The organism is Xenorhabdus budapestensis (assembly GCF_002632465.1).
Classification (GTDB): domain Bacteria; phylum Pseudomonadota; class Gammaproteobacteria; order Enterobacterales; family Enterobacteriaceae; genus Xenorhabdus; species Xenorhabdus budapestensis.
This window is the reverse complement of sequence record NZ_NIBS01000004.1, coordinates 153,739-211,409: the sequence shown is the minus strand read 5'-3', so window position 1 is coordinate 211,409 and position 57,671 is coordinate 153,739. Positions and strand designations below refer to the sequence as shown.

At 47.8% G+C, this 57,671-nt stretch carries 21 protein-coding genes and 2 pseudogenes (1 of these 23 running past the window's edge); 11 read left to right on the top strand and 12 right to left on the bottom strand.

The window, feature by feature from the left end:
• Positions 1-4,981 (bottom strand): annotated as a pseudogene (locus tag Xbud_RS06350) (amino acid adenylation domain-containing protein) (its annotated part extends 9,827 nt beyond the left edge of the window); the annotation flags it as partial.
• 1,676 nt (positions 4,982-6,657) lie between these two features.
• On the opposite strand from Xbud_RS06350, the gene Xbud_RS06345 reads away from it, so the two are divergent.
• Both Xbud_RS06345 and bla read left to right on the top strand, forming a co-directional pair.
• Positions 6,658-8,598, top strand: a complete 1,941-nt coding sequence (locus Xbud_RS06345) for an exoribonuclease II (protein ID WP_099135266.1) — start codon at positions 6,658-6,660, stop codon at positions 8,596-8,598.
• A 189-nt stretch (positions 8,599-8,787) separates the two neighbouring features.
• Complete coding sequence (bla, locus tag Xbud_RS06340) at positions 8,788-9,630, top strand: class A beta-lactamase (RefSeq protein WP_422645765.1); 843 nt, start codon at positions 8,788-8,790, stop codon at positions 9,628-9,630.
• 159 nt (positions 9,631-9,789) lie between these two features.
• Here bla and Xbud_RS06335 read toward each other — a convergent pair whose 3' ends face one another.
• Complete coding sequence (locus tag Xbud_RS06335; RefSeq protein WP_099135264.1) at positions 9,790-10,554, bottom strand: aminoglycoside adenylyltransferase family protein; 765 nt, start codon at positions 10,552-10,554, stop codon at positions 9,790-9,792.
• Positions 10,555-10,715: 161 nt separating this feature from the next.
• Here Xbud_RS06335 and Xbud_RS20415 point away from each other — a divergent pair.
• Positions 10,716-10,793, top strand: a pseudogene (locus Xbud_RS20415) (two-component system response regulator KdpE); the annotation flags it as partial.
• 91 nt (positions 10,794-10,884) lie between these two features.
• Here Xbud_RS20415 and pulA read toward each other — a convergent pair.
• Both pulA and Xbud_RS06315 read right to left on the bottom strand, forming a co-directional pair.
• Positions 10,885-13,698, bottom strand: coding sequence for a pullulanase-type alpha-1,6-glucosidase (pulA, locus tag Xbud_RS06325; RefSeq protein ID WP_099135263.1), 2,814 nt, complete (start codon positions 13,696-13,698; stop codon positions 10,885-10,887).
• Between the two features lie 364 nt (positions 13,699-14,062).
• Positions 14,063-15,421: an aspartate aminotransferase family protein gene (locus Xbud_RS06315; protein WP_099135262.1), complete on the bottom strand. Its 1,359-nt coding sequence runs from the start codon at positions 15,419-15,421 to the stop codon at positions 14,063-14,065.
• Between the two features lie 376 nt (positions 15,422-15,797).
• Between Xbud_RS06315 and Xbud_RS06310 the strand changes: the two genes are divergently transcribed.
• From Xbud_RS06310 to Xbud_RS06295, 4 genes are all read left to right on the top strand, one after another.
• Positions 15,798-19,067 carry a non-ribosomal peptide synthetase gene (locus Xbud_RS06310; RefSeq protein WP_099135261.1) on the top strand — a complete coding sequence of 1,090 codons (3,270 nt, stop codon included), beginning with the start codon at positions 15,798-15,800 and terminating at the stop codon, positions 19,065-19,067.
• A gap of 26 nt (positions 19,068-19,093) precedes the next feature.
• Positions 19,094-29,005, top strand: a complete 9,912-nt coding sequence (locus tag Xbud_RS06305; protein ID WP_099135260.1) for a non-ribosomal peptide synthetase — start codon at positions 19,094-19,096, stop codon at positions 29,003-29,005.
• A 29-nt stretch (positions 29,006-29,034) separates the two neighbouring features.
• On the top strand, positions 29,035-39,795 hold the full coding sequence (locus Xbud_RS06300; RefSeq protein ID WP_099135332.1) for a non-ribosomal peptide synthetase: 10,761 nt from the start codon (positions 29,035-29,037) through the stop codon (positions 39,793-39,795).
• A gap of 103 nt (positions 39,796-39,898) precedes the next feature.
• A complete protein-coding gene (locus Xbud_RS06295; protein WP_099135259.1) occupies positions 39,899-42,349 on the top strand; it encodes a penicillin acylase family protein in 2,451 nt (816 codons plus the stop codon).
• A 213-nt stretch (positions 42,350-42,562) separates the two neighbouring features.
• Here the strand turns inward: Xbud_RS06295 and yciH are convergent, their stop codons facing one another.
• The 4 genes from yciH to Xbud_RS06275 form a co-directional block, all read right to left on the bottom strand.
• Entirely contained in the window at positions 42,563-42,886 is a 324-nt protein-coding gene (gene yciH, locus Xbud_RS06290) for a stress response translation initiation inhibitor YciH (protein WP_099135258.1), read from the bottom strand.
• Complete coding sequence (pyrF, locus tag Xbud_RS06285) at positions 42,879-43,619, bottom strand: orotidine-5'-phosphate decarboxylase (RefSeq protein WP_099135257.1); 741 nt, start codon at positions 43,617-43,619, stop codon at positions 42,879-42,881. Before pyrF ends, yciH begins: the two co-directional genes overlap by 8 nt.
• A 99-nt stretch (positions 43,620-43,718) precedes the next feature.
• On the bottom strand, positions 43,719-44,888 hold the full coding sequence (gene lapB / locus Xbud_RS06280) for a lipopolysaccharide assembly protein LapB (RefSeq protein WP_099135256.1): 1,170 nt from the start codon (positions 44,886-44,888) through the stop codon (positions 43,719-43,721).
• Positions 44,889-44,894: 6 nt separating this feature from the next.
• Complete coding sequence (locus tag Xbud_RS06275) at positions 44,895-45,224, bottom strand: LapA family protein (protein ID WP_099135255.1); 330 nt, start codon at positions 45,222-45,224, stop codon at positions 44,895-44,897.
• A gap of 559 nt (positions 45,225-45,783) precedes the next feature.
• Here Xbud_RS06275 and ribA point away from each other — a divergent pair.
• Positions 45,784-46,380, top strand: a complete 597-nt coding sequence (ribA, locus tag Xbud_RS06270; protein ID WP_099135254.1) for a GTP cyclohydrolase II — start codon at positions 45,784-45,786, stop codon at positions 46,378-46,380.
• Between the two features lie 143 nt (positions 46,381-46,523).
• Here ribA and acnA read toward each other — a convergent pair whose 3' ends face one another.
• The gene (gene acnA / locus Xbud_RS06265; RefSeq protein WP_099135331.1) at positions 46,524-49,229 is read right to left on the bottom strand and encodes an aconitate hydratase AcnA; all 2,706 of its coding nucleotides are present in this window, start codon (positions 49,227-49,229) and stop codon (positions 46,524-46,526) included.
• A 236-nt stretch (positions 49,230-49,465) separates the two neighbouring features.
• Between acnA and Xbud_RS06260 the strand changes: the two genes are divergently transcribed.
• The 3 genes from Xbud_RS06260 (at position 49,466) to Xbud_RS19545 (ending at position 51,926) form a co-directional block, all read left to right on the top strand.
• Positions 49,466-50,281 (top strand): hypothetical protein, encoded by an 816-nt coding sequence (locus tag Xbud_RS06260; protein WP_099135253.1) that lies wholly within the window; start codon positions 49,466-49,468, stop codon positions 50,279-50,281.
• A 94-nt stretch (positions 50,282-50,375) separates the two neighbouring features.
• The gene (locus Xbud_RS06255) at positions 50,376-50,993 is read left to right on the top strand and encodes an FMN-binding negative transcriptional regulator (protein WP_099135252.1); all 618 of its coding nucleotides are present in this window, start codon (positions 50,376-50,378) and stop codon (positions 50,991-50,993) included.
• A gap of 228 nt (positions 50,994-51,221) precedes the next feature.
• Positions 51,222-51,926: a hypothetical protein gene (locus tag Xbud_RS19545; protein WP_145956615.1), complete on the top strand. Its 705-nt coding sequence runs from the start codon at positions 51,222-51,224 to the stop codon at positions 51,924-51,926.
• Between the two features lie 81 nt (positions 51,927-52,007).
• On the opposite strand, the gene cysB is transcribed toward Xbud_RS19545, so the two are convergent.
• The 3 genes from cysB to sohB form a co-directional block, all read right to left on the bottom strand.
• On the bottom strand, positions 52,008-52,982 hold the full coding sequence (cysB, locus tag Xbud_RS06250; protein WP_099135251.1) for an HTH-type transcriptional regulator CysB: 975 nt from the start codon (positions 52,980-52,982) through the stop codon (positions 52,008-52,010).
• A 340-nt stretch (positions 52,983-53,322) separates the two neighbouring features.
• Positions 53,323-55,920, bottom strand: a complete 2,598-nt coding sequence (gene topA / locus Xbud_RS06245) for a type I DNA topoisomerase (protein ID WP_099135250.1) — start codon at positions 55,918-55,920, stop codon at positions 53,323-53,325.
• A gap of 464 nt (positions 55,921-56,384) precedes the next feature.
• Positions 56,385-57,431 (bottom strand): protease SohB, encoded by a 1,047-nt coding sequence (gene sohB, locus Xbud_RS06240; protein WP_099135330.1) that lies wholly within the window; start codon positions 57,429-57,431, stop codon positions 56,385-56,387.
• Between the last annotated feature and the right edge of the window lie 240 nt (positions 57,432-57,671).

The following is a 57,671-nucleotide window of genomic DNA, read 5'->3' as shown; positions in this document are numbered from 1 at the left end:
CTAAAACTTCCCGCCAAATCGCTGCCAACGCGTTTTCTGTTTCACCCTGCGGGGCTTCATAGGCTCGCCGGGCAAAGGCCTGATTGTCCGGTGCCGGCAGTGCCCGGCGATCCAGCTTACCGTTCGGCGTCAAGGGAAACGCATCCAGACGGACGAAAGCGGCCGGCACCATATAATCCGGCAACCGGGCACTCAGGTGGACACGCAGGCTGTTCGCCAGCCCTTCATCCGCTTCCACCGCCTTCGTTTCTGTTTCTACCGTTTCTGTTACCACATAGGCCACCAGCCGCCTATCCTGCCCTTCTCCCTGCGCCAACACTACCGATTCACGCACCACTGAGTGCTCAGCTAACCGGGCTTCAATTTCCCCCGGTTCAATGCGGAAACCGCGGATTTTCACCTGCTGATCATTACGGCCGAGAAATTCCAGATTACCGTCCGGCCGGTAACGGGCTAAGTCCCCGCTCCGGTACATCCGCGCATCCGGGCTATCACTGAACGGATCAACAAGGAAACGTTCAGCCGTTAATTCAGGCCGGTTCAGGTAACCCCGCGCCACCCCCACTCCGCCAATATACAGCTCACCCACAGCCCCCAGTGGCACGGGCTGACCATACTCATCCAGCAAATAAATCTGAGTATTCGCCGTTGGACGCCCGATAGGCACCCCGGTATCGGTATAGTCTGACGGACACGGCCAGACCGTGGCACACACCGTTATCTCGGTCGGGCCATAGGCATTGAACAGAGTGACCCGGCCACACAGCGCCTGGATTAACGCTGTACTGGGCGCTTCGCCCCCCAATATCAGGGTGGGTTTGACCGTTAATGCCGGTATATCCGCCCGGTCATGAAGCAGAGCCGGGGGCAGACAAGCATGTGTTATCGCCTGAGCTTCCAGGTAATGCCATAAAGCGGTCGGGTTCTGACGCACATGGCCGGCGGGAATAGCCAGCGCGGCACCGCTGCACAGTGCCATCATCATTTCCCAGACACTGGCATCAAAGCTCAATGAAGCAAACTGCAATACCCGGCTCTCCGCCCCAATCGCAAATTGCGTGATTTTCTCCTGAATCAGGTTGACTAACCCACGATGTTCAACCATCACCCCTTTCGGGGTGCCGGTCGAACCGGAGGTGTAAATCACGTACGCCAGATGGCGTGAAGTCAATACCAGTATCTGCGGATTACTATCCGGCTGGTTGAACGGGGTATTCGGGTCGAGCACGTTTCGTTCTGCCAATACATGCTCGCCCAATGCTGACCGGCCGAGACTGTCTGCCAGCACCACTGCCGGTGCCGTATCCCTCAGATTGTCAGCCAGACGCTCTCCCGGATAAGCCGGATCCAGCGGTACATAGGCTCCGCCCGCTTTTAAGACAGCCAACACCCCGACCACCATGGCCGGGGAGCGTGCCACACAAATGGCAACCCGTTGCTCCGGTTCAATGCCCAGAGCCATTAACTGATGCGCCAGCCGGTTAGCCCGGACATTTAATTCCGCATAACTGAGGGTCTGGTTTTCATAGACCAGTGCCGTGGCCTGCGGGGTTTTCGCCACCTGCTGTTCAAACCACTGGTGAATACACAAGGCCTCAGGGTAGGCAGTTTCCGTTGTATTCCAGGTGCTTAATAACAGTGTACGTTCTGCTTCCGGCAGGATGTTCAACTGCCGTACCGGGGTTTCCGGCGCCTGTTCCAGCGCGCCCACCAGACTTTCCAGCGCCTGCTGCATATAACCGCATATTCTCGTCGGCTCAAACGGCTGCACGACCTGCGCCGTCAACCCCAACGCGTCACCAAGATCTTCCACTGACAGTACAAAGGGGTAGTTGGTTCGTTCCTGTTCACCAACAAACTCAATCCCACTGACCAGTTCACCAGACATACCCAATAAGACATTGTGGCGGTAATTCAACAAAGCACTAAAGAGGGGTGTACCACGGTCAACGCCGCTACACTGCTGCGCCAGCGCCAGAGAAGCATGTTCATGGGCTAATAATCCCGCCAGCCGGCGATGGGCGGCCTGCACGCTGTCCCGTACCGGTATGTCATCCATATCCAGCCGTAACGGTAAGGTATTAATAAACAGCCCCATCCCACTCCCTGTTCCTTCGCCTCCGGTCATGCGTCCAAACAACACGGTGCCGAATACCACTTTTTCCTGTCCGCAGACCCGTGACAACACCTGAGCCCAAGCCAGATGACACAAAGCCGCCAGACTGACTCCCAACTGCCGGGCCTGACTGCGCAAGCGATTATTCAGCTCAGGCGTTAACATTTGGTGAGATTCCGTCACCTGTGAACCATCACGATGCACCTCTGTCAAACCAAACGGCAGCGTCGGCTCTTCCACCTCGGCTAACATTTCAGTAAAGAAAGCGGTATCGGCTTCCTGACTCATCCCCAACCAGGACTGAGCCACCAGATTGCGGAATGGCACCGGTACAGGCAGGCTTTCCTCTTGCCCTGTCAGGTACAACTGCACTTCACGGTGCATCATTTCCAGCGCTTCATGGTCACCAATCAGGTGATGGTGCAATTCCAGCAAGAACCAGCGGCCATCCGTTTCCTGCGCCACCACAAAATGCAGGAGCGGAGCCTGATCCAGATCAAGACGATAATGGCGCGGATCAAAACGCTGGCTTAACTGATCAATGACCGGGCCGTTAGCCGGCTCCAGCGTCAGCTCTGTGACGGATAAGGAGGCATGACGGCAGACCACCTGCGCCGGAACCGATATCCCTTGCCAGATAAAGGCGGTGCGTAAAATATCGTGCCGGTCGACTATCCGTTGCATCACTGCCAGATAACGATCCAATAAAGACCGATCAGCAAAAATCATCTGGACGGTCAACAGATACGGATCGCCTTCCTGAGCCAATAAATGGTGGAATAAAATACCGTCCTGCAATGGCGATAAGGCGTAGATATCCTGAATATTCGCTAGCCCACCCGGCACTTGTTCAACAATATGGTCAATATCTGCCTGGGTTAAATCCACCAACGGCAACATCGCTGGGGTCAGTTGCTGTGTTACAGGAGTAATCACATTGGGCGGGATTTCGATGGTCTGATGCTGTCCCAACATTTTCGCCAGATCGGATAACACGGGCGATCGGAATAAATCACTCGCCGCCAGCGCCAACCCCTGCTGACGCAGGTATTCAATCATGCGCATCGCGAGCAGGGAGTGACCACCCAATGCAAAAAAGCTGTCATGGCGGCTGATCGGCTCAATGCCCAATAACTCACCCCAGACTGTCGCCAGTATCGTTTCCTCTCTCCCTTGCGGGGCTTCATAAGCCTGTCGGACAAACGCTTCTTCGCCCGGTGCAGGTAATGCCCGGCGATCCAGTTTGCCGTTCGGAGTTTGCGGGAAGCTGTCCAGACGCATAAAGGCTGCCGGCATCATATAATCCGGCAAAAGAGCACTCAAATGAGTACGCAAGCTGTTTACCCACTCGTCATTTTCTTCCGCCATCACAGTTTCTGTCACGATATAAGCCACTAACCGCCTACTTTGCCCGTCATCCCGTGCCAGCACTGCTGCCTGATTCACTGCTGGATGCTCCAGCAAGCGGGTTTCAATTTCCCCCAATTCGACACGGAAGCCGCGGATTTTTACCTGCTGGTCATTACGGCCCAGAAACTCCAGGTTACCGTCCGGCAGGTAACGGGCCACATCCCCAGTACGATACATTCGGGCACCTGATACGGAGCTAAAGGGGTCGGGGATAAAACGTTCTTCACTTAAAATTGGCTGGTTCAGATACCCCCGCGCTACCCCCACCCCACCAATATAGATTTCCCCTGCACAGCCTAGCGGTACAGGTTGTCCGTTACTGTCCAATAAGTAAATGCGGGTATTTTTGAGTGGTCGGCCGATGGAACGATCATCGTCGGGGGAGAAAACTTCTTGACAGGTGGCGGTGACTGTATTTTCCGTCGGGCCATAAGCATTTAATAACCGGGGGCGGTGTCCCACTTGGGCAAACCAGTCCTGAAGGGCTTTTTTCTGCACGGCCTCGCTGCCAATAATGATCAGTCTGAGCGAGTCAGGCAGTGCTAATCCCGGCTCTCTGGCGGCCAGCTCAGACCAGAATAACGTGGGCAGCAACATCACCGTAATACGGTTTTCCCGGGCTAAGGCGATAAATTCTGTCATTGAATCCAGCCAGCTATTATCGCGGATCACCAGCGTGGCGCCATAACATAATGAGGAGAAACACTCCTCAACCGCGACATCAAAGGCAAACGCCGCAAACTGCAATACCCGATCCTGCGCCGTCACGCCATACCGTTCATTGACGCCCAGAGTACGTTGATAGATCGCCTGATGCTCTACCATCACCCCTTTTGGCGTGCCGGTCGAGCCGGAGGTGTAAATCACATAGGCCAGATGCTGTGGCGTTAACGTTGGAACCTGTGGATTACTGTCCGGTTGATCAGGCTGCATCGTCGGGTCAAGAACGGTCAACTCGGCCAGTACTTCATCACCTAATATGGACTGTCCGGTGTCATCCGCCAATATTACGGATGGGGCACTGTCGTTGAGGACATACGCCAGACGCTCTGCCGGGTAGGTGATATCCAGCGGTACATAAGCACCACCCGCTTTCAGTACCGCCAAGAGGGACACCACCATGGCCGGTGAGCGGGCCACACAAATGACGACCCGTTGTTCTGGTTCAATTCCCTGCTCAATCAATTGATGGGCCAGTCGGTTAGCGCGGGCGTTTAATTCGGTATAACTCAGTGTTTGCCCCTGATACTCCAGAGCCGTAGCCTGTGGGGTCTTTTGAACCTGTTGCTCAAACCACTGATGAATACACAAGGCTTCAGGATAAAGGGTTTCAGTCAGGTTCCAGGTTTCCAATAGCAATGTCCGTTCCGCCTCCGGCAACAAATTAAGCTGCCCGATAGGGATGTCATCACTTCTTTCTTTTGATATCAACAATGCCTGTAAGTGGTCATCCATGCGCGCAATCACTTCCGCACTCAGGCGATTTTCATCATAGATCCAACGGAAACCGCCCTGCTCATTTATCTGAAGTGTCAGCAATTCACCCGATGCTTTTTGATCACACTGTCTGTCATCCTGTATCACAGAAACCGCTATCGACCACGGATAGTGAGTGCTTAATTCAGGGATGGCGTACAATGAAGGTAAATGAGAAAGGCGGTCATAACTGAATGTCTGGTGTTGCGCTAGTCGGGCAAGTTCATCATCAACCGTGTCAGCTACCCCACACCACGGCTGATCCAATGCCACTGCAATGTCCATGGGCACCACTGAGGCCAGATTTGCCCGGTTATCGTTTAATGCCACCCCCCAGCCGATTTGGTATGTCGGCTGCTGAGTCAGACGCGCAAGATAGATAACAAATGCCTGCAACACTATTCGCCATGGCTCTTCTTGACCACTTTGGGGAGACGGGGACTGCCAACGGCTGATTGCCCAACGGGGTTCAGCAATCTTATGGGGAATGTCGAAAGGTAACTGGAGGGGTTGCAACGCGGTAATACGCTGATACCAAAATAGTTCACTGGGTGTGAGTGATTGAAGGGTATTTATTTCAGAAAACGCTTCACAGTTAAAACTATTTGCCACTGTAGCAATGTTATCTTTCATTTATTACCTCAACGAATCTGTTAGTTGTTTGAAAATGATCAATCTGTGGGATCATCAAAAATATTTTTTCTTACTTTTTTCATTTGACTGGAGAGCAATACAACTCATGCATAAAACATGGATCAAGATATTTAAACAGTACTTTTTATCAGGCTTTAAATACAATAGCCCGATGAATAGTGATAATGTTAACGTTATGAAATAATAATTAGTCAGATAAATTGGAATAGGACATTCTATTTTTATTAACTCCATTTACTATCCTCATAAATAGCAATAGAATCTCAGATTAAAAATACTTAAACCCTAATTTATTTTATAATCATTGGAGCCATTTTATTTCCCTACTTCAAGATACAGGTTTAAAATTATTTTACTTATAATAAATAGAATTATTTAATTAGTTTACATTCTTGGGTATTAAAATATATACAATCAATAAAAATATTATTACTCTCAATCGTGCAATAATATATACCCACTTAACTTGAAGATGCAAATTTCATTACCAGAAAAAAGTTTATTTGCTTTTTCTTGGAGAGTGACATTAAAAAAATGATGAACACAGTTGCATTGATAATAGCCACCTGTAACAAAAAAATCAGGAAAAATTTTCAAGAAATTCTCCACCAAAATATAAGTGAGGATTTAAAATAAACGGCCATTTTTTGCGTAGCTATAAGATATTATCTTCAATGATAAGGGTAACAAAAACAGTCAGATTTTACGGGCATAATTTATTTAAAACCAGTATCTTCAAGTTAAATGGGTATATATAGTATAGGTTGAAGAAAAATAATCTTGATTCAGGACAGAAATCACGCTTTTCATCACCGATGCCACATGGTGTATATAGACTTGTCAAGATCTTTTCCAGCTAGCCAAACATAAACAGCACAATTATTAGTCTTTACTAACAGTTTTTCGTGTTTTGATAAGATGTTACTTGCTCCATAACCTCGATTCGCGTAAAACTGTTACCCAAAATTACCGATAATAACTCCATAACTCTCCTGATTATTATGTTTCAAAACAATCCGCTGCTTGCTCAGCTAAAACAGCAACTTCACGCTCAAACCTTGCGTGTAGAAGGTTTAGTCAAAGGAACTGAAAAAGGCTTCGGCTTTCTGGAAGTCGATGGTCAAAAAAGTTACTTTATTCCACCACCTCATATGAAGAAAGTGATGCACGGTGACCGCATCACAGCCGCTATTCACACCGACAAAGAAAAAGAGATCGCTGAACCAGAAACGCTGATTGAACCATTCCTGACCCGTTTTGTAGGAAGGATCCAGAAAAAAGAAAACGATAACCGTCTATGGATTGTTCCTGATCACCCATTGTTAAAAGACGCTATCCCTTGCCGGCCGGCCAATATGGTTACCCATAATTTTGAAAATGGTGATTGGGCTGTCGCTGAAATGAAGCGTCATCCATTGAAAGGTGATCGTGGATTCCATGCAGAGGTAACAGGCTATATCACCCGTGGTGATGACCACTTCGCTCCTTGGTGGGTTACCCTGACACGTCATAATCTGGAACGTGAAGCACCAGCCATAACAGATTGCCAATTGGATGATAATTCTTTTGAACGTGTTGATCTGACCTCTCTCGATTTTGTGACCATTGACAGTGCAACGACTCAAGATATGGACGATGCACTACACATCGCCCAGAATGATGACGGAAGTTTAAAGCTCTCCATCGCCATCGCTGATCCAACCGCTTATATCAAAGCTGACAGTGAACTGGATAAAATCGCTTACCAGCGTAGTTTCACCAACTATCTGCCGGGTTTCAATATTCCTATGCTGCCCCGCGAACTTTCTGATGATCTATGTTCTCTGCGTCCAAATGCCCGCCGCCCTGCTCTGGTTTGTCAGATCTCGATTCTGGAAGATGGGCAACTAGGTGATGATATTCAATTTTTCACAGCCTGGGTCGAATCGAAGTTCAAATTAGTTTATGACGAAGTTTCTGACTGGCTGGAAGGTCAGGAAGGTTGGAAACCGAGTTCTGAAGCTGTTGCCAAGCAAATCACTCTGCTGAAAGAAATGTGCGAACGCCGTAACAACTGGCGTCAACAGCACGCCCTTGTGTTCAAGGAAAGACCAGATTATCGGTTTATTCTTGATGATGGGGGGAATGTGACAGACATCGTTATCGAGCAGCGCCGTTCCGCAAATCGTATTGTTGAAGAAGCAATGATCGCGGCTAACTTATGTGCGGCAAAAATCCTGCGCGATAAATTAGGTTTCGGTATTTATAACGTTCATACTGGATTTGAACCAGCACAAATTGAGCAAGTCGTTGAAGTACTTAAGGAACACAATATTGAAACCTGCCAGGAAGCTCTGTTGGGATTAGAAGGGTTTTGCGAATTGCGTCGTGAACTGGATAAACAACCGACACAATTCCTTGATAGCCGTATCCGCCGTTTCCAGACTTTTGCCGAAATTAAAACGGAACCCGGCCCGCATTTTGGACTCGGTTTTGATGCGTACGCAACCTGGACATCTCCTATCCGTAAGTACAGTGATATTATCAACCATCGCTTACTGAAAGCGATTATTCAACAAACAGAAGCAGAAAAGCCAGCCGAAGAAATTTGCTTGCAATTATCTGAGCGCCGGCGGGCAAACCGTATGGCTGAACGTGATGTAGGTGATTGGCTCTATGCCCGTTTCCTTACCCCTCACGCTGGTACTGATAAAACTTTTTCTGCTGAAATTATTGATATCACTCGTGGTGGCCTGCGCGTTCGTCTGGTTGACAATGGCGCAGTTGCTTTTGTCCCAGGCCCATTCCTGCATACTGTTCGTGATGAGCTTCAATGCAGTCAGGAAACAGGTTCCGTATTAATTAAAGGCGAAACAGTCCACCGCCTGAATGACATCATCAATGTGCGTATTGAAGAAGTCAGAATGGAAACCCGTAATATTGTGGCACGCCCTGTTAGTTAATCTGGTTAGTTAAACGTAACAGGAGATGCCCAATAAAACGGGGCTTCCAGAACAATAAACACACTGCTGCTATTATAAGCGGCAGTTTTACAACAAATATTAAACAATTATTCAAATTTTCATATGAAACTTCTTACATTAAAATTCACGCGCATTTGCGCAACGATTTTGCCTTTATTTGGTGTCTTAATGACTTCACCTTCCCAGGCATCCATTACTCAGGCTAATACGGATCAACAAGAACAGATTATTAATCAATTTATCGCCTTAGAAAAAAGTGCTAATGGACATCTTGGTGTGTTCTTAATCAATACAGCAGACAATTTAACCATTGGCTATCGGGCAAACGAGCGTTTTCCGTTGTGTAGCACCAGTAAATTTATGGTAGCCTCTGCACTTTTGAAAAAAAGCGAAAAAGATGAAAACTTACTGAACCAGCGTATCAACTACAAACAGTCCGATATTGTTGAATATAGTCCGATTACTGAAAAACATATTGCAAGCGGTATGACATTAGCAGAGTTGAGCGCAGCAACTTTGCAATATAGTGATAATACAGCTATGAACTTGCTACTTGACCAATTAGATGGCCCACGTGGTTTGACAAAATTTGCCCGTACTATCGGCGACAATAAATTCCGGTTAGATCGCAAAGAACCTGAATTGAACTTAGTCAAACCGGGTGATGAACGTGATACATCCACACCTCAAGCCATGGCGGAAAGTTTATACAAGTTGACTTTAGGTAATGTGTTAGCAACCAATCAACGTGTGCAACTGGCAGAATGGCTGAAAGGAAATACGACTGGTGATGCCAGTATTCGTGCCGGAGTACCAAAAGATTGGGTTGTGGGAGATAAAACTGGTCTCTGTGACTACGGTTCAACCAATGATATTGCCGTGATCTGGCCGACGGAAAACAAAGCGCCATTAGTATTGGTCACTTATTTCACCCAACCTGACGATAAAAACGCTAAAGCCCGTCGTGATGTACTGGCAGAAGCTACCCGCATACTGATTCAAACTAAATAAAGACCCACAAGCTACACGGTTAATTTACTGTGTAGCTTGTGAAGATTTATGAAAATACATACCTGCCATGAATTAAGTCAATTTCTCGCCAAATTGCCTGTGGCCCGTCATCTTTGTTTACCTTACTGATGAACACATCGGGGCAGCATGATGGGAGTGTCATAGATTTGTTAGCACACAATCGTGCAATGAACTTACCGTAAGCTGCAATTCTTGCTGGCGATTTCGCCAATCTTCTTCACCTCCTCTCAAATAGGTCTCCCGCGCATCGGCTAAAACTGCGACCTGTATGGCAGGAAGGCGAGCAGCTGCCCAATCGGCAGCAACATCCTTAGAGACAAACTCTCCAGTAACTAATGTTCGCCACATGCACGCCAGCGTTAGCAGAACATTGCGTTCATCTGCCTGTAGCGTTTCAATTAAATCCGGCAGGACATCTTTAATAGCTCGACGAATGTCCGAACCTGGAATAGCGGGCAGAAGACTGCTTGCGTCCGGGCCGACCAGAGGTATCGCTTCCTGTCGTGATTGAGCCAACACCAAGGTAAATTCTGGATCACAAACAGGCTTGGGAATTTCTCCCACCTCATATTCGTGACGTAGCCACTCACCGTAAATGAATTCGCACCGAGCTGGATAAAGCGATGCAGCAAGATCGGAGCACAAAAAAACAATCAGCTCAACAGGGCGACGTCCACCAGGATCAGAAGGATATCGGCCCGATATCATCATTAAATCGGCAACAAGACATTCCCGAACCATAGACGTCATCGGCCGGTCAATGACCACTAGCAAATCTACATCGCTGTGGGGCCGAAGACCACCAACCACAGCCGAACCATGAAGATAGACAGCTACCAGCGATTCCGCTAATCGCTTCTGGACGATCAACAACGCTTTATCTGCTTCGGAAGGAATAGTCATTATTCAGCTCATCTTGGATATAGCTAGGATAATTATAGCTAGGATAATATTTCTGAGGATTTTACCTCCTCATGCGGCTCCGTCAATCATATTTGACATTGTTCATAAAGGGGAAAATTGGCGATTTTTTGCGTGTGATACATTAAAACAAGACTTCATTGAAGCTGCAAACCGACCCTGCCCGTCCTAAACATTTACTAACAGAAACAGGAGTCGGTTATCGATTCATACCTAACTAGTTATTAACATCTTCCCACCGTGAATAACGGGATTTTACAGCATCAGGTAAAATATTCGCTCAAGAGACTCAAAACAGCTTGCCCGGTTTCGTTATTTTCTACGAACAGGTAAACCTGTTCCACGCATTCCTTCTTGCGGTAAAACCAGTACGGCTGCCGACCATGCAGGCATTGTTACTTCGCCATCCTCAGTGATCCGTATCCCTGCGGCCAAAGATGTCTTGTCCAATTCACGTTGAATATCATTTAACTTCAATCCGTTGACATTAAGATCTCTAACAGTCACAGACCAAGATGCAGCGTTAATAACGATAACCAGTCCATCAAACCGCCAGTCAAGATCACGTGGAGTCATATTGCCATCATCAATCGTCATGACCATTAAACCCATTTGCTGATGAGGGCCAACATTAACAAAATCGACACGTTGCCTGACAGCAGCTCCATTACCAAGCGCCATCAATGGTGAAAACTGACGTAGCTGCAATAACTCCTGATAAAACGCCATCATCTGTAATAATTCATTTTGGCCTGGTTTTTTCACCTGATTTTTCACACGATTAATCAGTGGGTAATTCTTACCATCATCACTCTGTGATGGCAGCCCCACATCATAATTATTGTCCTTATAATCATAACTAACACGATTAAACCAGTCGCCAGCATTGTAAGAATCACGGGTAAAGGATTTTGAACGCAACAATTCCGACCCATGTTGATCGAAAGCCAGACCTTGCCCAAGGAATACTGTAGCAAGGGAGATCGCCTGCATACGAACCCGTGTCATCAAATCCGCTTCATAGGCAGCTTTATAGCTAATAATGTCCCACAATGTTTGATTATCGTGTTTAGATACATAATTCAGTACTTCAAGCGGAGCTGATGCATAACCCGCAATAGTGCCCTTATAATCAATTTCGCTACCTGTTTTCACTGCTCCGTCTTTATCGATCATGACAAAATCAGCCAGATTACCAGCCATACCAAGCCGTACCAGATCCCATAAATGACGAACGTTATCGGCATCTAACCTGGAAATTTCATTAGGCAATATTTCAGCACCATTACCGACCCCCTGATTACTGCGAATACTGTCGGCAACATCAAATGGCCCACCGCCACGCACCGCATCACGCAACCTGTCAGAGAAAGTACCAATGCCAGTTCCTTTAAGATTGATTTGAGATGCTATTTCGAATCGATCATCCTGCCCAGAATTCCAACCTTCTCCGAAAAAGTAGATCGATGGGTTAATAGCCCGTACTTTTTCTAACGCCGATATAATTTGTGCTTTGGGGTGATAACCCATTAAATCGAACCGAAACGCATCTATTTTATAATCTTTAACCCATGTCACCAGTGAATCTTCGATCAATTTGGCAAACATGCGATGCTCCGGCGCAGTATCAGAACAACAGGTATTATTTTCAACCTTGCCTGTTATTTCATCCAAACGGTGATAATACCAAGGTACAATCTTATCCAACACCGATGTTCTGGATATCGGGCCTGCTGCATTGGTATGGTTGTAAGCAACATCCATGATCACATTCATACCCAATTGCTGCTTGATGGCTTGCACCATGGCACGAAACTCTTTTATACGAACAGAACCTTCTGGCTCAGTAGCATAAGAGCCTTCTGGTACTGAATAGTGAAACGGATCGTAACCCCAGTTATAGGAATCCGTTTTTGCCACCATTGTATTCAATTCTTGCACTTGCGGATTGCTAATATTGTCATCACGCTGCAACTGCTGCAAAACCTCCCGCACAGTTAATGAACTGTGGCAAAACTCCGCAAAACGACTGTTCTTCACTATGGGATTAATTTGACACAAGCGGCTAAAAGGATGATCAAGATCAGCCACCTGATGGCTAAATTCATTGATGGAAGCAATATCAAACACAGGCAACAATTCCATATGAGTCATTCCCGCCTGACTCAACGCCTTAAGATGCTTGAACATATCGCTGTTATTGTCAGTCAGTGCCAGATATTTACCGCGCCAGGCTGCGGGCATCGTACTGTCTGAAACGGAAAGATCACGGATATGCGCTTCATAAATGGTCATACGTGCAATATCCGCTGGAGTATTTTGTGAATGCGGTGCCAACAGGTTATCCCAGTTGTGAGGCTTTAACGCCTCATCATTCAAATTGACGACCTGACTATATTCCGAATTAGTAGACAAGCTATAAGAATAGGGATCGGTAACTTCGTAGCGTTCTACATTGCGAGATTGCGGGTGGTAAACCTGTAAGGCATAGCGGTAATAAGCACCGATCAATTTCTTGTCACCTTGCCATGACCAAGAACCACTGGCTGTATCACGTTGCATTACGTGATTAGCGATAACCTGTTTATTTTGATCATAGATAACCAAATTTACCTTTTGTGCCGTAGGTGCCCACAACCTGAAAATCACACCTTTATTATTGATCCTGGCCCCATATTCCAATTTATCAGCCACATCGGCGAAACAATCGTCCAGTACCCCCGCCGTTTGTACTTGAGTTGCTGATAGGAATAAACCTTGCTCATTGGCCGACAAAATCACCAAATCTCCAGTCAGCAGTCGATCAATATCCACATTTTCAGGCAAGCGGAAAGCTGGCCACTTTGCCAAATGAGGGAATTTTTTTGCGGTTTCCTGACTTAAAATGGTTGGTGTGAGTGTCAGATAATTATCAGTAAAATAGCCCTGATCATTAACCTCTACCTTATTACTTTGATTATGGTATAGGCGAACAACAAATTTACTTTCACCCCCTGACCATAATAACGTCTGCCTATCAACCCAATGTGCAGAGGCCTGAGATATTTCTGGCACAGAATGGGAGGTGTTAGTATGACAACGATAGATTTGTTCACTACCTGATATTTGCTTCACACGATGTGCCATCAGTGTCTCCTGGTTTTTAAACAAATAACACTTATTTTGTATGAAACTATTTTTCATAAATCTATTTTGTATAAAACTACTTTGTACACAGCTTGTAAGTAATAAAATCAATAGGCTACTAAATACAACAAGGTAAACCTTCCTCCAAAAGTTAGATTTCACAGTCAAACCTTTTTAATCGAAAGATAACATTAACCATTTATACCCTATGGATTTCAAGATGCAAAGCGACGGCAAGGGAGCAAATCCCCAAGAGTATAGATAACGATGTGATTAACATCATTTCTCGTAGTGACTGTGTAATATTGGCCCGGTGTCTAAATATCTATTTTCATCATACCGCGTAACAGACACCGGATTAACATTATTCTTCTTTGTGAATCATATTATTGTAACAAATAAAGACTTCTTCAAGGATCTGAAATGCTTCGTTTATGGTTTTTATATCAATATTTAATGGAGGTAATAACCGAAGCACAGTATCATTACGGCCACCAAGCTCGGTAATAAGTCCACGTTGTAATGCCAGTTTCTGTATTTCTTTAGCACCTTTTTCATCAGCTTCTTCACGTTCAGGATCTAATATTTCCACCCCTAACATAAGGCCTTTACCACGAATTTCACCAAGGAATGGAAATTTAATTTTCAATGCATTCAATTTGTCAATGATTATTGAAGACATCATTTTTACATTATCCAGAACGTTTTCTTGCTTAATTATTTGAATAGCTTTTACTCCCGCACTAAAAGCAAGCTGATTTCCTCTAAATGTACCTATGTGATTTCCTGACAGCCAATTTTTATATGTTTTTTTATAAAACATTAATGATGAAGGAAGCCCTATTCCACTGGTTCCTTTTGATGTAACAAAAATATCAGGCTCTATATCATACTGTTCGAATGCATACCAAGTTCCGGTTCTACCACAACCTGTTTGAATTTCATCAATAATTAGAGGAATATTGAATTCTCTCGATAACTGATAAATTTTAGATACAAAAGATTTTTCGGCAACATAAAGACCACCTTCTCCTTGTACCAATTCAAGAATAATCGCAGCAATATTTCCAAGACCTGAGTTTGCATCCCTTAATGCAGATTCCAGAAACATGCCAGCATCAAGTTGCTGTGAATTCATCACCCAACTGGTTTGAGAATGTGATTCTGAGCCAAACGGGAAAAAATGCACTCCCGGCATCAAGCCCAAAAAATCTTTCTTCATTTGACGATTGCCAGTGACTGCTAAAGCTCCTGTAGTACATCCATGGTATCCGCCTCTAAAACTGATAATTTCCTGATGACCTGTTGACACTTTAGCTAATTTAATCGCAGCTTCCACTGCATCAGCTCCTGTAGGCCCACAAAAATGTAGTTTGTAAGAATCCCGCAGCTTTTCAGGTAACATACTAAAATGAGCTTCAGTAAATGTTTCTTTTATTGGTGTAGGAAAGTCTAAACCAAGACTTAGTTTTTTCGCCTGTTTACATACCTCATCAACTAACTCTGGGTGTGAATGCCCCAATGGTAACGACCCTGCTCCCAATAAAAAATCGATAAATACGTTACCATCAACATCTTGCACGTAAGAACCACACGCTCTGTCTAAAGCTATTGGTAATCTTTTCGGATAAGATATTGCATCGGACTCCCATTGAGCCTGTTTTTGTAAAGCAATTTTTGATTTTGGTCCAGGAATTTCAGTTTTAATTATTGACTTTTCCATTATCCATTCTCTTTTTTAATTTAATCTTGAAATTGTTCATAACTGTATTAATAATCTTAAGTTATTTTCACTTAATAGCCATAACATCAATGTATTTTTATTATAATTTTCACTTGTAATAATTTCATCATATAATCCTACCCTGCTCACCTTATCTATTTTACCCCTTGATCTGAGAATAAAAATATTAATAATAAGTTCATGAAAGATAATTTCTTACTTGAAACATAATTAATTAATCTCATATCAAATAATAATTATAAAAATCCTTATTAATTTTTATTTAACCGATATCTAAGTGTAAAGGTGATTTCTAATTTAATAGAGCAATTATTATATTTTTTAATATGCATATAAAAAAAGGGAGTTATATAAAGTGAACCACCCTGAAAATATGAAACCATTTTCCTTATCTGAAGCTCAAAATAGTCGTTGGTTTCAATATCAAATTAATCCAACCCAACGGGGAAAAAATAATAGTGCATTTTGTGCTCGGGTTAAGGGTTTAACTGTTGAACGTTTAGAAACTGCAATCAATCATCTGATAAAACGGCATCCTATGTTACGGTCTAGCTTTGGGTTATACGATGGCAAGTTGGGATACCGTATTGCAGAGTATGTTGAAATACAGATCCAACGACATAATGCTAAACATCTCGACGAAAATACTCTTCAACAGCAAGTGCGCCAAGATTGCTGGCATACTTTCGATTTGGAATATCCATTGCGGGTTTATGCCAGTTGGTATCAATACCATCCCCAAGAAAACATCATGGTACTAACTTTTGACCATCTGGCAGTTGATGGTTGGTCTTATTGGTTATTATTAGAGGAATTAGGCAATTTATTAGCCTCACAAGCCTTAGAGCCAATATCAGAACATAGTTTTCAAGACTATGTTACATGGCAGCAGCAATGGCTGAACAGTAACAGTGCAAAAAAACAACAAAATTTCTGGCGTAATAATTTGGCTGGTCATCCGAATACACTACAGTGGCCAAACATAAAATGGCCAACAGAAAACAACTCTCTTAAAAACACCCCAACACCATTAACTGATAAGATCACAATTTCCCGCCTAATTCCAGATATATTAGCGGATAAACTCCATGCTATGGCTTCTGAATATGGGAACAGTCTGTTTGCTATTTTTCTGGCTACATACCAGATCTTATTGAATCGCTACACAGAGCAGAACGATATTATTATAGGCTCAATGATGCCGGGGCGAAGCCGTGCACATTGGGGAAAATTGGTCGGTGAATTTGTTAATCCGGTCGCATTACGTGGTCAAATTAACGGTGATATGAGCGTTCGTGAACATATTTTGCAAGCACAGAAAAGCATCCGTCAGGCCATTGAGAATCAAAAATATCCCTTTGCTAAGGTACTGGAACAACTAAAGTTACAACGCCATGCAGAAACTCATCCCGTTTTCCAGACTTTGATGACTTTCCAACAGCCTCGATATATTGGTGACCTATTATTGTTATGGATGGACGAAGATAATAGTACGACGGTACATTGGGGAGGCGCAGAATTACGGCCCTTCTCCTATCCCCTTTATGCTGATACCCCCGTCCCTTTGATGCTTAATATATTGGAAGTCAATACACAAATTCGGTGTTATTTCCATTACGATCCCCAGTTGTTCGATACTGAGTTAATCCATCAACTCATGGAAAATTTCTTCGTTTTACTTACTGCAATGGCTGATAACGAACAACAGAAAATTGACTATTTGCCACTGATGGATGAGCAAGAACGTAAACAAATTCTCTGTAATTTCAATACAACAAATAAAGCTTTTCCTCAACACGCTTTGATTCACCAATTAGTGGAACAGCAAGTCACACACACGCCAAACGCAATTGCCCTGATTTATGAAAACCATAAATTGAGTTATGCTGAATTGAACCGACAAGCCAATCAATTAGCCCATGCTTTGGTTGAATTTGGTGTTTGTCCAGATGACCGCATCGCCATTTGTATGGAACGCAGCCCAGATATGGTGGTTGGTTTGTTAGGAATACTCAAAGCAGGTGCCGCCTATGTACCTCTCGACCCTGAATATCCCATAGATCGTCTGAATCACATACTATCGGATAGTAATCCAATACTCGTACTGACGCATCAAGATCTAAAAGGGGACTTACCAGAAACAACTGTCCCTGTATGGCGATGGGGCAGCGAAGAACTTCAAACAAAAATGGCTGTTCAGGGGGAAAATAATTTGTCAGTCACCGATTTAGGACTGACATCCCACCATTTGGCCTATGTACTCTATACGTCAGGTTCAACGGGTCTACCCAAAGGAGTTATGAATGAGCATCGTGGCGTTGTAAATCGTTTACTATGGGCTAAAGATGAATACCGATTGAATCAACATGATCGTGTATTGCAAAAAACTCCGTTTAGTTTCGATGTTTCAGTATGGGAATTTTTCCTGCCTTTGCTCTCTGGCGCTCAGTTAGTCCTGGCACGCCCTAATGGCCATAAAGACCCCGTCTATTTGCTGGAAGAAATTGAACTCCGTGGTATTACAACTATTCACTTTGTTCCTTCTATGCTGCACAGTTTCATTCATCATACTCCAGCAAAGCGTTGCCCTTCTTTGCGTCAAATTTTATGCAGCGGAGAAGCATTGTCGTACTCTCTGCAACAGAAATGTTTGTCTCATTTACCTCATAGTGAGCTGCATAATTTATATGGCCCGACTGAAGCCGCTATCGACGTAACATCCTGGCGTTGTGGATCAGAAAAATATTCCGCTTTAGTACCAATTGGTTACCCTATTGCCAATACGAAAATCTATATTCTTGATAAATATGGGCAACCCGTACCCATCGGCATTACCGGTGAAATCTATATCGGTGGCATTGGTGTTGCCCGTGGCTATTTAAATCGTCCTGAGTTGACAACAGAACGTTTTATTCCTGACCCATTTAGCAACAACAAAGATGCAAGAATGTACAAGACGGGGGACTTAGGACGTTGGTTGCCTGATGGAAGTATCGATTATTTGGGTCGTAATGATTTCCAGGTCAAGATACGCGGAAACCGGATTGAATTAGGCGAAATTGAAACCTGCCTGACTCAATGTGCCGGTGTTCAACACGCTATTGTCATTGTGCATGAATACGACGCTACAGATAAACGATTAGTTGCTTACCTTATACCCGAACCGGACATTACCTTGAGCATTCCCAAGCTGCGGGAACAACTGAGCATTAATCTACCTGATTATATGATCCCCAGTGCATTTGTCATGCTGGATGCTTTTCCATTAACTCTGAATGGTAAGCTGGATCGCCGAGCGCTGCCAGTCCCCGACCATTCATCAGTGATCACACAAGAATATGTCGCTCCACAAGGTGAGATTGAAGAGCAATTAGCCAATATTTGGCAAATGCTGCTGAAAATTAAGCGCATAGGACGCCATGACAATTTCTTCGAACTTGGCGGGAATTCACTATTAGTACTACAGCAACAATCAAGAATATGGGAAATATTTGGTGTAGAGCTTTCTGTTCAACAACTATTTTCACACACCACCCTCAGCCAACTTAAAGCGTGTATTGTCGACGCTCAATTACTGCAATTTGACGCTGAATTACTAAAAAATATTTATAAATCAATGAATTAAACTTTAACCTTAAATGGCACTTAAGCATGAATATTAACGAATTAAATTCTTTACCATTAGCGGAACGTGAAAAATTACTTGAATCAGCTAAAGCAGCAAAGCTAACTCGTCAATATACGCAAAGAACATCAATTACTGTACAGCCTCGTGAGGGTGATATTCCATTATCTTGGGCACAACAACGCCTTTGGTTTTTAACTCAACTCGATCCTGCGGCACAAACAGCCTACCATATGTCGACAGGGCTTCACCTCCAGGGTCTCCTGAATCAGAACGCACTTAAGGCTGCGTTAGATAGGATTGTGGCTCGCCATGAAATCCTGCGAACAACTTTTGTGTCGATTGAAGGTACTGCCCGGCAAGTTATCGGGGATGCCAACTGTGGTTTTGCTTTAACGACTGAAGATATCAGTCATTTGCCTGCGTCAGAAAAACAGACTACGGTAGAAAAATGTGCCCAGCATGAGGCCATCACCTCTTTCGATTTTACCCAAGGGCCGTTGTTCAGAGGGCATTTGCTTCGTTTAGCAGAAGATGAGCATATTCTACTGTTAACACAGCATCATATTATCTCGGATGGCTGGTCAGTTAATGTATTGATATATGAGCTATCCACTCTTTATCACGCTTTTTGCCAGGGGCTAGTTGATCCATTACCTGGATTACCGCTCCAGTATACTGATTACACCCTTTGGCAACATCAGTGGTTACAAGGGAACGTTCTGGAAAATTTGTTGAATTACTGGCGCAATGAATTGCAAAGTGCGCCAGTACTTCTGGAGTTACCTACGGACAAACCACGCCCGATAAAACAGAGCTATATTGGCAACCGAGTTAATGTAGCCTTTTCCCCTACTTTAAGCTCTGCATTAAAAGCACTTAGTCAACGTCACGGTACGACTTTATTTATGACCCTACTGGCAGGATGGTCGGTGTTGCTTTCTCGTCTCAGTGGTCAGCACGATCTCGTGATCGGCACTCCCGTTGCCAATCGGCAACAGCACGAATTAGAACCATTAATCGGTTTCTTCGTTAATACGTTAGCTTTACGGATTCAATTAAGTGACAACCCCAGTGTCAGTGAATTATTGAATCGGGTGAAACATAAAGCTTTGAGCGCTTATGCACATCAAGATTTGCCATTCGAACAGTTGGTGGAGGTGTTGAAACCGCCACGTAATCTAAGCCATAGCCCTATCTTTCAGGTCATGCTGGCTTTGGACAATACGCCAGGGCAGCAAAATTTCGAGTTATCTGGGTTACACGTGAAAGAACTGTCACATATCAGAAATAGCGCATATTTCGATCTAACTTTATCTCTGAATGATACAGACCAAGGCTTAGTCGGTGATTTGGAATATTCCAGTGATATTTTTGAACACGCTAGTATTGAACGCATGGTCGGTCACCTACAGACGCTATTAGAAGCGATGATCGCTGATGACAGCCAGCAAATAGAAACTCTTCCATTGCTGACGTCCTCACAACGTTCTCAATTACTGACCAATTTTAATCTCACTGCGCAAGACTACCAGCAGGATAGGCTTATCCATCAATTAGTTGAACAACAGGCTGCATCCAGACCAGATGCTATTGCCCTGATCGGGGAAGAGGGTCAACTCAGTTATGCCGAATTAAACCAACACGCCAATCAACTTGCACATGCCATCAGAGCATCGGGAGTACGTCCAGATGAACGGATAGCCATTTGTGTCGAACGCAGTCTGGAAATGATCATCGGTCTGTTAGGAATTTTGAAGGCGGGAGCCAGCTATGTTCCATTAGATCCAGAACATCCTACAGAACGGTTAGTTTATATGCTGTCAGACAGCCAGCCAGCACTCATCCTGACCCAGCGGCATCTGAGCGCCCGCCTGGTCAATACTGACCTGCCCATTTGGGCACTGGATAGCACAGAACATCAAACTCATATCGCCAGTCACCCCCAAGACAATATTTCAATAACTCAGTCAGGACTCATTCCCTCAAATCTGGCTTATGTACTGTATACTTCCGGCTCTACAGGGTTGCCTAAGGGAGTCATGATTGAACACCGGCATGTCGTCAATTTTATTCAGGCGCAAATCCAGACAACCGCCTTAACATCGCATGATCGGGTACTGCAATTCGCTTCCTTTGGATTTGATAATTCCGTGGCGGAAATCTTCCCCACCCTGGCGGTGGGCGCCACCTTAGTCTTACGCCCGGCCCACCTCAAAGTGCCGGATACTGACTTTATTACCTTTCTGCAAGAAAATCACATCACAGTGGTCGATTTACCCACCGCGTTCTGGCATCTCTGGGCCCAGGAAGTCAAGGCGGGGTACAGCTGGCCGCCCCCATCCCTGCGCTCGGTGGCCGCCAGCGGCGAAAAGGCGGAAGCACGCCACCTGAAGGCCTGGTTAGCCAGCCCGGGAACACAAACGTGCCGCTGGATTAATTTCTATGGCCCGACAGAAACCACCGTCAATGCCACTGCCTGTATTTATGAGCCCGGTCATCCCCATTCTGTTGAAGATATCCCCATCGGCCGGCCGATGGCCAATACCACCGCCTATATTCTGGATACCCAGGGGCAACCCGTGCCTATCGGAGTCACCGGCGAGCTTTATATCGGCGGCGAGGGGGTGGCCCGCGGATATCTGAACCGGACGGAATTAACCGCTGAACGGTTTATCCACGATCCCTTCAGCAATCAACCAGCTGCCCGTCTGTATCGCACCGGGGATTTAGGCCGCTGGCTGCCGGATGGCAATATCCGTTATTTGGGGCGTAATGACTTTCAGATCAAACTCCGCGGATTCCGCATTGAATTGGGCGAAATTGAAACGCAACTGGTGGCGTGTACCGGGGTGAAGGACGCCCTGGTTATTGTCAGGGAAGATGATAGCGGGGATAAACGGTTGATCGCATATTTAGTCCCCGACTCCCCTAGCCCGCTGAATACGGCCAGCCTACGTGAACAACTCAGCAGTAACCTCGCCAGCTATATGATCCCCACTGCATTCGTTACCCTTGAAGCCTTCCCATTAAATCAGAGCGGTAAAGTAGACCGAGCAGCCCTGCCCGCTCCTAATCGCTCTGCCAGTGTTAGCCATGAATATGCCGCACCACAAGGAGAAATAGAGCAACAACTGGCAGAGATTTGGCAAAGTTTATTGGGCCTGGAACAAGTCGGACGCCATGATAATTTCTTTGAGTTAGGCGGACACTCTTTATTGACCGTACAGGTAGCGTCTCGCTTACGTCAGACTCTGAATATCAATGTCACACTGCAAGATCTGTTTCTTCAACCAACATTGGCCGATTTAGCACAAACTTTGGTAGTAGAAACTCAATCAATTCAACCCGACATCGTACCTGTCAGCCGCCAAGAACCATTGCCACTCTCCTGGGCGCAGCAGCGCTTATGGTTTTTGGCGCAACTCGACCCCGCGGCACAAACCGCCTATTACGTATCAGGTGGTTTACATCTGCACGGCGCCCTGGATCTGCCGGCCCTCACCGCGGCATTAGATCGCATTGTCGCCCGGCACGAAATCTTACGCACCACCTTCCGGCTGATCGACGGGCAAGCCCGGCAAATCATCGGCAAGCCGGACAGCGGGTTCGCCCTGACGGTCCACGATTTCAGTCAATTACCCGCCGCCGGCCAGCACGCGGCCATTGAGGCCGCCGCGGAATGGGACGCCAGCCACCCCTTCGATTTTAGCGCCGGGCCCCTGATACGCGCGCAATTACTGAAACTCGCCGATCACCAGCACCGCCTGCTGTTAACCCAGCACCACATTATTACGGATGGCTGGTCCCTGAATATTCTGCTGCATGAACTGTCCACGCTTTACCAGGCCTTTACCCGGGGGCAGCCCGATCCGCTGCCGCCGTTGCCCGTGCAGTACGCCGATTATGCGCTGTGGCAGCGGCAATGGTTACAGGGGACGGTGCTGGACACGCAGCTGGCCTTCTGGCGCCAGGCGTTACACGGTATTCCGGCGTTACTGGCATTACCCACCGATCACGCCCGGCCCGCCGTGCAAAGTTACCGGGGCGACCAGGTTCCCTTTACCTTACCCCCGCCCCTCGTGGCCGCTTTAAAAGCCTTAAGCCAGCGGCATGGCACCACCCTGTTTATGACCCTGCTGACCGGCTGGGGGATTTTACTGGCCCGGTTAAGCGGCCAGCCGGATATCGTGATTGGCACGCCCGTGGCCAACCGCCAGCACAGTGCGTTAGAGCCGTTAATCGGCTTCTTTGTCAACACCCTGGCCTTAAGGGTCACGGTGGACGATAACCCCTCCGTGCAAACCTTACTGGCCCGGGTAAAAACCCACACGGTGGCGGCGTATGCCCACCAGGATCTGCCGTTTGAACAGCTGGTCGAAGCCCTGCAACCCCCGCGCAGCCTGAGCCACAGCCCGCTCTTTCAGGTGATGTTTGCCCTGGATAACACCCCCAAAAATCACCGGTTCGACTTACCCGGGTTAACCCTGACCGAGGTGCCCGCGGCCCGCAACAATGCCCAGTTTGACCTGACGTTATCCCTGAATGAAACCGCCGCCGGGATCACCGGGGATCTGGAATACGCCACCGACCTGTTCGAGCGGGCGACCATTGAACGCCTCAGCGGCTACCTGACCCGGCTCTTAACGGCGATGGCCGCCGATGACCGCCAGCCCGTCGGATCCCTCCCGCTGCTGACCCCGGCACAGCGCCGCCAATTACTGACCCAGTTTAACGCCACCGCCCGGGCTTATCCGCGCGAGCCGCTTATCCACCAGCTGATTGAACAGCAGGCGGCCGCCACCCCCGCGGCCCTGGCCCTGGTGAGCGAGGCGGGCCAGCTCAGTTATGCCGACTTAAACCGGCACGCCAATCAGCTGGCCCATGCCCTCCGGGCCGCGGGGGCCCGCCCGGATGACCGCATCGCCCTGTGTGCCGAACGCAGCCTGCCTCTGATCATCGGGATGCTGGCCATCTTAAAGGCCGGCGCCAGTTACGTGCCGCTCGATCCCGACTACCCCACCGACCGGTTAACCTATATGCTGGCAGACAGCCAGCCGGTCCTGGTACTGACCCAGCGTCATCTGAGCGCCCGCCTGGCCAACACTGACCTGCCCCTTTGGGTACTGGACAGCGCAGACCATCACACGCACCTCGCCAGTCAGCCTCAAGACAATATTCCAATCACCGTCTCCGGCCTCACGCCCGCCAATCTGGCGTATGTGCTGTATACCTCCGGCTCGACCGGCCTGCCGAAAGGGGTGATGATTGAGCACCGGCAGGTCGTCAATTTTATTCAGGCGCAAATCCAGCTCACCGCCCTGACGCCGCGTGACCGGGTGCTGCAATTCGCTTCCTTCGGGTTTGATAATTCCGTGGCGGAAATCTTTCCCACCCTGGCGGTGGGTGCCACCCTGGTCTTGCGCCCGGCCCGCCTTAAAGTGCCGGATACCGACTTTATGGCCTTTCTGCACAAGCATCACATCACGGTGGTCGATTTGCCCACCGCGTTCTGGCATCTCTGGGCCCAGGAAGTCCGGGCAGGGCACAGCGGGCCCCCGCCCGCCCTGCGCTCCGTGGCCGCCAGCGGCGAAAAGGCGGAAGTGCGCCACCTGCAAGCCTGGTTAGCCAGCCCGGCGACCCAGGCCTGCCGCTGGATTAATATTTACGGCCCGACCGAAACCACCGTCAATGCCACCGCCTGCCCTTATGAGCCCGGCCATCCCGCGCCCGCTGACGATATTCCCATCGGCCGGCCGATGGCCAATACCACCGTCTATATCCTGGACCCCCAGGGGCAGCCCGTGCCTGTCGGGGTCACCGGCGAGCTCTATATCGGCGGCGAGGGGGTGGCCCGCGGCTACCTGCACCGCCCTGACCTGACCGCCGAACGGTTCCTGCCCGATCCCTTCCGCCCTGAGCCGGCCGCCCGGATGTACCGCACCGGGGATTTGGGTTACTGGCGGCCGGAGGGCACTATCCATTACCTGGGGCGCAATGATTTTCAGGTCAAACTCCGCGGATTCCGCATTGAACTGGGCGAAATCGAAACGCAGCTGGTGGCGTGTCCCGGGGTGAAGGACGCCCTGGTTATCGTCCGGGAAGATGACCCCGGGGATAAACGGCTGGTCGCGTATTTAGTCCCCGACGCCCCCCGGCCGCTGGATGCCACCCGCCTGCGGGACCAGCTCAGCCAGCACCTGGCCAGCTATATGATCCCCAGTGCCTTCGTGACCCTGGATGCCTTCCCGCTTAACCCGAGCGGCAAAATCGATCGCCGGGCTTTACCGGCCCCGGACCGGGCCGCCCGTGTCAGCCGGGACTATGTCGCCCCGCAGGGCGGGGCCGAGCGGCAACTGGCCGCGATTTGGCAAGCCCTGCTCCGGCTGGCCCAGGTCGGCCGCCACGATAATTTCTTTGAACTGGGCGGGCATTCGTTGCTGGTGGTCACCCTGATAGAGCAGCTGCGCCAGCACCACTGGACCCTGCCGGTCAGCGCCGTGTTTGCCGCCCCGACCCTGGCCGCCATGGCCCAACAGCTGACCCATGAACCGGCGGACAGCCCCGTCCCGGACGTGCCCGCCAGCCTGATCCCGCCGGACTGCCCGGCCATCACCCCGGCGATGTTACCGCTGCTGACCCTGACCCAGGCCCAGATTGACCCGGTCATCGCCCGGGTCGCCGGCGGCGCGCGCAATGTGCAAGACATGTATCCCCTCGGGCCCTTGCAGGAAGGGATTTTATTCCATTATTTACTGGAAACCCGCGGCGACACCTACCTGGACCGCCAGTTTATCCGCTTCGACAGCCGCCCGCGGCTGGAGGCGTTCTTACAGGCCCTGCAACAGGTGATCGACCGCCATGATATTTTGCGCAGTGCGGTCCACTGGCAGGGCTTGCCCGAGCCCGTGCAGGTGGTGTACCGCCAGGCCCCCCTGCCCCGGACCGAAACCGTGCTGGCCCCCGGGGAGGCAGCCGAACAGCAGTTACGCCGCCTGACGGACACCCGCCTGACCCGCCTGGATATCACCCGGGCCCCGTTATTAGCCGCCACCTTCGCGCAAGAGCCCGGCAGCGCCCACTGGCTTCTGGCCCTGCAACACCATCACCTGGTGTGTGATCACCTGTCCCTGGACATCATCTTTAGTGAGATGCAGGCGCTGCTCGCCGGCCAGGGCGACACGCTGCCCCCGTCACTGCCTTACCGGCACTTTATTGCCCAAACCCGGGCAGTGCCGGCTGAAACCCACCAGGCTTACTTCCGGCAGCTGCTGGGGGATGTGGCAGAGCCCACCCTGCCGTTCGGCCTGGCCGACACCCAAAACCTCCCTGCCGATATCACCGAAGCCGTGATGCCGCTGGATAACGCGCTCAGCCAGCAGATAACCGCGTGTGCCCGCCAGCAGGGGGTCAGCGCCGCGGTCTTGTTCCATGTCGCCTGGGCCCAGGTGCTGGCGCTGTGCAGCGGGCAGGACGATATTGTGTTCGGCACAGTGTTACTCGGGCGCTTGCAGGGCGGGGCCGGGACGGCTCAGATATTCGGCATGCTGATCAATACCCTGCCGGTCCGTATTGCGCTCCAGGATCGCACGGTGCAGCAAACGGTACAGGCCACCCATCAGCAGCTCAGTGCCCTGCTGGCGCACGAGCAAACGCCGCTGGCCCTGGCGCAGCGGTGCAGCGGCATTCCGGCCCCGCAGCCCCTCTTCAGCAGCTTACTCAATTTCCGCCACAGCCAGCGGGACCCCGGGCCCGCCGCCTCGCCGGCCTGGGCCGGGATCCAGGTTCTTTCCGATGAAGAACACAGCAACTACCCGTTATCGCTGGATGTGGATGCCTTTGAGGACGGGTTTGCGTTAACCGCCCAGTGCCCGCAGCACCTGAATCCGGCCCGCATTAATCACTATATGGTGTCGGCATTAAGCCAGCTGGTGAGCGCCCTGCACACCGCCCCGGCCCGCGCTATCCGGTCCCTGACTATCTTACCGGACGAGGAGCGTACCCGGTTACTGGTGGCCTTTAATCCGGCGGCGGTCACGGCAGCGCCGGCCGGCCTGCTGCACCAGGCTGTTGAGCAGCAGGCCGCCCGCACCCCGGCGGCCACCGCCCTGGTCTGGGGCGACACGTCACTCAGTTACGCCGCGCTCAACCGGCGCGCCAATCAGCTGGCCCATGCCCTGATAGCCGCCGGCGTGCGGCCCGATGACCGGGTGGCAATTTACGCCGAGCGCAGCGTAACGCTGATGATTGGCCTGCTGGCTATCCTCAAAGCGGGGGCCGGTTATGTGCCGCTGGCCACCGACCACCCGCGCGAACGCCTGGCGTATCTGCTGTCAGACAGTGCACCGGTTTTACTGCTGACGCAAACCCATTTACACCCGCACCTGCCTGACACCGCCGTGCCCACCTGGTGCCTGGATGAGGCCCGCCAGCAGGCCACCCTTGAGACGTCTGCGGCGGAGAACCCGGACCCGGCCCGGCTGGGGTTACAGCCGCATCATCTGGCCTACGTGATTTACACCTCCGGTTCAACCGGGTTACCGAAAGGGGTGATGATTGAACACCGCAATGTGACAAGCTTTGTCGCCGCGCAGTTGCAGGCCAATCCCCTTACCGCCCGCGACCGGGTGTTGCAATTTACCGCGGTGGCATTTGATACCGCGGTCTCGGAAATCTTCCCGACCTTCGCCGCCGGGGCCAGCTTAATCCTGCGGCCCGACGCCCTGCAAGTCCCCGACAGCGCATTTAGCGCGTTTCTGCACGCACAGAAAATCACCGCCCTGGATGTGCCGGCGGCGTTCTGGCACCTGTGGGTGCAGGAGCTGGCCGCCGGCCGGTGCCCTTTCAGCCCTTATTTACGCACGGTGACGGTGGGCGGCGAAAAAGTGGAGGCCCGCCACTTACAAACGTGGCAGGCGTTACCCGAGACACAGCCGTGCCGCTGGCTTAACGCCTATGGGCCGACGGAAACCACCGTCACGGCCACCGCCTGGGCAGGGGATAACGCCGGGCCGGCCCCGCACAGGCCTGCTCTCACGGCCGCCGTCCCGATTGGCCGCCCGCTGGCCAACAGCAAAATCTATATCCTGGATGCACACGGCCAGCCGGTGCCTGTCGGGGTCACGGGGGAAATTTATGTGGGGGGCGCGGGGGTCGCCCGCGGTTACCTGCACCGCCCTGACCTGACCGCCGAACGGTTTATCCGTGATCCGTTCAGTGCCCAGCCGGGGGCACGCATGTACCGGACCGGGGATCTGGGGCAATGGCTGCCGGAGGGCAATATCCACTATCTGGGGCGCAATGATTTTCAGGTCAAGATCCGCGGATTCCGCATTGAACTGGGGGAAATTGAAACGCAGCTGGCGGCGTGCCCGGGGGTTAAAGATGCTGTGGTCATTGCACGTGAAAATACAACAGGGGATCAATATCTAGTCGCTTATCTAATACCACAACCCAATATTTCTTTAGATCCCAATGAACTGCGTGAACAACTCAGCCGTCACTTGATGGAGTACATGCTTCCTCAGGCTTATATGATATTGGACACCTTGCCTCTCACCGCAAATGGAAAGCTGGATCGTCAAGCACTGCCTGCGCCGGATCGTTCCTCTATTGCTGTCCATACATATGAAATTCCTCAAGGGGAAATTGAGCAGCAACTTGCCACAATTTGGCAGGATTTGTTGGGGTTGGACCAAGCTGGACGCCATGATGATTTCTTTGTATTGGGAGGAAACTCACTTTCTATCATGCAATTATCCAGACGCCTGCGTAATACATTTCATCTTGATATATCGGTTGCAGATATCTTCCGTCATTCAACTCTATCTCAACTTGCTGAACTTATTTCATCAATACAACAAGATATCAGTTCCATACAACAAGAGCTTGATGATCTGTCTGAGGATGAGTTGCTTGCCATGTTACGTGAAGATTAATAGTGAACAAAATGGACAAAATAAACAAAATGAATAATAACGAACAGAGACTAAATCAGTTAAAGCAGGCAGTACTTCAGAAAAAATTGAAAGGGAGAATTCCAGATAGGCAAATTGAGGAAAGATATCAGCTAACCAGTAGAACCAATCCCAAACAAGAATTGCCACTCTCCTGGGCGCAGCAGCGCTTATGGTTTTTGGCGCAACTCGACCCCGCGGCACAAACCGCCTATTACGTATCAGATGATTTACATCTGCACGGCGCCCTGGATCTGCCGGCCCTCACCGCGGCATTAGATCGCATTGTCGCCCGGCACGAAATCTTACGCACCACCTTCCGGCTGATCGACGGGCAAGCCCGGCAAATCATCGGCAAGCCGGACAGCGGGTTCGCCCTGACGGTCCACGATTTCAGTCAATTACCCGCCGCCGGCCAGCACGCGGCCATCGAGGCCGCCGCGGAATGGGACGCCAGCCACCCCTTCGATTTTAGCACCGGGCCCCTGATACGCGCGCAATTACTGAAGCTCGCCGACCACCAGCACCGCCTGCTGTTAACCCAGCACCACATTATTACGGATGGCTGGTCCCTGAATATTCTGCTGCATGAACTGTCCACGCTTTACCAGGCCTTTACCCGGGGGCAGCCCGATCCGCTGCCGCCGTTGCCCGTGCAGTACGCCGATTATGCGCTGTGGCAGCGGCAATGGTTACAGGGGACGGTACTGGACACGCAGCTGGCCTTCTGGCGCCAGGCGTTACACGGTATTCCGGCGTTACTGGCATTACCCACCGATCACACCCGGCCCGCCGTACAAAGTTACCGGGGCGACCAGGTTCCCTTTACCTTACCCCCGCCCCTCGTGGCCGCTTTAAAAGCCTTAAGCCAGCGGCATGGCACCACCCTGTTTATGACCCTGCTGACCGGCTGGGGGATTTTACTGGCCCGGTTAAGCGGCCAGCCGGATATCGTGATTGGCACGCCCGTGGCCAACCGCCAGCACAGTGCGTTAGAGCCGTTAATCGGCTTCTTTGTCAACACCCTGGCCTTAAGGGTCACGGTGGACGATAACCCCTCCGTGCAAACCTTACTGGCCCGGGTAAAAACCCACACGGTGGCGGCGTATGCCCACCAGGATCTGCCGTTTGAACAGCTGGTCGAAGCCCTGCAACCCCCGCGCAGCCTGAGCCACAGCCCGCTCTTTCAGGTGATGTTTGCCCTGGATAACACCCCCAAAAATCACCGGTTCGACTTACCCGGGTTAACCCTGACCGAGGTGCCCGCGGCCCGCAACAATGCCCAGTTTGACCTGACGTTATCCCTGAATGAAACCGCCGCCGGGATCACCGGGGATCTGGAATACGCCACCGACCTGTTCGAGCGGGCGACCATTGAACGCCTCAGCGGCTACCTGACCCGGCTCTTAACGGCGATGGCCGCCGATGACCGCCAGCCCGTCGGATCCCTCCCGCTGCTGACCCCGGCACAGCGCCGCCAATTACTGACCCAGTTTAACGCCACCGCCCGGGCTTATCCGCGCGAGCCGCTTATCCACCAGCTGATTGAACAGCAGGCGGCCGCCACCCCCGCGGCCCTGGCCCTGGTGAGCGAGGCGGGCCAGCTCAGTTATGCCGACTTAAACCGGCACGCCAATCAGCTGGCCCATGCCCTCCGGGCCGCGGGGGCCCGCCCGGATGACCGCATCGCCCTGTGTGCCGAACGCAGCCTGCCTCTGATCATCGGGATGCTGGCCATCTTAAAGGCCGGCGCCAGTTACGTGCCGCTCGATCCCGACTACCCCACCGACCGGTTAACCTATATGCTGGCAGACAGCCAGCCGGTCCTGGTACTGACCCAGCGTCATCTGAGCGCCCGCCTGGCCAACACTGACCTGCCCCTTTGGGTACTGGACAGCGCAGACCATCACACGCACCTCGCCAGTCAGCCTCAAGACAATATTCCAATCACCGTCTCCGGCCTCACGCCCGCCAATCTGGCGTATGTGCTGTATACCTCCGGCTCGACCGGCCTGCCGAAAGGGGTGATGATTGAGCACCGGCAGGTCGTCAATTTTATTCAGGCGCAAATCCAGCTCACCGCCCTGACGCCGCGTGACCGGGTGCTGCAATTCGCTTCCTTCGGGTTTGATAATTCCGTGGCGGAAATCTTTCCCACCCTGGCGGTGGGTGCCACCCTGGTCTTGCGCCCGGCCCGCCTTAAAGTGCCGGATACCGACTTTATGGCCTTTCTGCACAAGCATCACATCACGGTGGTCGATTTGCCCACCGCGTTCTGGCATCTCTGGGCCCAGGAAGTCCGGGCAGGGCACAGCGGGCCCCCGCCCGCCCTGCGCTCCGTGGCCGCCAGCGGCGAAAAGGCGGAAGTGCGCCACCTGCAAGCCTGGTTAGCCAGCCCGGCGACCCAGGCCTGCCGCTGGATTAATATTTACGGCCCGACCGAAACCACCGTCAATGCCACCGCCTGCCCTTATGAGCCCGGCCATCCCGCGCCCGCTGACGATATTCCCATCGGCCGGCCGATGGCCAATACCACCGTCTATATCCTGGACCCCCAGGGGCAGCCCGTGCCTGTCGGGGTCACCGGCGAGCTCTATATCGGCGGCGAGGGGGTGGCCCGCGGCTACCTGCACCGCCCTGACCTGACCGCCGAACGGTTCCTGCCCGATCCCTTCCGCCCTGAGCCGGCCGCCCGGATGTACCGCACCGGGGATTTGGGTTACTGGCGGCCGGAGGGCACTATCCATTACCTGGGGCGCAATGATTTTCAGGTCAAACTCCGCGGATTCCGCATTGAACTGGGCGAAATCGAAACGCAGCTGGTGGCGTGTCCCGGGGTGAAGGACGCCCTGGTTATCGTCCGGGAAGATGACCCCGGGGATAAACGGCTGGTCGCGTATTTAGTCCCCGACGCCCCCCGGCCGCTGGATGCCACCCGCCTGCGGGACCAGCTCAGCCAGCACCTGGCCAGCTATATGATCCCCAGTGCCTTCGTGACCCTGGATGCCTTCCCGCTTAACCCGAGCGGCAAAATCGATCGCCGGGCTTTACCGGCCCCGGACCGGGCCGCCCGTGTCAGCCGGGACTATGTCGCCCCGCAGGGCGGGGCCGAGCGGCAACTGGCCGCGATTTGGCAAGCCCTGCTCCGGCTGGCCCAGGTCGGCCGCCACGATAATTTCTTTGAACTGGGCGGGCATTCGTTGCTGGTGGTCACCCTGATAGAGCAGCTGCGCCAGCACCACTGGACCCTGCCGGTCAGCGCCGTGTTTGCCGCCCCGACCCTGGCCGCCATGGCCCAACAGCTGACCCATGAACCGGCGGACAGCCCCGTCCCGGACGTGCCCGCCAGCCTGATCCCGCCGGACTGCCCGGCCATCACCCCGGCGATGTTACCGCTGCTGACCCTGACCCAGGCCCAGATTGACCCGGTCATCGCCCGGGTCGCCGGCGGCGCGCGCAATGTGCAAGACATGTATCCCCTCGGGCCCTTGCAGGAAGGGATTTTATTCCATTATTTACTGGAAACCCGCGGCGACACCTACCTGGACCGCCAGTTTATCCGCTTCGACAGCCGCCCGCGGCTGGAGGCGTTCTTACAGGCCCTGCAACAGGTGATCGACCGCCATGATATTTTGCGCAGTGCGGTCCACTGGCAGGGCTTGCCCGAGCCCGTGCAGGTGGTGTACCGCCAGGCCCCCCTGCCCCGGACCGAAACCGTGCTGGCCCCCGGGGAGGCAGCCGAACAGCAGTTACGCCGCCTGACGGACACCCGCCTGACCCGCCTGGATATCACCCGGGCCCCGTTATTAGCCGCCACCTTCGCGCAAGAGCCCGGCAGCGCCCACTGGCTTCTGGCCCTGCAACACCATCACCTGGTGTGTGATCACCTGTCCCTGGACATCATCTTTAGTGAGATGCAGGCGCTGCTCGCCGGCCAGGGCGACACGCTGCCCCCGTCACTGCCTTACCGGCACTTTATTGCCCAAACCCGGGCAGTGCCGGCTGAAACCCACCAGGCTTACTTCCGGCAGCTGCTGGGGGATGTGGCAGAGCCCACCCTGCCGTTCGGCCTGGCCGACACCCAAAACCTCCCTGCCGATATCACCGAAGCCGTGATGCCGCTGGATAACGCGCTCAGCCAGCAGATAACCGCGTGTGCCCGCCAGCAGGGGGTCAGCGCCGCGGTCTTGTTCCATGTCGCCTGGGCCCAGGTGCTGGCGCTGTGCAGCGGGCAGGACGATATTGTGTTCGGCACAGTGTTACTCGGGCGCTTGCAGGGCGGGGCCGGGACGGCTCAGATATTCGGCATGCTGATCAATACCCTGCCGGTCCGTATTGCGCTCCAGGATCGCACGGTGCAGCAAACGGTACAGGCCACCCATCAGCAGCTCAGTGCCCTGCTGGCGCACGAGCAAACGCCGCTGGCCCTGGCGCAGCGGTGCAGCGGCATTCCGGCCCCGCAGCCCCTCTTCAGCAGCTTACTCAATTTCCGCCACAGCCAGCGGGACCCCGGGCCCGCCGCCTCGCCGGCCTGGGCCGGGATCCAGGTTCTTTCCGATGAAGAACACAGCAACTACCCGTTATCGCTGGATGTGGATGCCTTTGAGGACGGGTTTGCGTTAACCGCCCAGTGCCCGCAGCACCTGAATCCGGCCCGCATTAATCACTATATGGTGTCGGCATTAAGCCAGCTGGTGAGCGCCCTGCACACCGCCCCGGCCCGCGCTATCCGGTCCCTGACTATCTTACCGGACGAGGAGCGTACCCGGTTACTGGTGGCCTTTAATCCGGCGGCGGTCACGGCAGCGCCGGCCGGCCTGCTGCACCAGGCTGTTGAGCAGCAGGCCGCCCGCACCCCGGCGGCCACCGCCCTGGTCTGGGGCGACACGTCACTCAGTTACGCCGCGCTCAACCGGCGCGCCAATCAGCTGGCCCATGCCCTGATAGCCGCCGGCGTGCGGCCCGATGACCGGGTGGCAATTTACGCCGAGCGCAGCGTAACGCTGATGATTGGCCTGCTGGCTATCCTCAAAGCGGGGGCCGGTTATGTGCCGCTGGCCACCGACCACCCGCGCGAACGCCTGGCGTATCTGCTGTCAGACAGTGCACCGGTTTTACTGCTGACGCAAACCCATTTACACCCGCACCTGCCTGACACCGCCGTGCCCACCTGGTGCCTGGATGAGGCCCGCCAGCAGGCCACCCTTGAGACGTCTGCGGCGGAGAACCCGGACCCGGCCCGGCTGGGGTTACAGCCGCATCATCTGGCCTACGTGATTTACACCTCCGGTTCAACCGGGTTACCGAAAGGGGTGATGATTGAACACCGCAATGTGACAAGCTTTGTCGCCGCGCAGTTGCAGGCCAATCCCCTTACCGCCCGCGACCGGGTGTTGCAATTTACCGCGGTGGCATTTGATACCGCGGTCTCGGAAATCTTCCCGACCTTCGCCGCCGGGGCCAGCTTAATCCTGCGGCCCGACGCCCTGCAAGTCCCCGACAGCGCATTTAGCGCGTTTCTGCACGCACAGAAAATCACCGCCCTGGATGTGCCGGCGGCGTTCTGGCACCTGTGGGTGCAGGAGCTGGCCGCCGGCCGGTGCCCTTTCAGCCCTTATTTACGCACGGTGACGGTGGGCGGCGAAAAAGTGGAGGCCCGCCACTTACAAACGTGGCAGGCGTTACCCGAGACACAGCCGTGCCGCTGGCTTAACGCCTATGGGCCGACGGAAACCACCGTCACGGCCACCGCCTGGGCAGGGGATAACGCCGGGCCGGCCCCGCACAGGCCTGCTCTCACGGCCGCCGTCCCGATTGGCCGCCCGCTGGCCAACAGTAAAATCTATATCCTGGATGCACACGGCCAGCCGGTGCCTGTCGGGGTCACGGGGGAAATTTATGTGGGGGGCGCGGGGGTCGCCCGCGGTTACCTGCACCGCCCTGACCTGACCGCCGAACGGTTTATCCGTGATCCGTTCAGTGCCCAGCCGGGGGCACGCATGTACCGGACCGGGGATCTGGGGCAATGGCTGCCGGAGGGCAATATCCACTATCTGGGGCGCAATGATTTTCAGGTCAAGATCCGCGGATTCCGCATTGAACTGGGGGAAATTGAAACGCAGCTGGCGGCGTGCCCGGGGGTTAAAGATGCTGTGGTTATAGCGCGTGAAGAAAAGGACGGTAATACCAATCTGGTAGCTTACATTATTCCACAGTCAGATATCACGCCGGATGCCATTCAGTTGCGTGAGCAATTAGGTACACATTTAATGGAATATATGCTGCCTAGTATATTTGTGACATTGGATGCTTTTCCACTTACCCCAAATGGAAAAATAGATCGCAAGGCATTGCCAACACCTAAACACACAGATGTCATCAGTCGTGAATATCAAGCTCCTGTCAACACAACTGAACAGCAATTAGCCACTATCTGGCAAAATCTGCTACAACTGGAACAGGTAGGACGTCATGATAACTTTTTTGAATTAGGAGGACATTCTTTACTGGTCGTTGGCCTAATAGAGCAACTACGCCAACACGGCTTTACATTGCAAGTCAGTGCCGTATTTTCATTTCCCGTCTTAGCAGATATGGCAAAACATCTAATTAATAAGACCACTGATGATTCTACAGCACAAATCATTCCACCTAATCTGATCACAAATGATAGTCAAACTATCACACCAGATATGTTGCCATTGGTGTCACTAACACAAGAGCAAATTGATCAAATCGTTGCCAGCGCGGCTGGGGGTGTTAGTAATATTCAAGATATTTACCCATTGGGGCCATTACAAGAAGGGATTCTGTTTCACCATTTACTGGAAACAAAAGGTGACATTTATCTGGACAATATGATGATAGCCTTTGACTGTCGTGCGAGGCTGGAGACATTTTTGCAAGCACTACAGCAGATAATCAACCGTCACGATATCTTACGTAGCGCGGTTCATTGGAATGATCTTCCTGAACCCGTGCAAGTTATTCATCGTCAAGCACATCTTCCTATTACCGAACTGACATTGTCACCCGAAGGTGAGGCTGAGCAGCAATTACTCCATCATACTGATCCACATTTGATACGTCTGAATATCACACAGGCTCCATTATTATCAGCCACCATTGCCAAAGATCCCCATAGCGGAAAATGGTTGCTGGCCTTGCTACATCACCATCTGGTTTGTGATCATCACTCACTGGAAATCATATTCAATGAAATTCAGGCAATACTCTTGGGGCAAGGTAATCAACTTCCCCCTCCTCTGCCTTACCGTAACTTTATCGCCCAGCTCCGCATGGTGCCTCTTGAGCAACACCAAGCTTACTTCCGCCAGCTTTTAGCTGATGTCGATGAACCGACTTTGCCTTTTGGTTTGTTGGAAGTTCATGGCGAAAACAGTGAACAGTTCGCAGAAGCTGAATTCGAATTAGAAACATCACTGGCACAAGCATTGCGAAATTGTGCTCAACAACAAGGAGTCAGTGCAGCAGTACTGTTCCACGTCGGCTGGGCACAAGTACTGGCACAATGCAGCGGACGAGATGATGTTGTTTTTGGCACTGTGCTGTTGGGACGTTTACAGGGGGTAGTCAATTCAGACAAAACTCTCGGTATGTTTATGAATACACTTCCCATCCGCATTAAATTAGGTGGTTTCACTGTGCAGCAAGTTGTTCAGCAAACTTACCAGGTATTGAGTGAATTATTGGAACACGAACAAGCTCCACTCTCATTGGCTCAACAATGCAGTGGCGTCAAGGCACCTTTACCTCTGTTTAACAGTCTGTTGAATTATCGCCACAGTCCAAATAATGATAACGACCAGAATACGCGATCTGCTGAGGAAGGTATCGAGCTGTTAAGTTCTAATGAACGTACCAACTACCCACTCAGTTTGGCAGTTGATGATACTGGACAGGGATTCACGCTGACTATGCAGTGTGTATCATTCCTTGATCCCAAACGGATTAACGCCTTCATGCACACTGTGCTATATGACTTAGTCGAGATTTTGCAAAACTCACCAGAACATATCTGCCAACAATTGAACATTTTGCCACAGGAAGAGCGTATTCAACTCTTGCAAACATTCAACAATACTCATATTGCATATTCGCAAGATGATTTAATCCACCAACGCTTTGAGCAACAAGTGGAATATTCTCCTACAGCTATCGCCTTAATTTACGGCGATCAACAATTGTGTTACGACGAACTGAACCGAAAAGCTAATCAGCTAGCGCACTATTTAATTGAACTTGGTATACGTCCAGATGATCGGGTAGCAATTTGTGTTGAGCGCAGTCTGGATATGGTCATCGGCTTATTAGGCATATTGAAAGCAGGCGCGGGTTATGTTCCTCTTGATCCAGACTATCCTACTGAACGACTGTCCTATATGCTGTCAGACAGCCGGCCTGTAGTATTACTGACCCAATATGCCCTGCAAGCTCGTTTCTCCGATACAGAAGTTCCCTTATTGGTACTGGATGATAGCGAGTACCAAGCAAAGATCAGAAATCAGCCAGATTGTAATTTGTCAGCCTCTGATTTAGAAGTTACATCACGTAATCTAGCGTATGTACTGTATACCTCCGGCTCAACAGGACTACCCAAAGGTGTAATGATAGAACATATTAGTGTGGTTAACCTGCTGCTTTCAATGCAAGAGATATTGCAAATTACTACCGACGACACAATGCTCTTCTCCACTACCATTGGTTTTGATATAGCCGGGCTGGAGCTTTATTTACCCTTATTCAGCGGCAGCCGTATTGTCTTAGCGCCATCACGAATAGCCAAAGATCCTGAACAATTGGCAGCATTAATTGCATTGCATAACATCAAAATTGTACAGGCAACACCTACTGCCTGGAGAATGTTGCTTGATTCTGGATGGATAGGTGCAAACGTCAAGGCATTAAGCGGGGGTGAAGCGTTATCTCACGAACTGGCACAACGTTTAAAACAAAAAGTCAGTAGCTTATGGAATCTGTATGGACCAACAGAAACAACTATCTGGTCAACAGCATCCACTAACATTTTGGCGGAGCAAATCAACCATCACACGAAATCTCAAATAACGATTGGTCGTCCAATAGCCAATACTCAAATTTATTTACTTGATAAACACAACCAGCCTGTCCCCATTGGAGTAATCGGTGAAATTCACATCGGAGGGATCGGAGTGGCTCGCGGTTATTTGAATCGTCCAGAACTTACTAATGAACGTTTTGTTCATAATCCTTTCAGTGAGCAAGTTGATGCACGAATGTATAAAACAGGAGATTTAGGACGTTGGCTTCCTGATGGTACTATCGATTATCTCGGACGTAATGATTTTCAAGTCAAGATCCGTGGTTTTCGAATTGAACTGGGTGAAATTGAAGCCAAACTACTTGCCTATTCTGAGATCCAAGAAGCGATTGTGATGGTGCGTGAAGATATCATGCATGATAAGCGTCTAGTGGCTTATCTGGTTTTGCAGCCAGAAATAACTCTGAATCTGGAACAATTGCGGGAAACTTTACATACCAGTTTGCCCCACTATATGATCCCTAATGCTTTTGTAACATTAGATTCATTCCCACTAACGCCAAATGGTAAGTTGGATCGCCAATCTTTGCCATCACCAGATGCGTCTGCCGTGATTACTCAAGACTATGAAGCACCTACCGGTGAAATAGAGAACATTATTGCTGAAATTTGGCAAGAAAACCTCGGATTAGACCGCATTGGACGGCATGATCATTTCTTCGAACTCGGTGGGCACTCTCTACTGACATTGCAAATCGTTGCACGCTTACGCCGGGCTTTAAACATCAACATAGCAATACGAGATCTATTCCTTCACCCAACAATCAGTAAACTTGCCTGTTACCTCCAACAGCTTTTATCTGGTAGCCATCAGGAACAGCAAAAAAATGTAGTCACTATCCGCCAAGGTAAAGGTGAATCATCACTGCTTCTTGTCCATCCAGCAGGAGGTGGCATCCACTATGCCTATGATCTTGCTTCTCATATTCATGATCAAGACATGACAATTTATGGCATTACCGCCAGTGACAGATTCGGAGATGAAAATCTTCAATTAACATTTAGCGAAATGGCTAAAGAATATATTACCTCTATTCGTCAGGCCCAAATATCGGGACCTTATACGATTGCTGGATGGTCAATCGGCGGAACTCTTGCATATGAAATAGCTAATCAATTGATAGCCGAGGGAGAAACTGTCGATTTCATAGGATTAATTGATTCGGTTGCTAGCTATCAAGATACATTCACTCAGGAAGATAAACAGGCTGGATTATTATTTAATGCAAAAAATACTTTGTATGATCTACTGGTGGAAGAGACAGATATCTCCCTTCATATGGATGAGAAATTACAAAGGATTACAGATAAACATGACTACAATGCTCTACTGGCTTTTGCCCAGCAGAACGATTTACTACCACCTCACATTCCTTCAGATAATATTCTCTACTATCTGAGCCTTTATCATAATATTACGGTGGCGGCTTATCACTATACTGCCCCAACAAACATTGCTTCAGAAATACCTCTTCATGTCGTCTTATTCAGGGCAACAGAACAAAATGAGCAGCATAGTTATGCTCTTGGGTGGGAGGATGTCATTCCATCAGAACAGCTCTCTATTGTTCCTGTTGTTGGTTCTCATGAATCCATTATGAAGTTGCCGCATATCAAACATGTCGGTCAGGCCTTATTGAAAGCCATTATGGCGGCAAAAGAGAATTATTAACTGAATACCACCTCCTATGGAGGTGGTTAACAACAGGTTGGCTGCGCCAAAAATAATATCCCCTTCTATGAAGAGATGTTTTTACTATTACTGAGAAAAAAACATGATATTTGAAACGATAAGAATAAAATCCTGCCTTAAAATGTTTACCTTCATTTTTAGCTCAAGCTTATTGGCGGGTTGTCTGCATCACACTCCTACGACCCAAGCTAATAGTCATTTGGATAAATATGCAGAAATACGTCGCACCAGTTTAGGCATTCCACATATTAAAGCCAAAAATTGGGTTGGATTAGGTTATGGCTATGGTTATGTTCAGGCACAGGACAACCTTTGTACTATAGCAGATTCCTTGCTGACTTATCGTGGCGAACGATCCCGATATTTTGGCGGACAAGCCACACTGGTTTATGAAGGGATAACGGATAGAGTGAAAAATCTGGATTCTGATTTTTATCACCGCCATATTCTTTCAGAAGATATGCTGGAGCGTATGATTCAAGCCCAACCTGAAAAAGTCAAACAGCTTGTTTCCGGCTTTACGGCTGGTTATAACCGATACCTGCACGAATTACCCCTTCATAACACTGCTCATCACGCTTGCCGCAATAAAGCCTGGATACAGCCAATCAGTGAACAGGATATTTACCGACGTATGTACGCTGTCTTATTCGCGGAAGGGTATACCCGTATGTTAACTAATATTGTCAGTGCCCAACCTCCCACTACATTATCAACTACAGATATTTCACCCCCAGAATCACCAGTGTCGATAGCTTCATTTCATTTGAACCGTTTGGCAAGTAGAGGCGTTGGCAGTAATGTTTATGGATTTGGAACACAAGCTACCAATTCAGACTCCCCTCTATTATTTGGCAACCCGCATTGGTTTTGGTTTGGCCCAGACCGTTTCTACCAAGCTCAATTCACAATCCCTGGTGAAATCAATGTTAGCGGAGCGTCGTTTTTAGGTATTCCCATTATCCAAATTGGCTTTAACGATAATATTGCATGGAGTCATACCAATTCGGTAGCAGCCCGCATGGGTTTTTATGAACTCAGTTTGGCACCTGATGATCCATTAAGTTACCTCCGTGATGGCAAAAAAATAAAAATGCAAGCCAACATCATTACAGTTCAAGTTAAACAAGATTCTGGCGCTTTGACTCCCGTTACTCGCACATTGTATAAGTCAGAATATGGGCCACTGGTGAATCTTTCCCCGCTACGTTGGGACACAGAAAAAGCATTTGCAGTTCGCGATATTAATCAAGAAAATTTCCGCTTATGGCGAAACTGGTTACGCTGGGGTCAATCTCGTTCTCTTGACGAATTTATTGCTATCCAACAGCAAGAAGCGGCTATGCCCTGGGTGAATACCGTCGCCGTTGGTCGTGGCAATGATCAGGCCTGGTATGCGGATATGGGGGCTGTCCCTAATGTTTCCCCAGAGCAAGTGAAAATTTGTACCACCAAATCCCGCCAAATCTTGGCTGCTCAATTGGCTCCGGGCATTCCATTTTTTGACGGTTCACACAGTTTCTGCGATTGGCAAAGTGACCCTGACTCAGTTCAAACCGGTGCTGTAGGGCCAGCGCGAATGCCCAATTTGCTACGCACTGACTATGTCGCCAATATGAACGACAGTTATTGGCTTACCAATCCCCAATCACCCTTGACGGGTTATCCTGTCATCTTTGGCCCCGATGGTAATAAGCCTGTCAGTATGCGTACACGTTTAGGCCATATAATGGTACAAGAACGTTTACAGGGTCGTGATCAATATCCGGGGAAATTCATCAATAATGAAGTACTCCAGAAAATGGTTTTGAACAGTCGCGTTTTGACCGCTGAATTATTCAAATCCCAACTGTTAGAAAAAGCCTGTCATTCACCGCTGGTCGATGTACAACATGACCCTCTGAATGACATAACCTACTCCTCTCCGCAACGAGTTAATGTAACCACAGCCTGCCATATTTTAAAGGCTTGGGATAATAAAGGTAATATCACCGCACAAGGAGCACATATTTGGGATGGTGTTTGGGATCGTCTGCTGGATTTACCGGATCACATTTTATTTGCCATTCCCTTTAACAAAAATGATCCATTAAATACACCACGTAAACTGCATGCTGATATAACAGAAACACTCCGGCAAGCACTGGGAGCCACTGTGCTGGATTTAAATCACCGTGGATTATCACTGAATGCACAACGGGGTGACTATTTATATTTATCGCGAGGAAATAATCGTGTTCCTTTATATGGTGGCTGTGATGAAATCGGGTATTTCACTATCGCTTGTGTAAAAAAGATCGATGATACAAAACTCGATACCTTTGGCAACAGTTACTTACAGCTTATTGGTTTTCCAAATAATAAAGTAGAAGCTTATACTTCACTATTAACCTCATTGTCAGATGATCCTGCTTCGCCGCATTATAGTGACTCCACCCGTTTCTATAAGGCTAAACAATGGTTACATTTACCATTTGAAGAATCAGAAATCATCTCAGACCCAAATTATAGTCTTCTGATTTTAAAAGATTAATGTCTGGACGTTATTTGAGAAAGCCTACTGTAGATGAGCTGTATGTTTATAAAAACGGTGACCGAGGTATAGTTGAAAAAAGAGTAGCGCAGCCAACAAAGCTGCAACTTGAAAGACGACAGGTATAGACTATTATCACAAGCTACGCAGTTAATTTACTGCATAGCTTGTGAAATTTATGAAATGAGTATCAGGTGAGGATGAGAAACTAAATCAGCCACCAGCTAATTTCACTTTCATTCCTTTCGCTTCCAGTAATTGTTTCAGCAAATCACGCTTATCACCCTGGATTTCAATTTCACCATCCTTAGCAGAGCCACCACAACCACATTTTTTCTTCAATTCTGCGGCTAGCTTGGCAAGCGTTTGGTCATCAACATCAATACCTGTGATCACACAAACTCCTTTCCCTTTACGCCCACTGGTTTGACGTTGAATACGCACGATACCATCACCTTTAGGACGAACAGATGCCACTTTTTCTTCTTGAATACGACCAATATCTGTCGAATACACCAGGCGAGAATTATTATCCATGAACGATCCCAATAGATTGATTAATTCGCTGTAATGCCAGTGCGGGATTTTCAGCACGAGTAATCGGACGACCAATGACCATATAATCCACACCTGCCTGAATGGCTTGTGGTGGCGTCATAATACGGCGTTGATCTCCGGCATCTGAACCTTCAGGACGAATACCCGGTGTAATCAATTTGAATTCCTGACCATATACCGCTTTCAATTGCTGAGCTTCATGGGCTGAACAAACCACACCATCTAAACCACATTGTTTGGTTAATTTTGCCAGACGTTCAGCATGTTGTGCTGGTGCCACATTAATACCTGTTCCCAACAGGTCAGACTGTTCCATGCTGGTCAAAACAGTTACGGCAATTAACAACGGAGCATCTTTACCATAAGGCAATAATGCCTCTTTGGCTGCGGTCATCATTCTCTCCCCGCCACTGGCGTGAACATTGACCATCCAAACCCCCAATTCTGCCGCCGCAGCCACGGCTCTTGCAGTTGTGTTAGGAATATCATGAAACTTGAGATCCAAAAACACGTCAAAACCACGTTGATGTAATACCTGAATAAATTGTGGGCCATTTAATGTAAATATCTCCTTACCCACTTTCAGACGGCAGGACTGTGGATCAATCTTATCGACGAATGCCAGTGCTGCATCCTGATTGTCATAATCCAATGCAACAACAACGGGTGATTCAATCTGTTTACCTAAAGCTTGGGTTGTATGAGATGTCATTCTTCGGCCTTTAATTTACTAATGAACTTTATTTCGTGAATGAAAACTTCATAAATGAAAAAAACATGTCGAAAAGTGCCACCAATAATCGTGACACTGTCACTGACCATCTAAGCCACGAATGGGTTTGATGGTGTCCCATGAGCGACATGAAGGGCAATGCCAATAAAGGGAGCGAGAAGTAAAGCCACATTTATAACATCGATAATCTGGTTTAGTTCGGATCTGCTCACCCACCATATTACGCAGAAGGATTAAACTTTCTTTCGCCCGGCCTTCTTCTGCATCTGCCAAATGGTAATCCATCAGGCGATAAAATAGACGCATTGTCGGGTGACTTTCCAATTGACGATTAATGTAATTTTGGGCGATATCACGCCCCTCTTTTTTCTCAACAATATCAGCCAAATGAAGTTCAGCAATTGCACCACAATCTTCTTCTACACAGCGTCGAACAAATGTTTCCCACTCTTCTGGTTGGGCAAGATTCTGATAACACTCCTGCAACATTGGCAAGGATTCGCTGACTAACTGTTTATCCTGCTCAAGAATGCGTTTAAGTACCTCAATCGCTTTGAGATATTCTTTTTGCGCCATATAAATACGACCGAGCATGATCGAAACACGGGCACAATTCTTATCTGCCTGAGCTGCTTTGCTCAAATACCCAATGGCATTACTGAAATCCTCTTCTCCCATACCTTGCAAAGCCAATTCACAATAAAAGTGGGCAATCTCTTCCCGAAACTGCTGTTTACCCAATTTGACCAATTTCTCAGCGACATCAATAGCTTTGCTCCAGTCGCTGGTTGATTGATAAATAGTTAGCAAGGAGTTAAATGCATTCTCACGAAAATCCTTTTCATTGACTAACTGAACAAACATATTTTCTGCACGGTCATACAGCCCGGCCACTGTATAATCTCTTCCAAGCTGCTGAATAGCGAGTAAACGTTGTTCAAATGTCAGGGAGGCGCTTTCCATAAGGGATTGGTGAATACGGATGGCTCTTTCAACTTCACCACGAGAACGGAACAGATTGCCTAGCGTTAAATGCGCTTCAAACGCTGAACTATCTTCCTTTAGCATATCAAGAAATAGATCAACCGCCTTGTCTTGCTGATTGGAGAGTAAAAAATTAACACCATTAACATATTCACGCGACAGGCGGTTTGCGGATTGCTGCTTATCTTGTTGAGCACTTCTGCGTCCCATATACCAACCATAAGCTGCAGCAATGGGAAGCAACAGAAACAACAGCTCTAACATGGAGAATTATTCCTTGTTTAAAACTACTGGAGAGGCAGTTTTAGCGGCTGGTTCTTTAGCGGGTAGCTCAACTGGTTGTTCCAACTGAGTCTCCAGACGCTTAATTTTACGTTTGGCGCGTCTTAGTGACATACAGGTACGCAGATAAAATCCCCCACAAATTCCCCATCCAAGAGCAAAACCGATGGCAAACAATACCGCCAGCAGAGTGGATATCGAATAATCGCCTTTGGCAATCAGATAATTAAATGTTACTACTTGATTATTATTCGTTCCCAGAGTGACTGAGATAACAAAAACAACCAGTGCCAGTAATAAAATCACAAAATATTTCACATTGTTTCCTGTTATCGATTGTTGCTGATTAATATGCCGAATAACAGACATAGCGGCTTGCTAAATTAGCATTTCTCGTCTACGCAAAGGAAGCACTTTATCGCACCAAACCAATATTTATCCCTTTTTGTGGCAATATTCTACTTCGCTTCCCCGCAGTTCCGTCACTATATTGAAATGACAACATCCAATCTTTCTCCCAAAATACGTTTATAGTTTAGCATGCTAAATTACTGTAATTAATTTCTCTCATGTGTTATCTGCAAACATCTTTATCTACGGACAAAAATATAATTTCTGTTATAATCCGAACGCGTACATGCGCTGTAATCAGAGAAAATTTTGCGCGATTTTAGCTGATTTCCAAACTGGTATTGTTCTAAGTATCACAATATTTATACCCTATTGAATTCAAGATGCAGCGTGACGGTTAAGGGAACAGATCTCCGGGAGCATAGATAGCTATATGCTAGGTGACTGGGTGAACGAACACCGCCAACAAACTGTGGCTTGAAAACAACGGGTATATAACGAGCTAAATCAACATATGAATACAAAAATGCAGCTAAAACGAGTAGCTGAAGCTAAGCTGCCTACTCCCTGGGGCGAATTTGTGATGATTGGGTTTGAAGAGATAGAAACAGGCCGTGACCATGTTGCCCTCGTGTATGGTGACATTTCAGGTGATAACCCTGTTTTATCCCGCATCCATTCAGAATGCCTGACGGGAGATGCTTTATTTAGCTTAAGATGCGACTGTGGTTTTCAGTTAGAGGCTGCTCTGTCACAAATCAGCAAGGAAGGCCGGGGTGTTCTGCTGTATCACCGCCAAGAAGGTCGTAATATTGGTCTGCTGAATAAAATTCGCGCCTATGCATTACAAGACCAAGGCGTTGATACTGTCGAAGCCAACCATCAGTTAGGTTTTGCTGCTGATGAGCGGGATTTCACTCTGTGTTCAGACATGTATAAGTTACTGGATGTTCGTGCTATTCGTCTTCTGACAAACAATCCGCAAAAAATTGAGATTATGCTAGGAGCAGGCATTAACATTGTCGAACGAGTGCCACTGGTTGTCGGGCGTAACCCTAATAACGCTTACTACCTGGATACAAAAGCTCGTTTAATGGGGCATTTATTGTCCAAATCCAGTTAATAACTTTTTTTGTAAAAATGAAGACTGTGAAAAATAAAAACTGCGTCGGTGTGGGCGCAGTTTTTATTTCTGTAGATTTGAACTTTGTAGCTTTTATTGCTGGATATATATCACTGGATATCGCTTTCGCTATTTAATTTCTGCTATTTCGACATATTACGGATCACATAATGCAATATGCCGCCATTGTAGAAATATGCCAGCTCAGTGTTGGTATCAATACGACAACGGGCATTAACCCGTATTTCCTCCCCGCTGGCATAAGTGATTTTTACCACAATAACCTGTCCGGGTTTGATGTCACTTAATCCGTTGATATCAATACGCTCGTCTCCCGTCAGATTAAGTGTTTTGCGACTGACACCCTGCGGAAACTCTAATGGCAATACCCCCATACCAATCAGGTTGGAACGGTGAATACGTTCAAAAGATTCTGCAATGACTACCCTTACTCCCAATAGCCTGGTTCCTTTCGCCGCCCAGTCACGACTGGAGCCAGAACCATATTCTTTGCCAGCAATAATAGCCAGCGGGTTTTTCTCTTCCTGATAGCGCATGGCTGCATCATAAATAGCCAGCTGAGTTTGCGATGGAATATGACGTGTATATCCACCTTCAATACCGGGCACCATTTCATTGCGGATACGAATATTGGCAAAGGTTCCACGCATCATAATTTCATGATTTCCACGCCTTGAGCCGTAAGAATTGAAATCTTTCGGAGCCACACCATGTTCCTGCAAATATCTTCCTGCCGGACTGTCAGTCTTGATATTTCCTGCGGGAGAAATGTGATCCGTGGTTACCGAATCCCCCAGAATTGCCAGAATATTGGCCTGATGGATATCAGTCATCGGCTCAGGTTCCGGTGTCATGTTATTGAAGAAAGGCGGAAGACGAATATAAGTTGAATCTTGCTGCCAGGAATAAGTGACTGAACTTTCAACTTCCAATGCCTGCCAATCTTCATCACCGTCAAAAACAGCGTTATATTCTTTATGAAACATCTCTGTTCTGACTTTTTCGACTGCTTCAGCCACTTCTCTGCTATTCGGCCAAATATCTTTCAAATAAACATCATGGCCTTGTCGGTCTTGCCCTATTGGCTCTCTGGTCAGATCCTTCTTCATGCTGCCGGAAAGCGCATAAGCAACGACAAGTGGTGGAGAAGCTAGCCAATTGGTTTTGACCAAAGGATGAATGCGCCCTTCAAAGTTCCGGTTACCAGAAAGTACCGCACCAACGGTCAGATCAGCCTGTTTAATCGCCGCCTCAATCGGATCTGGCAATGGGCCAGAGTTACCAATACAGGTAGTACAGCCATATCCCACGAGATTAAAGCCTAGCTTTTCAAGGTAGAGCATAAACCCTGCCAGTTTCAGATACTCTGTTACGACTTTTGACCCCGGTGCCAATGAAGTTTTAACCCACGGTTGCCGTTGTAAACCTTTTTCAACCGCTTTCTTAGCAAGTAAACCAGCGGTCATCAAGACACTGGGATTCGAGGTGTTTGTACAAGACGTGATAGCCGCAATAACAACAGCACCTTCCTGTAACGAAAAAGTATGGTTATCAAAAATCACAGGTACAGCTGTCTGACCCCCTTGTTTTTTCTGGAGATCCAGATCCATAGCGGATTGGAAAGCCTTTGGAACATCGCACAGTGCAACCCTGTCCTGAGGCCGTTTTGGCCCCGCCAGACTTGATTCCACCGTAGACATATCTAACTCCAGACTACTGGTGAAGATAGGTTCATCACCTGCATTCCGCCATAACCCCTGCTGTTTGCAATAAGCTTCAACCAGTGCAACTTCATCTTCACTACGTCCGGTTAATCTCATGTAATCTAAAGTAATTTCATCAACAGGGAAGAAACCACAGGTCGCACCATATTCCGGTGACATATTGGCGATAGTTGCTCTGTCAGCCAATGGTAAATCAGCCAGACCATCACCATAGAATTCTACAAACTTACCGACCACACCGTGCTTACGCAGCATTTGTGTTACAGTCAGAACCAGGTCCGTCGCAGTGATCCCTTCACGTAATTTACCTGTCAGTTTGAAACCAACCACATCAGGTATCAACATGGAGACAGGCTGCCCTAACATCGCAGCTTCGGCTTCAATTCCGCCAACACCCCAACCGAGCACACCAAGCCCGTTAATCATCGTAGTATGAGAATCTGTGCCAACCAATGTATCGGGATAGGCAAAATCTTTTCCGTTATGATTTTCATACCAAACTGCCTTACCCAAATACTCAAGATTAACCTGATGACAGATCCCCGTTCCGGGCGGTACAACGCGGAAACGATTGAACGCTTTTTGCCCCCAACGCAAAAATAAATAGCGTTCATAGTTACGTTCCATTTCGATCTTAACATTATCTGCAAGTGCCTGTTCAGTGCCGAATTTGTCCACCATAACTGAATGGTCAATCACCAAATCAACGGGAGATAATGGATTCACTTGTTCAGCATTTCCGCCAAGCCGTAAAACAGCTTCTCTCATAGCTGCAAGATCGACTACAGCAGGTACTCCGGTAAAATCCTGCATCAATATACGTGCCGGACGATAGGCAATCTCCCGCTCTGCATGGCCGCTTTGTTGCCATGCCACCAGCGCTTTCAGATCATCTTCAACAACAGAATCACCATCAATGTTACGCAGGAGGTTTTCAAGCAGGACTTTCAGAGATTTCGGAAGACGGGATATTTCACCTAATTGCTCAGATAACAAAGACAGACTGTAATAATGGTAGGTTTTACTGCCAAGGGATTTACTGTTAATGGATTTATTGTTAATGGAAAGTGTTGAGGCACAGTCCGTTTTCAACTTAAACGACATAACTCCTCCATTTTTATATTTATGATCAGCGACACCATTAAACATAACATATTCGTGAATAATTGTTGTCCAGCTATCACACATTTTACTAACACTCTGTAAATCCTCATTTATTGATAAATTTTAGTGATGACAACCGCAAAATGGATGTGTTTTATTAACGAGCGGAACGGATATTCAGTGCTCTGAATATATCCTAAAAATAATTATTTCTTATTAATGATTGGAGGTGAACTATGGATAAAGAAATTATCACAAAACGTGAAGAATATTTAGATCAGATCAAGCAAGCCGAACAATTTTTCTTCTATGATATTGAAGACCATTTCACCTTGTCTGATCATCGATTCAGTGATACCGATGGCCTGGTTCAGTTTGTCATTACTTCACAACTCAGTGATAAATCCACTATTATGAAGAAACTGAATGAAATAAAGAAAATCCAGATAGCACTTTCTTCCATTGCTACTGATTATATCATCAAATATTCCAATACTCGTGGACGGCAATACAGAACAGATGTGCAATTTTGGGGTGATGTTATGGGCAAACTACCCTTAGTGAGCATCCGAAATATTGAAGAACAGACATACCATCACGTTATGAAAGGATTTTCTATAGCAACAAATTTACTACAGCTCATTATGGATATCGTTGTGAATACACAGTCCCCAAGTATGAAAAGCTTTTCTCAGTTCCTGCAAAAACAAGGAGATGCCATCAGACTTGGATTGAAAAAAAATAGCGATCACTATTCCACTCTCACATTAGCAAGTGTCATTGAAGCTGTTGGGAGCGAAGATCAAGTGATATATATTCCCAAAATGAAACTCTACAAACTGGATTTTGATAGAAGTAATTCAGAAGTCACATCAAATTGTGCTTCTAATGAAACTATTAATGTTGAATTTATCTACTCTTGCTGCGTATCATTATTTGATTATCAAGCATTAGAAGATCCTGAGATAAAAACTGCCTTTGAACGATTTATCCTTAAAAATAAACAATCCTCGATAGAAAGATCAGATAATTTTTTTAATGGCGAATTTTAAATTTAGCTTGAATACATAATCCAGGCAATTAACATACCAATTTGTCAGCGCTATTCTTAAGCCACTTGAACAAATCTATATCGGAGTCACAAACATGTATATACCTCATAAAATGAAAATGAAAAACCAAGAAGATATCACTAAATTTATTTCTACTTATAGCTTTGGATTATTAGTTTCTCCCTCTTTAACCGGAACACATCTTCCATTTATATTTAATCCTCATGAAGGAGAAAGAGGTGTTTTATACGGCCATATTGCCAAAGCTAACCCGCACTGGAAAGAGCTGGAAAATCAAAACGTTTTAGTTGTTTTTACTGGCCCACACTCCTATATATCCCCTACGTGGTATGAATCCACTCATGCCGTTCCAACCTGGAATTACACGGCTGTTCATTGTTACGGTGTCACAAAATTTTTAAACTGTGAAGAAACCAAATTGGCTTTAGAAGAATTAGTCAACAAATATGAGCCTGGGTTGATGAAAAATACCGAATTAATGCCAGAAGAGTACCTTAGTAAACAACAACAGGCTATTATCGGATTCAAAATTATCATTAATGAAATACACGCTAAGGAGAAATTAGGACAGCATAAAAATCAAGGCGATCAAAAAGGTGTCTTTACTACCTTACAGGCAAATAAAACAGAAGATAACAAAGAACTCGCTAATTATATGAAAGTGCGTAGTATCGGCACAGGAGAATCATAAGCCACTTTTCGTATTATTTTGAATAAGTTAAGTATACGAATCTAGCTTAAATTATTATTACCTATTAAAAAATATCTCTCCAGAAATAATAATATTTCAGAATGAAAACAACATGCCATATGAAACTAAACAACAAGTATACATTAGCAAAATTTGCTTGTTATTTGGTGATAATAGTTGGATAACTATTTATCATAGTAATTGTTTTGCATTTTTACGGAGAGATATATGATTTATTTAGCCAAGTATTTCGAGCAGTTACATAAGAACCGACTTATTAGGGAATATACAAGAAGCTCCGATGGAATAAAATCATTACACATAAGATATAATGATTTCAGTCAATTACGTATCCCGAATGAACCACAAATATCAGACGATATTATACATAACCTATTGGCAAGTATGGGGTTCACACAAAATAGTCCTGGAAGGTATATATTGTGGAGTGGTCATCCCTATAATATAAATCTAAGTACATACATGCTTTCTATTGTACCTCATCTATCATATTGCTCTAATAAACATGAAGCATTAGAAAAATTTAAATCTTCATACAACATTTTTCTTTCGTCACAATTACAACAATCTTCCTCGTCCACGCCTCTTCCATCACAAGAATATTATGAACACTACATGAGTGGGAATATTCCAGGGCCATCGAACTTACAACAACCACTCACACAGCCAAGAACCAGAAATCTGCACAGAAGAGGTTTTCAGCCTCCATCTAGTACAGTATCCGAACATAACCCTCCTCCTTATGAAGCACCACCCACCTATTCCTCAGCACCTTCCTATGAAGCACCACCTAGCTATGATGCGCCTCCCAGTTATGATTCATTAGGCTTTGGCCAAGGTTCATCAGCACCTTCACAAGCAGGAAACAGAAGTTCCAGAGGAGCTAAACATCGCAGAGGATCCAGAAGATAAAGACGCTATTCACAAACGACAAAAACCGAGGAAAATAACTCTTGCTATTTTCCTCGGTTCTTATTAGCTCTTTTTACTTTTTTATACAATCGGTAGTTCAATATCCTTGAACATTTCTTCAATTTCTTCATTAGACCGCAATGCAATAGCTCTATCCACAACATCACGGGTTAAGTGTGGAGCGAAACGCCAGATAAAATCATACATGTAACTACGCAAAAAACTGCTGCGACGAAAACCAATCTTAGTTGTGCTGTAACTGAACTTATCACGCATATCAATTCGCACCAAGTCACTCTCCTGAATGGGTTCTACTGCCATACTGGCAATAACCCCGACTCCCAGCCCTAAACGAACATATGTCTTAATGACATCCGCATCTGTCGCAGTAAATACAATTTTAGGTTTAAGACCAGCACGATCAAAAGCGACATCCAACTCGGAGCGCCCCGTAAAACCAAAGGTGTATGTCACAATCGGATACTCTGCCAGCTCCTCAATGGTTACATTTTGCCTTTCTGCCAGTGGATGATCTTTAGTGACTACCACAGAACGATTCCAGTGATAACAAGGTAGCATGATGAGATCGCTATAAAGGTGAAGCGCTTCAGTTGCTATTGCAAAATCACTATTCCCTTTACAGACTTCCTCTGCAATTTGGGTTGGAGAACCCTGATGCATGTGAAGGGACACATTAGGATAACGTTTAATAAAACCTTTAATAATGGGAGGTAAAGCATACCTTGCTTGTGTATGTGTGGTGGCAATATATAGAGAACCACGATCCGGATAGGTATGCTCACTGGCAACGGAGCGAATCGAGTCAATTTTCGACAGGACTTCACGGGAAATACGGACAATTTCTTCACCAGCCGGCGTAACGTGTGTCAGATGTTTTCCACTACGCGCAAATATTTGGATACCCAACTCATCTTCAAGCATCCTTACCTGTTTGCTGATCCCTGGTTGAGAGGTATACAACCCTTCCGCCGTAGAAGATACATTCAGGTTGTGGTTAACCACTTCTACAATGTAACGTAATTGCTGCAATTTCATATCAGCACTGTCCCTAAGTAGTGTTATGTACGAATGTTTTTGTAGTTTAAATCAGCTCTATATTGCTAATAGTTATTCACTTATAACCATATAGAATATATTCTTATAGGCATATAACTACTATATCACTTGCTGTATATATATATAACAAATAATTAGGGTCGATAACGATTATTAAGCACACATTACTGAAATATTATGCTTTCATTCTAAATGAAAACAAAAAAAGCCAGTCCTGACAACTGGCTTTTCAGAAATAAAAGTTATACTTTAAGTAAAAAAAGAAATATCTATCTGATTATATTTCAATATACTGACTGACAATCCAACATCAAAATCATTATTTCTCTTTAACTATCCAGGCACCATCAACAAAAAATGCTGTCCATCCGGTCGCTTTGCCATTCTTCTCTGAAGAAACATATTGTTGTTTTGTCTTACGACTAAAACGCATAACAGTCTTATTACCTTCAGGATCGGCCACAGGCGCTTCCGCCAGATAACACAGTTTCTCCGGCAGACGCTCCTTAAACCTCACAAGTTCTTCAACTAAAGGTGCGCGTGTTTCACGTGATTTCGGGAATGTACTGGCAGCTAAAAACACACCAGCGGCACCGTCACGCAGGACAAAATAGGCATCAGATTTTTCACATGGCAATTCAGGTAAAGGAATGGGATCTTCTTTCGGTGGTGCAACTTCCCCGCTACGAAGGATCTTACGGGTATTTTTACACTCTTCGTTTGTACATCCCATATATTTACCGAAACGTCCCATTTTCAGGTGCATTTCTGAGCCACATTTATCACATTCAACAATAGGCCCATCATAACCTTTGATACGGAATTCTCCGTTTTCTACTTCATAACCATCACACGCAGGGTTATTACCACAAACATGCAATTTACGCTGGGTATCAATTAGATAGCTATCCATCGCCGTCCCACATTTGCTACAACGACGACGGGCACGCAGCGCATTAGTTTCCGCATCATCCCCTTCAAGAATATTCAGTATTTCATTTTCCGGGATCAAGTTAATGGTTTGTTTGCAACGCTCTTTTGGTGACAGCGCGTAACCTGAACAGCCAAGAAATACGCCTGTAGTTGCCGTGCGAATCCCCATTGGACGGTTACAGGTCGGACACTCAATAGAGGTGATAACCATTGGATTCGGGCGCATTCCGCCCTCTTCTGGGTCTTTGCTGGCAACGTCTAATTGCTGACTGAAATTGATGAAAAACTCATCCAGCACTCCTTTCCAATCAGCTTGATCATTCGCAACGTGGTCAAGTTGATCTTCCATTCTTGCCGTAAAATCATAGTTCATCAATTCGTTGAAATTCTCTCCCAAACGATCATTGACAATTTCACCCATTTTTTCCGCATAAAAGCGACGGTTTTCAACCCGCACATAACCACGATCTTGGATAGTGGAAATAATTGATGCATAAGTTGATGGGCGGCCAATGCCACGCTTTTCTAATTCTTTGACCAGAGAGGCTTCACTGAAACGCGCTGGTGGTTTAGTGAAGTGCTGACTTGGCAGCAACTTTTGTAAATCAAGATCAGTACCTGTTTCCACAACAGGCAAAGTACGATCATCGTCCCCTTTACGTAACGCCGGCATGACTTTTGTCCAGCCATCAAAACGTAAAGTACGGCCTTTTGCCCGCAATTCGAAATCACCCGCCTGAACTGTCAGCGTAGTAGAATCGTATTTCGCAGGTGTCATCTGACAGGCAATAAACTGACGCCAGATAAGCTGATACAGTTTCTGGGCATCCGCTTCCATGTCTTTCAGCTCTTCAGCCATGACATCAACATTAGAAGGCCGGATAGCTTCATGAGCTTCTTGCGAATTCTCTTTGCTGCTATAGACATTAGCCTCTTTAGGCAGGTATTTGTCACCAAAGTTGTCACGAATGTAACCTCGAACCATACCCAAAGCATCCTGACTTAAGTTAGTTGAGTCAGTACGCATATAAGTAATGTGACCTGCTTCATATAACTTTTGCGCCATTGTCATGGTTTTCTTAACACCAAAACCAAGTCTGGTGCTGGCAGCCTGTTGCAAGGTAGAAGTAATAAATGGTGCACTCGGCTTACTTGAGGTTGGGCGGTCTTCGCGATCGATGACTTTATATCTGGCTTTTTCAAGCAGAGACACCGCCGCTTGTGCCTGCTCCGCATTAACTGGCTTGAATGGTTTCCCCTCTTGATGGGTAACTTCCATATGGAGCTCAACGTCCCCTTTAGCCATTAAATCCGCATATATCTGCCAGTATTCTTCAGGAACAAATGCTTTGATTTCGCGTTCCCGTTCAACAACAAGCCGAACCGCTACGGATTGAACCCGCCCGGCAGACAACCCCCTGGCAACTTTTTTCCATAGTAGTGGTGAAACCATGTAACCAACTACACGATCCATAAAGCGACGTGCCTGTTGTGCGTTAACACGATCAAGGTTCAAGTCACCCGGTTTATCAAAAGCCTGAGTGATCGCATTCTTTGTAATCTCATTAAATACAACGCGACTGAAACGCTTATCATCCCCGCCGATCACTTCCCGCAAGTGCCATGCAATAGCTTCTCCTTCGCGGTCAAGGTCCGTTGCAAGATAGATATGCGCTGCTTTTTCAGCCAGCGTTTTCAGCTCTGCCACCACTTTTTCTTTGCCGGGCAAAATTTGATAATTCGCTACCCAACCATGATAGGGATCGACTCCCATTCGGCTAATCAGTGCTGTTTTCTCATCTTTTTTGGTTTTCTTTTTATTCTTATCGGTAGATGAGCTCGAACTCTTTTGACTTGCCGCACCACTGGTCGGCAAATCACGGATATGGCCTACACTGGATTTCACAACGTAGTCATTCCCCAGATATTTATTGATTGTTTTGGCTTTTGCCGGGGACTCCACTATAACAAGAGCTTTACCCATAGTTACCTTTACCTAATTATCTTCTTTTCAGATGGCGAAAATTACGGAGTTATATTGCGTGCGGTATATAAAATAGATCTCTTTTTATATTGCGATAGATTCACAAGATATCAACTAATTTTTATCTTTGACTTTAACTTCACCGCCAAACCCTTTGAAATATATGAGATATTTTATACATAAACGCATACCATGCAATTGTATGGTTTAACCGTTGTAAACAAAATCTTCCATCTGCGTGACAAAAATCCCACACTCTACCTGATAAAAAACGATGCGCAACAACTTATTTTTTTGAGAAGCACAATAGATGAAAACTGAAACAATCCCGGCTAAGTAAGTGTGGTACAAAAAAGTCTTGCACTGATTTTATGAAAAATAATGCGGATAATAGAAGCATAAACCATCATATTATCCGCCATATCTGTTAACGCTTACTGCATGTTTTTACTGTCAATTCACTGTCAAAGCAGCGGTTTTTGGCCTCTTTGCCACCAGCGCATAAACAATTTATCAACATTTTCCATTGCACTTCCCATGAAACGCTCCACCACACGTTTACGGCGAGAATAATTAACACCAATAACTTCACAGTGTTCAATTTGTGCAATCAAAAAATCATCACTAACACCGATTTCATCAATCAGACCATGCTCTTTTGCCTGTGTACCATACCAATATTCACCAGTTGCAACTTTTTCTACATCCAAAGCAGGACGATATTGATGAATAAATGATTTAAATAATTTATGAGTTTCATTCAGATCTTCCTGAAACTTCTGCCGTCCCTGCTCTGTATTTTCGCCTAAAAAAGTCAAAGTACGCTTATACTCCCCGGCAGTATGAAGTTCGATATCAATATCATTTTTCTTGAGCAACCGATGGATATTTGGCAGCTGTGCCACTACGCCAATTGAACCGATGATAGCAAAAGGTGCAGAAATAATACGATCAGCCACACAAGCCATCATATAACCACCACTTGCCGCAACCTTATCTACAGCGATTGTCAGACGTATACCTTTTTGTTTCAGGCGAGCTAACTGAGATGCGGCAAGCCCATAACCATGTACCATCCCACCGGGGCTTTCTAAACGCACTAAAACTTCATCTTTGCTGTCAGCCACAGCCAGGATAGCACTAATCTCTTCACGCAGAGAATCCACCTCGTGGGCATCCATGCTACCTTTGAAATCAACAACATAAAGGCTAGGTTTCGGTGAACCTTTCTGACCAGCTTTGGCCGTGGCCTTTTTCTGTTTAGCCTCATCTTTCTGCTGTTTTTTTAGCTCCTTCTGCCAGATTTTTTGCTCTGCTTCACTCATTCGAGCCTGCTGCATCTGACGCTGCTTTTCCTTATATGACTCACCAAGATTGGTCAGCCGTAATTCTCCTTTATGCATCGTCTTACGCACACCTACTCCAATACAAAATACTGCCAAAATGACGACTGCCAAGACTATAGTCACTACTTTGGCCAAGAACAGTCCATATAGAGAAAAATACTCCACAGATCCACCTTTCTTCATTTATGATGAACAATACGCTTCATTTTAACTAAAAACCTGAGATAGCGCTCTAACAGTTTACTTTTCTCGATTTCATCAAAGCTATTCCGTTCTATCAAAGTTATTCCATCAAAACCATTCATTAGCATCGCTCATACAAGCACATACAGATAAAGGGCATACATTCTTTTGTCAATTTGACGAGAGCACTAAGTTTTGTTCTGATAATAAATTGTATATGTC

Coding starts and splice junctions, on each gene's coding strand:
- Xbud_RS06345 (WP_099135266.1), top strand. CDS start 6,658: ATGTTTCAAAACAATCCGCTGCTTGCTCAGCTAAAACAGCAACTTCAC.
- bla (WP_422645765.1), top strand. CDS start 8,788: ATGACTTCACCTTCCCAGGCATCCATTACTCAGGCTAATACGGATCAA.
- Xbud_RS06335 (WP_099135264.1), bottom strand. CDS start 10,554: ATGACTATTCCTTCCGAAGCAGATAAAGCGTTGTTGATCGTCCAGAAG.
- pulA (WP_099135263.1), bottom strand. CDS start 13,698: ATGGCACATCGTGTGAAGCAAATATCAGGTAGTGAACAAATCTATCGT.
- Xbud_RS06315 (WP_099135262.1), bottom strand. CDS start 15,421: ATGGAAAAGTCAATAATTAAAACTGAAATTCCTGGACCAAAATCAAAA.
- Xbud_RS06305 (WP_099135260.1), top strand. CDS start 19,094: ATGAATATTAACGAATTAAATTCTTTACCATTAGCGGAACGTGAAAAA.
- Xbud_RS06300 (WP_099135332.1), top strand. CDS start 29,035: ATGAATAATAACGAACAGAGACTAAATCAGTTAAAGCAGGCAGTACTT.
- Xbud_RS06295 (WP_099135259.1), top strand. CDS start 39,899: ATGATATTTGAAACGATAAGAATAAAATCCTGCCTTAAAATGTTTACC.
- yciH (WP_099135258.1), bottom strand. CDS start 42,886: ATGGATAATAATTCTCGCCTGGTGTATTCGACAGATATTGGTCGTATT.
- pyrF (WP_099135257.1), bottom strand. CDS start 43,619: ATGACATCTCATACAACCCAAGCTTTAGGTAAACAGATTGAATCACCC.
- lapB (WP_099135256.1), bottom strand. CDS start 44,888: ATGTTAGAGCTGTTGTTTCTGTTGCTTCCCATTGCTGCAGCTTATGGT.
- ribA (WP_099135254.1), top strand. CDS start 45,784: ATGCAGCTAAAACGAGTAGCTGAAGCTAAGCTGCCTACTCCCTGGGGC.
- acnA (WP_099135331.1), bottom strand. CDS start 49,229: ATGTCGTTTAAGTTGAAAACGGACTGTGCCTCAACACTTTCCATTAAC.
- Xbud_RS06260 (WP_099135253.1), top strand. CDS start 49,466: ATGGATAAAGAAATTATCACAAAACGTGAAGAATATTTAGATCAGATC.
- Xbud_RS06255 (WP_099135252.1), top strand. CDS start 50,376: ATGTATATACCTCATAAAATGAAAATGAAAAACCAAGAAGATATCACT.
- Xbud_RS19545 (WP_145956615.1), top strand. CDS start 51,222: ATGATTTATTTAGCCAAGTATTTCGAGCAGTTACATAAGAACCGACTT.
- cysB (WP_099135251.1), bottom strand. CDS start 52,982: ATGAAATTGCAGCAATTACGTTACATTGTAGAAGTGGTTAACCACAAC.
- topA (WP_099135250.1), bottom strand. CDS start 55,920: ATGGGTAAAGCTCTTGTTATAGTGGAGTCCCCGGCAAAAGCCAAAACA.